The following is a 56,900-nucleotide window of genomic DNA, read 5'->3' as shown; positions in this document are numbered from 1 at the left end:
GCAGATGAGCCAGCCCGCCCCAGCCCGGGCCGGAGCGGTCAGGAAGGCCCCGCAAGCCCTCCGCAGGCCCGCACCCCCTCCAGGCCCGCACCCTCCCAGCGCCGGACTCCTAAACCCGCCCCGCCATGATCCGGGCGGCCCGTTCGAGCGACTGCCGGATGCCGTCGTCGTTCCGGGCGTACGCGCCCATGATCCGGTAGGCCAGCAGCGGAAGGCGGGCGCCCCGGGCGATCCAGGACTCGGTGACGCGGGTGCCGCCGTCGGGCAGGCGCTCGAGCTCCCAGCGCCAGCGGTGGCCTCCGGGGTGGACCCACTCGATGAGGCGGTCCTCCTCGACGGCGCTCACGGTGTTGGTGATGACGTACGGCACGCCGTAGAGGCGCATGTGCGTGGAGAAGCGGTCGCCGGGGGCCAGCCGCTCGGGCCCGCGGACCTCCGCCTGGACGGAGCCGGAGCCGTCCAGCTCGTGGTGGCGGTGCGGGTTGGCGAGGATGGCGAACAGGTCCGACGGCGACGCCGGCACCTCCGCCGTGTAGGCGACGACGCCGGAGTCCCGCACGAGCCGGACCGGGGTCGAGCGGCTTCCGGGCATGACTCCGGGGCGAGGCGCTGACGGGGAGCCGTCGGGCGCGGAACCGGGGCTGGCGGAGGGGCGGGGCGCGGTGTGCTCGTTGCTCATGGGGCCACACTATGCGCTCCGCCGCCCCGCCCTCATGGGCCCGGGCACGGGCCCGTCCCGCTACGCGAGCGAGACCAGGTCCCGGTACGCGGGCCCCCACATGTCCTCGACCCCGTCCGGCAGGAGCACCACGCGGTCCGGCTGCAGCGCCTCGACCGCTCCTTCGTCGTGGGAGACGAGGACCACGGCGCCCTCGTAGTTGCGGAGCGCACCGAGGATCTCCTCCCGGGAGGCGGGGTCCAGGTTGTTCGTCGGCTCGTCCAGCAGGAGCACGTTGGCGGAGGAGGCCACGAGCACCGCCAGGGCCAGCCGGGTCTTCTCGCCGCCGGAGAGGACCGCGGCGGGCTTGTCCACGTCCTCCCCGGTGAAGAGGAACGAGCCGAGGAGCGTGCGCACCTGCGTGTCGTCCGCGTCCGGCGCGGCGGAGCGCATGTTCTCCAGGATGGTGCGTCCGCCGTCGAGCGTCTCGTGCTCCTGGGCGAAGTACCCGAGCCGGAGCCCGTGGCCCGCCGCGACCTCGCCCGTGTCCGGAACCGTCTGGCCGGCGAGGATGCGCAGGAGAGTCGTCTTGCCCGCGCCATTGAGGCCGAGCACCACGATCCGGGACCCGCGGTCCACCGCCAGGTCCACCCCTGCGAAGATCTCCAGCGAGCCGTAGGCCTTCGAGAGGCCGCGGGCCCGCAGCGGAGTCCTGCCGCACCGCGCCGGGGCGGGGAAGCGCAGGGCCGCGACCTTCTCCCAGGCCCGCTCCGCCTCAAGCCCGCCCGTGAGCCGCTCGGCCCGGCGGATCATCTGCTGCGCGGCCACGGCCTTGGTGGCCTTGGCCCGCATCGACTCCGCCTGGCTCAGGAGGGCCGCGGCCTTCTTCTCCGCGTTGGCCCGCTCGCGCCGCCGCCGGGACTCGTCCTGGGCGCGCTGCCGCAGGTAGTCCCTCCACGCCATGGCGTAGACGTCGAGCGCGCTGCGGGCGGCGTCGAGGAAGAGGACCCGGGTCGCCGTCGCCTCCATGAGCGATTCGTCATGGGAGATCATGAGGATCCCGCCCGGGTAGGAGGCGAGGAACTCGCGCAGCCAAGCGAGGGAGTCCTGGTCCAGATGGTTGGTCGGCTCGTCGAGGAGCAGGACGTCCGCCTGGGAGAACAGGATCCGGACGAGCTCCACCCGGCGGCGCTGACCGCCGGAGAGCGTGCCGAGCGGCTGGGCCAGCACGCGCTGGGGCAGGCCGAGGTGCCCGCTGATCCGGGCGGCCTCGGCCTCCGCTGCGTAGCCGCCGCCGGCGAGGAACTCGGCCTGGAGCCCGTCGTAGCGGCGGAGCGCGCGGTCCCGCACGGCCTGGTCGGCGGAGCCCATCTCCTCCTCGGCGCGGTGCAGCCCTGCGGCGGCGCCGGCGAGGCCCCGGGCCGCGAGGATGCGGTCCAGGGCGCTCTGGCCGGGGTCGGCCGCGCGCGGGTCCTGCGGCAGGTACCCGAGGGTGCCCGTGCGGGAGACGGTTCCCTGGGCCGGGAGGGTTTCGCCCGCGAGGACTCTCACGAGGCTCGTCTTGCCGGCGCCGTTGCGGCCGACCAGCCCGACCCTGTCGCCCCTCTCGATCCGGAGGTCGGCGTTGTCGATGAGCAGGCGCGCGCCTGCCCGAAGCTCTAGTCCCGTTGCGGTGATCACGGGGAGTCGTCCTTTCCAGTGAAGGCAAGCTGAAGTGGGGCCGCGGCAGGCGGCCCCTCGGAATGCGGAATGCGGAATGAAGAAGGGGTGGGGAGGCGGAGGCGCGGAACGCGGCAGACGGCGTGCCGCACGAGAGAGCCAGCGCGCGAAGCGCAGGCGTCACCGCGCGGCGCGCGGGGGCCGGGCGCAAGCCCGGGGCCCGGAGCCGAAGCCCCGGACCCGGCGGGCGGTCAGGCCCGCGCGTGCGCCCTGCGGAACGCCCCGGACACGAGCGCGACGGCGAACGCGGCCGCGATGAGGACCGCCCCGGCGGACGCCATGGCCGCGCCGTAGCCGGCGGTCCCGCCGGTGCCCAGCAGGAGGGACAGCGCGCTGAGGAGCGTCACGCCGACGGCGCCTCCGAGCTCGGCGCTGGAGTTCATCGCGGCGCCCATCGCGCCCGAGTGGCTCTCCGCCACCCCGGTCATGGCGAGGCGGCTGCCGGCCACGAACGCCGGGCCCATCGTCAGGCTGATGACGACGAGGACCGGCAGCACGAGCGCGGGGTAGGACGCCCCGGGCCCGGCCAGGACCAGCGGAAGCAGGCCGAGCCCCGAGAGCCCGAGCGCCCAGACGACCGTCTTGACCGCCCCGAACCGGCTGATGAGCCGCTCGCTGAACTGAGAGGACACCATCATGCCGATCGGGTAGGGGAGGGTCGCCAGGGCCGCCTGCATCGGGGACATGTGCAGCGTCTCCTGCAGGTACAGGCTCAGGACCACGAACACGCCGGTGGGGCCGAGGCCTCCGGCGCCGACGACGATCAGGCCGCTCAGCCGGTCCCGGTCCGTCACGAGCTCAGGCGGCAGCAGCGGCGTCCGGGAGCGGACCTGCCGGCGGGCGAATCCCGCGAGGGACACGGCCGCGAGGGCCGTGAGCGCGATCGCCTGGAGGCCGCGGCCGTGCTCCATCTCGGTGAGCGCCAGGAGGAACGCCGCAACGCCGACGACCACCATGGCCACGTCCTGCAGATGCCAGCGCGTCCGGTCCAGGGCGTCCGCCGCGGAGAGGACCAGCGGCGCCGCGCCCGCCGCGATGAGCGCGAGCGGGACGGACGCGAACATGGTCCAGCGCCACGAGAGCAGGTCGGTCAGGATGCCGCCGGCCAGCACGCCGACGGCCGCGCCGGCGCCCGTGACGGCTCCGTAGATCCCGAACGCCTTGGCCCGCTCATGCCCCTCGGCGAACGTCGTCGAGAGGAGCGCGACGGCGGCCGGGGCCAGCACCGCGGCGGAGAGGCCCTGGCCCGCCCGGGCCAGGAAGTACCAGGCCGGTGCCGTGGCCGAGCCGGCCAGCGCCGCGAACACGGCGGTGCCGATGAGGCCTGCGATGAACGCCCGCCGGTGCCCGAAGGCGTCCCCGACCTTGCCGCCGACCAGCAGGACCGAGCCGAACACCAGGAGGTAGGAGGTGACGACCCAGGACTGCTGGCCCGCGGAGATGGAGAGGTCCTCCGTGAGCTGGGGCAGCGCGATGTTCACGATCGCGTTGTTCATGATGACGATCAGCTGTGCCGCGGCGATGACGAGCATCGGCGGCCAGAATGCGGATCCCCTGTTCCGGGCAGGGGAGGAGAAAGGTGTAGAAAGCATGGAAGACTCGCATGGTCTCAGGCGCCTCTCGCACAGGGAGGCGCCGTTCGGATGAGGGCAGCATGCGGTGGCCGCGCGTCAGCGCGACCCGCCAGTCCTCTCAATCCACACGAGTCCAGCGGGACGGCGACCGCGGCAGGAGCCGGAGCGAGTCGTCAACGTCCACATGGGGAGCCATTCTACGGAAGGGCGTCCGGACGGTTCAACTTCCGTCCGTCTTTGCCGTCCGTCTTCGCCGCCCGCAGGCGGGTGCCGCGGGACCTCTGTCAGCCGGGCGCTCGTCAGCCGGGACCTCTGTCAGCCGGGCCCTCGTCAGCCGGACCCGGCCGAGGCCGCCCCGCGCGGATCAGACCTTGGAGGCGCGGTACCCGGCGCGGATCGCCGCCGTCGGGTTCGCGAAGCAGATCTCCGGCTTGGTGCGCGAGTAGTAGCGCTGGCCCGGCCGGTGGAAGATGCGGCTGCTCGCGTTGCCCTTGATGGGGGCCCAGCTGGGGCAGTTCCAGCTGCCTGCGGCCGGGCGGACCGAGGTCGGCGCCGGCTTCGGCGCGGGCGTCACCCGGACGTAGGCCTTGGCCGAGACGGAGGACTTGAGGGCCGTCGTCGAGGGGATCGCCACGTACCAGAGGCCGCTCGCCGTCGCGGTGAAGCCCGTGGCCACGTTGCCGCGGGCGTCGGTGGTCACCGTGCGCACCGCGCGGGCGGGGGCGGATCCGTCCGGATCGAAGAAGACGACGGCGCGCGTGCCGCCGCGGGCTCGCCAGGCGCCGGCCGTGAGGGCCTGGGTCTGGGCGCGGACGGTGATGGCCGCTCCTGCCCGGACCGTCGAGGGGCTGGCGGAGAACGGCGTGACGCGGGTCTGGACGGTCGGGGCCGCGGAGGCCGGGGCGGCCGCGGCGAGGAGGAGGGGAGCTGCGAGGAGGGCGGACGCGACGCTGCGCCGGGCGATGCTGTGCATGGAGTGAGACTTCCGAGAGGGGCGAACCCGATGTTCGCGACGAGAGAAGTCTAGGCTCCCGAACCAGCGCTGTCGAGGGTGCGGTCTCCGGGTGCTTCTGGCCCGCAGAACCCCGAAGCCGCCGGGTGCGGAATCTCCGCTCTCGGCGGGGCGCCCGCACCCGTGACCAACCGAACACCCAATTAGGGCAGATCTGCGTTCTCTAATACCCTCGGCTTAGGTTAGTGTTGCCTCAGTCCGGTCAACGTCAGCCTTTCCCGACACCGACCCCGAGCACCAAGGATGCCCATGAACCTCAACCGTCGCACCGCCCTGTCCGCGTTCGGCGCCACCTCCCTCGCCGCACTGCTCTCGGCCTGCTCCACGGGCTCGTCGTCGGACAAGAAGGGCTCCGGCTCGGGCGAGAGCAGCTCGGACTCGCAGTACCCCGTGACCATCAAGCACGCGTTCGGCGAGACGAAGATCGAGAAGCGCCCCACCCGCGTCGCCACGGTCTCCTGGGTCAACGCGGACGTGGTCCTCGCCCTCGGCGTGGTCCCGGTGGGCATGGCGGAGGACTCCTTCGGCCAGAACTCCAACAAGTCCCTCCCGTGGAAGGACGAGGCGCTCAAGAAGCTCGGCGCGGAGATCGGCACGGACAAGGCCCCGGTCCAGTACTCGGAGGCGGACGGCATCAACTTCGACGCGATCGCCAAGGTCACGCCGGACCTCATCATCGGCACCTACTCGGGCATGAGCAAGGAGGACTACCAGAAGCTCTCCAAGATCGCCCCGACCCTCGCATACCCGGAGCTCGCCTACGGCACGTCCTGGGAGGACTCGCTCACCACCATCGGCAAGGCGCTCGGCAAGAACGCCGAGGCGGAGAAGCTCCTCAAGGAGAAGAAGGAGAAGCTCGAGCAGGTGGCCAAGGACCACCCCGAGTTCAAGGGCAAGAGCTTCGTCTTCGCCACCCTCGAGCCGGGCAAGACGGACGGCATCACCGCCTACTCCTCCACGGACAACCGCCCCCGCTTCATGGAGTCGATCGGCCTCAAGCAGGCCCCCGTCATCGCCGAGGCGGAGAAGAAGCAGAAGGCCTCCTTCAGCGTGCCGTTCTCCGCGGAGAACGCGAGCAAGCTGGACGCGGACGTGCTCGTCAGCTGGGTGGCGGACGCCAAGGCCGCGGACGCCATCAAGAAGGACAAGCTCCTCAGCCAGATCCCGGCGGTCAAGAAGGGCGCCGCGGTGTTCGACTCGGACAACACGAACACCATCGCCCTCTCCGCCATCTCGGTCCTCAGCATCGACTACGCGATCGAGAAGTGGGTCCCGAAGATCGCCGACGCCCTCAAGGCGTCCAAGTAGCAGAAAAGGCGGACTGACCTCCCTGTGATGTCTGAAGCCCGGGCCGCCCAGCGTCCTGCTGCCCAGCGTCCCTCCGCTCGCCGGCCGGCCGCCGTGTGGGCCACCGCCCTGATCCTGGCGGTGCTCCTCGCGGCGGCCGTCGTCGCGAGCCTCGGCATCGGCGCCCGCGCCATCCCCCCGCACGAGGTGTGGAGCGCGGTGCTCGCCCAGCTCTCCGGCCGCGATCCCGCGAACGACGACGCCGCCGTGGCCGCCGCCCGCATCCCCCGCACCGTGCTCGCGGCGAGCGTCGGGGCCGCCCTGGCGCTCGCGGGCACGGGCATGCAGGGGCTCACCCGCAACCCGCTCGCCGATCCGGGGATCCTCGGCGTCAACGCGGGGGCGTCGCTCGCCGTCGTCGTCGGCATGACGTTCTTCGGGGTCGCGGGGCTCGGGGGCACGACGGCGGCCGCCCTCCTCGGCGCCGCGCTCGCGAGTGCGCTCGTCTTCCTCATCGCCGAGTTCGGGCCCTCGCACGGCTCGGCCGTCAATCTCGCGATCGGCGGCGCGGCCGTGACCGCGGGGTGCGTCTCCGTCATCGGGGCGCTGCTCGTCTCGAGCCAGGCCACGCTGGACACGTTCCGCCGCTGGCAGGTGGGCTCGGTGGCGGTCAACGACTTCTCCTTCGCGCCCGTGCTGCCGCTGCTGCTCGCGGGGGCAGTGCTCGTGCTCGCCAACGCGGGCACCCTCAACGCGCTCGCCCTCGGGGACGACGTCGCGCGGGGCCTCGGCGTCAGCATCTCCCGCGCCCGCTGGGTGGTCGGCGCCGGGTTCGTGCTCCTCGCGGCCGGGGCGACGGCGGTGGCCGGGCCCATCGCCTTCGTGGGCCTGGCCGCGCCGCACATCCTCCGGCTGCTCTCCGGGGGCGACCACCGCTCCCTCATGCCGCTCAGCCTCCTCGGCGGGGCGGTGCTCGTGCTCGTGGCGGACACGCTCGGCCGCGTCATCGCGCCCCCGGCGGAGACGGCTGCCGGCGTCCTGACCGCGGTCATCGGCGCGCCCGTGCTCATGTGGCTCGCGCGCTCGAGGCGGGTGATGGTCTCGTGAGGCGCAGCACGGCACAGAGCGGCACGACTCAGAGCGGCACGGCTCAGCGAGGCAGGGTCCTCGCGGTCCTCGCCGCCGCCGTGGGCCTGCTCTTCTTCGGCTCGATCCTGCTCGGCGACTACACCGTCACCATTCCGGACTTCTTCCGCATCCTCGGCGGCGAGGAGATCCCAGGCGCCACGTTCATCGTCATGGAGTCCAAGCTCCCGCAGGCCGTGGCCGGGGCGCTCGCGGGCTTCGCGTTCGGCCTCTCCGGCAGCCTGTTCCAGCGGCTGCTGCGCAACCCGCTCGCGAGCCCGGACATCATCGGCGTCAACTACGGCGCCTCCGCGGCCGCCGTCACCTCGATCGTGGCGTTCGGCCTCTCCGGCGCGGGCGTGGGCGCAGCCGCGGTGCTCGGCGCGCTCGGCACCGCCGCGGTCCTCTACGCGGTGTCCATGCGCGGCCGCTCCACCGTCCACGCGAGCGGGCGCCTCATCCTGACGGGCATCGGCATGGCCGCCATGATGAGCGCGCTCGTCAACTGGCTGCTCGCCCGCGGCAACATCTACAAGGCGCAGGAGGCGATGGTCTGGCTCAACGGCTCGCTCAACGCCGCCACGTGGGACCGGATCGGGGCCCTCGCCCTCGCGCTCGCGGTGCTCGTGCCGGCCGTGGCGCTCATTGTCCTGCGCCTGCGGATGCTCGAGCTCGGCGACGACCTCGCGCAGGGACTCGGCGTCAGCGTCACGGCGGCCCGCCTCGCCGTCGTCGTCGCCGCCGTCCTCCTCTCCGCGATGGCGACGTCGGTGACCGGGCCCCTCGCCTTCGTCGCCTTCCTCGCGGGCCCGCTCTCCCGGCTGCTGACCGGGCGGCGGCTGTCCTTGGCCGCGGCGGCGTTGACGGGCGCGGCGCTCGTGCTCGCGGCGCAGTTCGTCTCGGTGGTGCTGCTGCCGCAGCTGTCCCTGCCCGTCGGGATCATCACGGGCGCGGTGGGAGCGCCCGTCCTCATCGCCGTCCTCGTGGGCGGACGCCGCCAGGCCCGCGCCGTGAAAGGAGCGTCATGACGCACACTGACTTGGCCCCCGCCGCCCTCGAGGCGCAGGGGGTCAGCCTCGCCTACGAGAGCCGCGAGGTCATCTCAGACCTCAGCGTGAGGATCCCGGAGGGGAAGGTCACGGTCATCGTCGGGCCCAACGGGTGCGGCAAGTCCACGCTCCTGCGCGGGTTCGCGCGGCTGCTCAAGCCCACGCGCGGGAACTTCCTCATCGAGGGGGAGCGGCTCGCAGCCATGCCGCTCAAGGACTCGGCCAAGCGGCTCGGGCTCCTGCCGCAGCAGCCGATCGCGCCTGAGGGCATCACCGTGAGGGACCTCGTGGGCCGCGGCCGCTACCCGCACCAGGGCCTGTTCCGGCGCTTCTCCGCGGAGGACCGGCACGCCGTGGGCCGCGCACTCACCGTGACCGGGACGCTCGAGCTCGCCGAGCGCGAGGTCAACGAGCTCTCCGGCGGCCAGCGGCAGCGCGTGTGGATCGCGCTCGCCCTGGCCCAGGAGACGCCGATCCTGCTCCTCGACGAGCCCACCACCTACCTCGACCTCGCCCACCAGATGGACGTCCTGTCCCTCGTGCTGGACACGCAGCGGGAGCGCCAGGGCAGCGTGGTCATGGTGCTCCACGACCTCAACCTGGCCGCGCGCTTCGCGGACCACCTCATCGCGATGCGGGACGGGCGGATCGTGGGCCAGGGCGCCCCCGGCGAGGTCTTGACGGCGGAGTCCGTCCGCGAGATCTTCGGCCTGGAGTCCACCGTCATCGAGTGCCCGGAGTCCGGCAAGCCGCTCGTGGTGCCGGCCACCACCGCGGCGGAGAGGAGCGCGCATGGAAGCCGCTGAGAGCGCGCGGGCGTCTGCGCCGGGGGCGTCCGGGGCGCCTGAGGCCGGGCGGGCTGCTGAGCGTGCGCCCGAGGCCGGGCGGCAGCCCGAGCCGATGCGCTGCGTCTGGGCGCGCGTGGCCGGCGTGGAGCGCCGCAGCCCCGGCTTCGCGCGGGTGACGCTCGCCGCCGAGGAGTTCGACCTCATGGGCGACTCCACCCCCTACCTCGACTGCCGCATCAAGATCGTCTTCGGCGCCGCGCCCGAGGGCCGCATCCCGGCCGGGGAGCTCGGCGGCACCCGCTGGTACACCGACTGGCGGGACGCCCCCGCGGACGTCCGAGGCGCGATGCGCACCTTCAGCATCGTGGCCTCCCGGCCGGGGGAGATCGACGTCGAGTTCGCCCTCCACGACGCCTCCCACGCCGGCGGCGCCCTCGGGCCGGCCTCGCAGTGGATCGCCTCGGCCCGCGTGGGCGACGAGCTCCAGGTCATCGGCCCCAACCTCGCCTACTGGGCCGCCCAGCCGGAGCCGTACGCGGGCACCGAGTTCAAGCCGGGCTCGGCGGAGCGGATCGTCCTCGTGGGGGACGCCACCGCCCTGCCCGCCATCGAGTCCATCCTCCGCGACCTCCCGCGCGTGGCCGCCCCCGGCGCCGAGGTCCGGGTCCTCGCGGAGGTCGCCGCGCCCGACGACGAGCGGGACCTCCCGAGCCTGGCCGGGCCGGGGCCCGGGGCTGAGCGCGAGCCCGCATCCGGCCCTGCGGAGTCCGGGTCTGGTCTCGCTGCAGCCGCCGGGCCCGTCCGCGTCGACTGGGTCCGCAGCGGCTCAGACCTCGGCCGCTCGCTCGTGGACGCCCTCGGCGGGCGGATCGGCGCCGAGCACTTCGAGTTCCTCTCCGGCTGCCCCACCGCGGGCGACCTCCGGGTGGCCTCCGCTCCTTCCGAGGCCAGCGTCGCCCCTCCCGAGACTTCCCCCGCTCTGAACGAGCCCGTCGGCATTCCCGGAGCCCCCGCCGCCGCGTCCGAGGCCCCTCGCGGATCTTTCGAGGCCTCGGCCGCCCTGGACGAGCCCGACGGCGACGCCCTCCTCTGGGAGTCCGGCCACGCCAAGGCCCCGGTTAAGACGTATGTCTGGGTCGCGGGCGAGCAGAGCGCCGTCCGGGACATCCGCCGCTTCTACGTGCGCGAGTGCGGGGTGGACCGCCGTTCCGTGGCCTTCATGGGCTACTGGAAGCGCGGCCAGGCCCAGGCGGCGTAAGAGGGGGGCGTTCCAGCCCGCCGGCCCTCCGCCGACCCTCGTCGGCCCCTCGTCGGCCATGCCCCGCCCCTCGTCTGTTGCGAGTTGGAGGAAAGAGGACGCCCATTCCTCCAACTTGCAACAGATGAGCGGCTCGATGGGCCTGCTGAGGGGACCCGAGGCCTCCTGAAGGGTCCGGCGGGCCTGAACCCGGCGTAGCCTTGTCCCGTGAGTGAGAGCGAGACATTCCCCAGCCCCTCTGGAGACCCGGCCACGGATACCCCGAACACCCCGCACACCCCGTACCCAGCCGCCCCGCAGACCATGCCCAACCGCTACCTGGCCATCGGCGACTCCTTCACCGAGGGCGTCGGCGACTGGGACGAGGTCCGCCCCAACGGCGTCCGCGGCTGGGCGGACCGGGTGGGGGAGGAGCTGATCGCGCTCGGCGACTGGAGCTACGCCAATCTCGCCATCCGGGGCAAGAAGATCGGACAGGTCATCGAGGAGCAGGTTCCTGCCGGTCTCGAGCTCAAGCCCACGCTCGTCACCTGCTACGCCGGCGGCAATGACATCCTGCGCGCCAGCGTGGACCTGGACGCTCTTGTGGCCCGCTACGCCGAGGCCATGAGCCGGTTCAAGGCGCAGGGTGCGGACGTGGCCCTCTTCACCGCGTTCGACACCGGCGCCTCCAAGACCTTCTCCGCCACTCGCGGCCGTTCGGCCGTCTACAACGAGCTGCTGCGCGAGGCCGCCGCGGACTGCGGATTCGCCCTCATCGACTTCTGGCGCATGAAGGAGCTCCAGGACTGGCGCATGTGGGACGAGGACCGCCTGCACCTCTCCGCCACCGGTCATCAGGTCATGGCCGCAAACGTGCTGGCGGCGCTGGAGAAGGCGGACGACGTCGTCATCCCCGAGCTGGACGAGGCTCCCATCCTGAGCCGCGTCGAGGCCCTGCGGAACAACGTCTCCTGGGCCCGCAAGCACCTGGTGCCGTGGGTGGGCCGCAGGCTGCGCGGGGTGTCCTCCGGAGACGGCATGACCCCCAAGTACCCCCATTTTGTGACTCAACTCACATAATCCGGGAAGTCCTGCGCCATCATTGGGATGCAGCGTCATGAAAACTGGCCTGCTCGCCCTCAGTTCACCCTTCGTTTCGGCAATCGCAAGACTGCCCGGTAACGTCAATGCGCGTGTTCGAGGCCGGTTGCCTCCCCTGGGGCCGGCCCCGCTTCCGATCTGTCTACGGAGAGAAGGCAATAGATGCCCCCCGCACATCCGGTCGAGTCTGACGTCACGTCCTCGCCGAAGAACGTCAAGGTCCGCAAGAGGCGCATCAGCGCCGACGACGTCCACGTCGTCGACAAGCCCACCCTGAAGACGGCCATGAGCGGCACGCTCGTGGGCAACTTCATGGAGTGGTACGACGTCGGAATCTACGGCTACCTCGCCATGACCATGGGCAAGATCTTCCTGCCCGACGGCTCCAGCACCGCGCAGAATCTGTTCGGCTTGGCCACGTTCGCAGCGACCTTCCTCGCGCGTCCGCTCGGCGGTGTCGTGTTCGGTCAGATCGGCGACAAGATCGGCCGCCAGAAGGTCCTGGCCACGACCCTCATCATGATGGCCTCGGCCACCGCGATCATCGGCATCCTCCCTGACGCGAGTGTTTGGGGAATTGCCGCCACAATCATCCTCGTCATCCTGAAGCTCCTCCAGGGCTTCTCCACGGGCGGCGAGTACGCCGGTGCCACCACGTTCATCACGGAGTACGCGCCGGACCGCAAGCGCGGCTACTTCGCGTCCTTCCTGGACCTCGGCTCCTACCTCGGCTTCGCCATCGGCGCGCTGCTGGTGACCGTCCTCCAGGTGACGCTCGGCGACGCCACGATGGAGGCCTGGGGCTGGCGTATCCCGTTCCTCGTGGCCATCCCGCTCGGCGCGGCGGCCGTCTACTTCCGCCTCAAGATCGAGGAGTCCCCGGCGTACGCCGCCGCGCAGGACGCCTCGGAGAAGCAGAACCAGCACGCTGTGGACCCGAAAATGTCCGAGTCCGGCAGCAAGGGAGTCTTCAAGCACTACTGGCGCGAGATCATCGTGGCCATCATGCTTGTGGCGGCCGCCAACACGGTGGGCTACGCCCTCACGTCCTACATGCCGACATACCTCACGGACAGCCTGAAGTACGACGTCCTCAAGGGCACTGCCGTCACCGTCCCGGTCCTCATCGTGATGTCCCTCTGCATCCCGCTCGCGGGCAAGCTCTCGGACAAGATCGGCCGCCGCCCGGTGCTCTGGATCGGTGCGTTCTCCAGCGTGCTGTTCGCCATTCCGGCGTTCAAGCTCATGGCGCTCGGCCACGTCTGGGCCACGGCCACGGGACTCTCGCTCATGGCGTTCTCGATGCTCTGCTACGTCTCCAACATCGCGTCCGCCGTTCCGGCGCAGTTCCCCACGGCCTCCCGCTACGCCGGCATGGGCATCTCCTACAACATCGCCGTCGCCGTCTTCGGCGGCACGGCGGGTCTCATCATGGAGTCGCTCGTCAAGGCGACCGGCGACAACCTGATGCCGGCCTACTGGCTCATGGGCACGTCGGCGATCGGCGCCATCGCGATCTACTTCCTCCGCGAGTCGGCCAACCGCCCGCTGCCGGGCGCCATGCCGTCTGTTGAAACCGAGGAGGAGGCGCACGAGATCGTCCGCACGCAGATGGACGACGAGCTCATCGACCACAACGACATGCCCCTCGAGGTCGTCCGCCTCCACCACCCGGACGTCCTGCCCGAGGACGCGGCAGAGACCGTCGAGGTCCCGGAGAGCTCCCTCGAGAAGGACGAGCACGCGCACCGCGCCAAGCCGGAGGCCGCCGCTGCCGGCGCTCCGTCGGGTGCCCCGGCCCCCAAGGGCGACGACGACGGCGCTCCGCGCCGGGCCCTCTAGCCTGACGGGTTCGGCCCGCGGGTCAGCTGTCTGAGAAGGGCGGCCGTGCTGGAGACAGCGCGGCCGCCCTTCCGCATGTCCGGGGCGGGCGGTTCGCTGCGGGGCGCGGGTGCTCGAGCGCTGCCGCCCGTGTGCCCGAGGCCATGCGGCCCCGGTTTGGCTTTAACACAGGACGCCACTAAGATGGAGGGGCGTTAAGTCGCGCTTCGCCGTGTCTTCATCCCGTTGTCGGGCAGGAGAACAGCGGCTGGGGCGCAGCACCCGCATCGCGGACCGCTCTCTTGGGGAAAAACGGGAGGTCGGTTCTCACCGTTTTCTCGCGGCGAGGGGCCGCGGCTGGATCTCACCCAGCTTGGTCACCCTCTTCGAAAGCTGCAGTACGCACGGTGTCACTACTGGCGGCGGGGGCGCTTTTTGATCGCAGAGGGATCTGTTTGAGAAGAACCCCCGCAAGTTACTACATCTTTGAGGAGTGATCATGGCAGCACATTGCCAGGTGACCGGAGCCCAGCCCGGGTTCGGTCACAGCATTTCCCACTCGCACCGCCGCACCAAGCGCCGGTTCGACCCGAACATCCAGAAGAAGCGCTACTGGGTTCCGTCCCTGCGCCGCAACGTCACGCTGACCCTGTCCACCCGTGGCATCAAGGTCATCGACGCTCGTGGCATTGACGCCGTTGTCGCCGATCTGCTCGCGAAGGGTGTGAAGCTCTGATGGCAAAGAAGGATAAGGACGTCCGTCCGATCATCAAGCTCAAGTCCACCGCGGGCACGGGCTACACGTACGTCACGCGCAAGAACCGCCGGAACAACCCTGACCGCCTGGTCATGAAGAAGTACGATCCGGTCGTCCGTCAGCACGTTGATTTCCGAGAGGAGCGCTAAACCATGGCGAAGAAGTCCAAGATTGCTCGCAACGAGCAGCGCAAGGCCATCGTTGAGCGCTACGCCGCGAAGCGCGCTGAGCTGAAGAAGACCCTCGTGGATGAAAACGCCACGGATGAGGCTCGCGAGGAGGCTCGCCTGGGCCTCCAGAAGCTCCCGCGCAACGCCTCGCCGGTTCGCCTCCGCAACCGGGACCAGATCGACGGCCGCCCGCGCGGCACGTTCCAGAAGTTCGGCATCTCCCGTGTGCGTTTCCGCGAGATGGCCCACAAGGGCGAGCTTCCGGGCATCACCAAGTCCTCCTGGTAAGCCTCTCCGGCTGATCCAGAGCAGAGAAGGGCGCCACCCGTTCGGGTGGCGCCCTTCGTGCGTTTCGGCTGACGATCGTCGGGGCCGAGGACCGGGGACCGGGGACCGTCGGGACCGAGATCTGCATCGGCCATCGCCGTGGACTCGCCGTCGGGAGCCGCCTGGGCCGAGACCGTGAACGTGCAGTCCCGGCCCCGGCGGTCAGGCCACGATCTCGGGCCGGCTCCACCGCATGAACGCGTTTCCTGTTGTGGCGCTTGTGGGATAGCTGCCGGGAACGGTTGAGACATCTTTCCGAATGCGGGTTCGGAGCCATGCGTCGAAGCGGAATCGGACCTTCCCGTCCGGGCCTGCCGTCTGGGAGAAGGTGACGGTCTTCGACGGCCCCCAGTGCCGCTTCGAGAAGTCTTGGGTGCAATACGTCGTGGCGAGGGGGAGGGCCAGAGTGGTCTCCGGGCGGGACGCGCCCGGCGGCCGTGAGCCGCCCTCCTGGGACCGGAAATTCGCGCTCTGCGCCCAGCTCATGCCATCGGGGGAGCTGAAGACGAGCAGGGTCTTGCTCGCGGTGCCGGACCTGCAGTCGAAATACGGGGCGCTCGAAGCCGAGACGGAGAACCTGTAGGTCTTCCCTGGGACGAGGTTCTGCCAGACTCCTTCTTTGCGCTCAACGGCCCAGTGCTGATGGAAGTCCTCCACCTCGTAGACGTCGTTGACGGAGTAGTTCGCGTACATCGTGCCGTACGTCTGGAAGTTTCTCAGGGCTTCGTCGAACCTGCCCCGGAGAGTCGACGTCCCCGAGACATCCATGAGGTATTCAGGCGGCAGCGGCGGCTTCGGGGTCGGCGTCGAGGCGCTTGCCGCAGGCGCTGCAGCGGCAGCGAGAACGGCAGGCGCTGCCCACGCGGCCTGGGCTACGCGACGGCGGGAGGGGTGTGGGCGGCTAAGTGAGTTCATCAGAGAGCGCTCCTGTCATGATCGGACCCAAGAGCAATAATAGAACGCATGAGCGTGCGTAGAAGGCCTAGTTAGGGCTGCGTAGAGCTATTCCGTTCAGAACGCACGCGTTGCTCTCCGAGCTGGGCCGCCTAGCCGACAATCGTGGGCCGGCTCCACTGGAAGGACGCGTTGCCGGTGGGGAACTCTGTCGCGGTGTCGTCGGGATCCTCTGGGGAGGCGGTCAGCACTTCGTTGTCCCAGACCCGCGGGGGCATCCAGGCGTCATAGCGGAAGTGGACCCTGCCCTTGGCGCCTGCTGTCTCGGTGAAGGAGATCTGCTTCCACTCGCTCCAGGACAGCGTGTCCGCCTTTTCGCAGATGTCGTCCGGCAGAGAGGAAGCGAAGACTGTCTCGGGGGCCGTGGCGCCCACGGGCTTGGGCGCCTTCCGGTGGGAGCGCAGATGCGTCTGCTGCCTCCACGTGCTGCCGTCTGGCGAGCTGGAGATGAGGACGGCTTTTCCCGCGGTGCCGGTGGGGCATCGGTAGTACGGGGCGGACCTCGCCCTCATCGTGAACGTGTACAGCCTGCCTGGGACCAAGCCTTCCCAGAAGGCCTCACGTCTCTCCAGGGCCCAGTCGGCGTCGCTGAACCTGCTCGTCGTATAGGACTCGGAGAGCTTGTTCAGATAGATCGCGTTCACCGAGCGGTTCGTGTACGTGGAGTTTGTGGTGGGGCTGTAGTGGTTGCTGAGCCGGCCCAGCACGAGCGTGCCCTGGCTCTCCGTTCCGGTGGGGGCCTGGACGTACCTCTGTACCGGGGCTGGAGTTGAGGCGCTCGCCGCAGGCGCTGCTGCGGCGGCAAGGACAGCAGGGGTTGCCCACGCGGCCTGCGCTACACGCCGACGTGAGGGGGTTGGGAGGTGAGGGTGGTCCATCTGGAGGTGTTCCTGTTCTGGTCGGAGGCCAACGGCAATCATGGAACGAACAGACGTTCTCATCGTGTTTGGTTAGGGGTGCAAGCGTTCCGGCCCTCGTCGGGACTCAGGCCAGTCCGACCAGCTCCGGAATGGTCAGCTCAAATCGTTCATTTCCGGTGGGAACGTCATGGCGCGCGGTCTGCGGGAAGGTGACGGTCTGCTTTGGACCCCGAGGTCTCCCGGCGAACGTCGTTGCAGACGTCCTCTGCGATGCCGTAGGGGAGCTCCGTCGTCGCCACAGACGAAGTGGGGCCCGTCTTCAGGGACAGGATTTTGGCGTTCTCGGTCCTCGTCCGGCAGCCGCTCGAGCTTTAGGCCAGGACGGTATGGCTTGAGCCCATGGCCGGGCGAGCGTCATACGGCTGGCCCCTCGTGGTGATTGGGAACGTGTGGAGCTTCCGGGGCGTCGGGTTTCGCCAGACGTGATTGGCGCGGGCCGCGAACCAGTTGTTCTCGAAGTCTGTGCTCGCCACGTCGTTGGCGTGCTTGCTCATGCAGCGGCCGGAATAGTCGATCGCGCCCCAACCTGGGCGACGGCGGCGGGTGCCGCCCAAAAGCCTGTGGCAACGGTGCGGCGGGGAACGCGGCGGCCCGCCTCGGAAAGGAAGGAGGCGGGCTGCCGCGTCGCGGAAGGTCAGTCGACTATGCGGGGATGGGTCACTCGCATGATCGCGGGTCCCCAATTGACGTGGCCGCCCCAAGGATATGGGTATTGGCCCGGGGGCTGCGGCTGCATCCAGGCGTTGTACCGGAACCTGAGGACGCCGTCTGGGCCGGCCGTGCCCTTGAATGTGACGGTCGTCGGCTCGCCCCAGATCACATCGTTCTTGTCGTTGTTGCAGTAGTCCTTGGGGAAGGGGTACTTCAGCGTCGTGGCAGGAACCTCAGCCCTCGGAGAGGCCACCGCGTCGTCGCTAGACCGGAGGTTGGCAACGTTCTGCCACTTGTCTCCACCGTCGTTCGAGATCCAGATCTCCATTGTCTTGTTCACCGTGGCGGCTGGGCAGTGCCCCTTTGGGCCTACATTGGCGGTGATCTGGAAGGTGTAAGTGCGGCCGGGAACGAGATTGTGCCATGACGCAGTCTTGCGTTCCATGGCCCAGTTGTCGTCGGTGACTTTCTTGCTGGTGGCCGCGTTTCCCGTGTAGTGGAAGTACTTGTCGCCGTCGTAGAAAAAGAGCTGTTGTACGACAGTGCCCTTGCGCACGATTGAATCGTTCACGGGGGTGTTGTAGTAGGGGTTGGGTGTCGGAGTAGGAGTCGGAGTCGGCGTCGCATTGGGCGTCGAGGCGCTGGTCGCCGGGGCTGCGGCTGTGGCGAGGATGGCGGGCGCCGCCCAGGCGGCCTGGGCTACTCGGCGGCGCGAGGGGGCAGGGTGACGGGGTTGATCCATCTGAGGGTGCTCCTGTTCGTTCGGGGGCCAGCGGCAATCATAGGACGAACGCACGTACTTAGATAACCTCACTACCTGTCCGCGAACCGCCTTCAGGCGTCCGCGAAGCCCCCGACACGCCCCCTCGAACCCCTCGGGAACCTTCAAAAACCTGGGAGATCCGCAGGAATCCAGGGATTTTTCCGGCGAACTGGCCATGACGCTGGTATGTTCAAGGCAGTAGCCGGGGCACAGCCTCGCGCTCAAGAACACACCGAACCTCATAGGAGGAACATCATGGCTATGAACCGCAGCGAACTCGTCGCCGCCGTCGCAGAGAAGTCGGGCAACTCCCAGGCCGCCGTCAACGGCGTCCTCGACTCCGTCTTCGAGGTCTTCACCTCCGAGATCTCCAAGGGCGAGAAGGTCACCATCCCCGGCTGGCTCGCCGTCGAGCGCACCGAGCGCGCCGCGCGCAAGGGCCGCAACCCGCAGACCGGCGCCGAGATCGAGATCCCGGCGGGCTTCGGCGTCAAGCTGACGGCCGGCTCCAAGCTCAAGGCCGCCGTCTCCAAGTAAGACCGCGCCTGGCCGGAGGCCGCCTCGCCCCTCACGGGCGGGGCGGCCTCTGCGCGTCCGGGGCGTGGGCGAGCCGCCCGGTCCCCTCGAGAGGTCGCCCTGGAGCGAGTCCGCCCGGGGAGCTGTGCAGCCCCTGCGAGCAGTCTGGCGCCGTCTGTCCACCTCCCCTCTACGGAGCGTAGAATGTCGGGGTACCTGATGTGGCCCGTGAAGGGGGAGGAATGCCGCGACTGCTGAGCGTCGTCGTGCTCTCCACCGCCGCCACAGTGCTCGCGGCGGCGGGACACGTCGTCGCCGGGGCCGCCATGGGCCAGGAGCACCCGCTCTCCCTCGGGGGAGTGCTGCTTGCGTGGCTCATCGCGAGCTCCGCTGCCTCCGCCCTCATGCGCCTGCGCCACAGCGCGGCGGGCGTCGCCGCGATCCTCGGCCTGGGGCAGCTCGCCTTCCACGGCATCTTCGCCGTCTCGGGGCACGCCGCCGGCCGCGTCCACGCCCATTCGCCGGGCGCGGGACACCACGGCGAGCTCATCGCGCCGCAGGCCGGGCCTCCCGTGGACTCCACGCCGCTGGACTCCCTGGCCCACCCCGCCATGCTCCTGCTCCACGCCGCCGCGTGGATGCTCTCCGTGGGCCTGGTCCTCGCGGGCCTGCACCGCTCGGACGCCGTCGTCCGCACGCTCGCCCTGCGCGCCTCCGCGCTGCCCGCCTGGATCGCCGAGACGGTCCTCGCGGGGGCCCTCGCAGTCTCGCACGCGTACTCACTCGTCCGCCGCCGCCTGGACGCGGCCGCGGGTCCATCCCCGAGCGGCTCCCGGGAGCCGCTCTCCCTGCGCCCAGGCCTCTGCAACGTGGCCGCCTGGGGGCTCCGCGGGCCGCCGGCCGCCTGACGCAGCCAGGCTCTCCCGCAACCACGAAAGGACCCCAACCCCATGAGCTCCGCGATTCGCCGAGGGGCTGCCTCAGCAGCCGTCCTCGCCGCGGTTCTGGGCGGTGCGGCCGCACCGGCTTCCGCCCATGACCAGCTTGTCTCCTCCGATCCCCGCGACGGGCAGAACATCCCGCCGACGCACCGGGACTTCGTCCTCACCTACTCGGACAAGATCCAGACGTTCGGCTCGGAGATCGTCGTCGAGGACGGATCCGGGAAGCGGACCACGGTGGACGCCAAGATCTCCCGAGATCAGGTGCGCGTCCACATGCCGAAGGACCTGCCCCCGGGGCAGGGAAGCATCCGGTGGCGCGTGGTCTCCTCGGACGGTCATCCGGTGGACGGGATCATCACCTTCAACGTGGTCGATCCGACCAAGAGCCAGTCTGCGTCTGCAGCGCCTCCGTCCGGCAACGTCAAAGCCAAGACGGAGACCCAGCCCTACAACGAGACGCCCAGTGTGAACTGGCCGCTCTTCGTCATCGGAACCACGGCAGTGGCAGCCGGCATCTTCGGAAGCATCATCGGCTACCGCCTGCGCAAGAAGAAGGACTGAACTTCCATGCAGCACAGCAAGACCCTCACCTCCCTCGCCGCCGTCGCGGCGCTCGCCCTCGGCCTGACGGCCTGCGGCTCCGGCTCCTCCCAGGGCTCCGGCTCGTCTCCCTCGGCGAGCCAGTCCTCGAGCTCCTCGCCGAGCGCGTCCGCCTCGACGTCGGGCGACGTCGACGAGACCAAGCCGCACCACCACGCTCCGATCGAGGGCGCGTCCGCCACGATCGGCGCGGCGGAGAAGGGCGGCAAGACCTACGTGCTCGGCGGCCTCAAGAACGAGGGCGACAAGCCGATCACCGTCGAGTCCGCCTCCTCGGACTACGCCTCCACGGTGGAGCTCCACAAGACCGTCAACGGCGCCATGTCCGTGGACGAGAAGGGCTGGACCATCAAGCCCGGCGAGACCTTCACCCTGTCCCACGACGGCTACCACATCGCCGTCAAGGGCCTGAAGGCGGACCTCAAGAAGGGCGACAAGATCGTGGTCAACCTCAAGACGAGCGCCGGCCCCGCCCACCTCGAGCTGACCGTCGGCGAGGCGGCGAGCGGGGGGCACCATCACTAGCGGAACCCGCTCGGACTCGGCCGGCCGTCTGAGGGCCCGGGGGCGCGTCCCCTCGGGCTCCCGGGCGGCCGGCCCCCGCCCGTCCCGCGAGCAGGAGGAGCTCGAGCCGAGCGCCTTCCTGCGCCGGCTCATGCCCCTGGGGCTCGCGCTCGCCGCCGCGCTCCTCGGCGTGGTGGGCGCCCTTCTGCTCACCGGCGCCTCAGCGGCGCGGGAGCTCGGCGACCCGGGCGCGGGCGTCCGCTGGGGCCTTCCCATCGCGCGGACGGTCTTCGACGTGGCCTCGGCGACGACGATCGCCGGCCTCGTCTTCGCCGCATGCGTCTTCCCGCACCAGACCCGCGGCTCCGTCCTCTCCCTGCGCCTCGCCCGCATCGGCTCGATGGCGTGGACCGCGACGGCGGCCGCCGTCGGCATCCTCACGTACGCGGACTCGGCCGGCCTCGCCCTGCGCGGCGACTCGGCCTACACGCACGCGCTCGCAGACTTCTTCACCAACTTCGACCTAGGCCGGGCCTGGCTCGTGGCCTTCATCCTCGCGTGCGCGGTGAGCACGCTCGTCTTCGCGGTGGAGTCCCTCACCGCGATCGGGCTGACGCTCATCCTGGCGCTCATCGGCCTCGTGCCGCTGGCCATCACGGGCCACTCGGCGGGCGGCGACGACCACATGGCCGCCGTCAACTCCATGGGCCTGCACCTGTTCGGCGCGAGCCTCTGGGTGGGCGGCGTGATCGTGCTCGCCGTCGTCGGCGGAATCCTCCTGGGGCGCGGCAGGGACGCCGCCGCCGCGGAGACCGCCGCGGCCCGGTACTCGCCGATCGCGGCGCTCGCGCTCGTGCTCGTCGTGGCCTCGGGCGTGGTCAACGCCGGGCTGCGCATCACCTCCCTGGGCCAGCTGCTCTCGCCGTGGGGCACCATCGTGGCCCTCAAGACCGTGCTGGCGCTGCTGGCCGGATACCTCGGCTGGCTGCACCGCTCCGTCACCATCCCGCGGATCGGGAAGGAGCCGCGGCTGTTCACGCGGCTCATCGTCGTCGAGACGGCCGTGCTCGGCCTCGTCTCCGGACTCGCCGCGGGCCTGGCCCGCACCGCCCCGCCGCGCCCCGAGCAGCTGCCGCCGAGCGCCACGCCGGCCCGCATCCTCACCGGCTACGAGCTCCCGCCGGAGCTCACCCCGATCCGCTATCTCACCGAGTGGCGCGCGGACTGGATGTGGATCGCGGTCTGCGCGGGGCTCTTCATCGCCTACGTGCGAGGGATGCTCGCGCTGCACCGCCGCGGGGACCGCTGGCCCGTGGGCCGGTTCGCGGCGTTCGTGTTCGGTCTCATCGCGCTGACGTACTTCACGTCCGGCGCGCCGGCGGTCTACGGCATGGTGCTGTTCTCCACGCACATGCTGGACCACATGGCGCTCACGATGTTCGTGCCCATGTTCCTCGTCATGGGCGCCCCTGTGACGCTCGCGCTGAGGGCGCTGCACCCGCGGCGGGACGGCTCGCGCGGGCCCCGCGAGTGGATCCTCGTGTTCGTGCACTCGTGGTGGTCCCGGCTCGTGACCAACCCGCTTTTCGCGGCGGCCAACTTCGCGGGCTCCATCATCATCTTCTACTACTCGGACGTGTTCCTCTGGGCCATGAAGTACCACGTGGGCCACGAGCTCATGGTGGTCCACTTCACGCTCACGGGGTACATCTTCGTCCTCACGATGATCGGCGTGGACCCCCTGCCCAAGCGCTTCCCGTACCCGATGCGGCTCGTGCTGCTCTTCGCCACGATGGCGTTCCACGCGTTCTTCGGCGTGACGCTCATGGGATCGGACACGCTGTTGCAGCCGTTCTGGTTCGGCAACATGGGCCGCCCCTGGGGTCTCGACGCCATCTCGGACCAGAAGCTCGGCGGCGGCATCACGTGGGGCGTGGGCGAGCTCCCGACCCTCGTCGTCGCCCTCGGCGTCATGGTCATGTGGGCCCGTGCGGACACGCGGGAGACCGCCCGCAAGGACCGCAAGGCGGAGCGCGACGACGACGCCGAGCTGCGCGCCTACAACGAGATGCTCGCGCGGCGGGCCGCCGCGGACCGGCGCCTGGGGGAGTAGGCCCGGGCTCTCTGTCCCGGTTTCCGGTTCCCCCCGGGGCGGCCCTCAGCTGCCCTTCCCCTCATCTGCTCTTCCCTTCGGCTGCTCTCCCCTCAACCCCTCATCTGTTGCGAGTTGGAGGAAAGAGACGTCCCATTCCTCCAACTCGCAACAGACGAGGGGACTGGGCGAGAGTTGGGGACGGGGCGAGAGTTGGGGGCCGGACGAGAGCTGAGCGGCCCACCCAGGCACAGAAATGGAGCGATCCGTGCAGTTTCAGGCTCGAAACCGCACGGATCGCTCCATTCTTCGGGGCTGCGGGGCCCCAGCCGGGCCAGGCCCTAGCCGCGGATCAGGTCAGCGCACTTCTCGCCCACCATCATGACGGTGATGTTCGGGTTGACGGTCGTGTGCTCGGGGAAGACCGAGGCGTCCGCCACCCGGAGGCCGGAGACGCCCTTGACGCGCAGCTGCGGGTCGAGCGGGGAGCCGGCGTCGTCGGCCGCGCCCATCCGCACCGTGCCGGCGGGGTGGTAGACCGTGTTGTGGGTGCGGCGGATGTAGTCCGCGAGCTCCTCGTCGGTCTGGACGTCCTTGCCCGGGAACAGCTCCTCGCCGGCCCACTCCTTCATGGCGTCCTGCGCCACGATCTCGCGGGCCTTGCGGATGCCGGCGATCATCGTGCGCATGTCGTGGCCGCCCTCGTCCGTGAAGTAGCGCGGGTCCACGCGCGGCTTGTCACGGAAGTCGCAGGAGCGCAGGCGGACCGTGCCGCGGGAGCGGGCGTGGGTGACGTTCGGCGTGAGGCAGAACGCGTTGTCGCTCGTCGGGTAGCCCTGGCGGACGGTGTGCATGTCGAACGGCACCGAGCCGTAGTGCATCATGAGGTCCGAGCGGCCTTCGTGGTCCGGGTCGGACTTGCCGTCCACGGGCGCGAAGATGCCGATCTCCCACCACTGCGTGGACGTCTCCGGCATGGGGAGCTTGGCCTCCCACATGATGACGCCCTCCGGGTGGTCCTGGAGGTTCTCGCCGACGCCGGGGGAGTCCACCAGGACGTCCACGCCGTGCTCCTTGAGGTGCTCGGCCGGGCCGATGCCGGAGAGCATGAGCAGCTTCGGGGAGTCGATGGCGCCTGCGGAGAGGATGACCTCCTTGTTCGCCGTGACCGTGCGGGCGCGGCCGAACGCGTTGTCCACGAACTCGACGCCGACGGCCTTCGGCTCGCCGCCCTCGCCGCCGCCCTGCTCGAAGAGGATCTTCGAGGCCCAGGCGCCCGTGAGGATCGTCAGGTTGGGGCGGTCCTCGATCGGGTGCAGGTAGGAGACGGAGGAGGACGAGCGGGTGCCGTCCGGGCGGCGGTTGATCTGGAAGAAGTTGGCGCCCGTGACCGTCGTCGTGCCGTTGTTGAAGTGCGCGCGCGGGATGCCGGCCTGCTCGCAGGCGTCCAGGAGCGCCACGCCGGACTTGTCCTCCGGCGGGACGTTCATGAGCTTGACCGGGCCGGAGTCGCCGTGGTGCGGGGCGTCCGCGCCGGCGTCCTCGTTGGTCTCGAGGCGCTTGACGAGCGGCCAGACGGACTCGGCGTCCCAGCCCTCCGCGCCGTGGCGCTCGGCCCACTCGTCCATGTCCTCCTTGGGCGGCCAGAAGGCGATGCAGGAGTTGTGGGAGGAGCAGCCGCCGAGGACCTTCGCGCGGGCGTGCCGCATGAAGGAGTTGCCGTTCTCCTGCTCCTCGATCGGGTAGTCCCAGTCGTAGCCGGACTCGAGGAGCTCCATCCAGCGGTTGAGCTGGAGGACCTCGGGGATGTCCTTGTCATGCGGACCGGCCTCGAGGAGGCCCACGGTCACCGAGGGGTCCTCCGAAAGGCGGGCGGCCACGGCGGCGCCGGCGGATCCCGCGCCGATCACCACATAGTCGAACGCCAGGTCCTTGTTCTCGTCAGTCTGCGTCATGGTGCGTCTTCTCCGTTCGTGTTCTTTCGTCAGGGCGGCCAGGGGAGGCCGGGGGAGGCGGGGGAGGCTGGCCGGGCGGGCCGAGGCCGCTCAGGCGGAGCGGTCCTCGAACCAGCCCGTCACGCCCGGGTTGATGTTCTGGTAGACGTGCTTGGCCTCGCGGTACTCCTCGAAGCCCGTGGGGCCGAGCTCGCGGCCCGAGCCGGACTGCTTGAATCCGCCCCATTCCGCCTGCGGGAGGTACGGGTGGAAGTCGTTGATCCAGACGGTGCCGTGGCGGAGCCGGTTGGCCACGCGCTGCGCCTTGGACGCGTCCTGCGTCCAGACGGCGCCCGCGAGGCCGTAGTGCGTGTCGTTGGCGATCCGCACGGCGTCGTCCTCGTCCGTGAACGTCTCGATGGTGACGGTGGGCCCGAACGCCTCGTCGACGACGACGCTCATGCCCTGCTTGACCTGGTCGATGACGGTGGGCTCGTAGTAGAAGCCCTTGTCCAGATCGCTCGAGCCGGACGTGCCGGTGGCGAAGGCGCCGCCGCAGCGCACGCGCGCGCCCTCGGCCTCGCCGGCGCGGACGTAGGCGTCCACCTTCTCGCGGTGGGCCTTGGAGATGAGCGGGCCGGACTCCGCGGCGTCGTCGAAGGGGCCGCCGAGGCGGATGTCCTTGGCGCGGCGGACGAGCTCGTCCGTGAAGCGCTCGGCGATGGACTCCTCCACCACGATCCGGGCGCCCGCCGAGCAGACCTGGCCCGAGTGGACGAACGCGCCGTTGAGGGCGTTGTCCACGGCAGCGTCGAAGTCCGCGTCCGCGAAGATGACGTTCGGGTTCTTGCCGCCGAGCTCGAGCGCCACCTTCTTGACCGTCTCCGCGGCCGCCGCGGCGACCTTTTTGCCCGTGACGAGGCCGCCCGTGAAGGAGACCATGTCCACGTCCTCGTGCTCGGAGAGCGGGGCGCCCGCGTTGGGGCCGTCGCCCGTGACGAGGTTGGCCACGCCCGCCGGGACGCCCGCCTCCTCGAGGAGGGACATCGTCAGCATGGCCGTGTGCGGGGTGAGCTCCGCCGGCTTGAGGACGAACGTGCAGCCCGCCGCGATGGCCGGGGCGATCTTCCACGCCGCCTGCAGCAGCGGGTAGTTCCACGGGGAGATCATGCCGACGACGCCCACCGGCTCGTACTGGATGCGGCTGACCACGTTCGGGTCGCCCGCGTCCACGAGCCGCCCGGCCTCGTTCGCGGCGAGGCGGCCGAAGTACTCGAAGCAGTTGGCGATGTCGTCCATGTCGATCTCGGACTCGACGATCCGCTTGCCCGTGTCCAGGGACTCCGCCTTGGCGAACTCGGCCTTCTTCTCGCGGAGGCCCTCGGCCACCTTGAGGAGGATGCCGCCGCGCTCGCCGGCGGGGAGGGCGGCCCACGATCCCTCGTCGAAGGCCCGGCGGGCGGCGGCGATGGCGCGCTCGGTGTCCTCGCGGCCCGCCTCGGAGACGAGGCCCACGAGCTCGCCGTCGGCGGGACAGCGGATCTCCCGGGTCTTGCCGCTCGCGGCGGCCTCCCAGCGGCCGTCGATGTACAGGGTTGCCGTGTCTGCGGTCATGCTTTCTCCTCCGGGTTGGTGTCGTAGTCGTCGATCCACTGGGTGCGGGCGCCCGTGGCCACGGTCAGGGTCTCGAGACCGGGGGCCTGGGCCCGGTGCAGGAACTCGAGGTGCCGCTCATAGAGGTCCAGGACGGAGCCGATGAGCTGGTCCCGCGTGAACCCGAGGACGTCCGTGCCGAGGCTGCCGTGCCCCGTGAAGACCTCCATGCGGTAGTAGTGCTCCTGGGACGAGCGGCCCGTTCCGTACGCCGGCATGCGGCACTGGACGGGGTAGACCTGGTAGCGGAAGTCGCGCTCGCCCTCGAACGGCACGTCCAGGTGGTACGCGTGGATGCCGAACGCCTCCACGAACTCCTGGGACACCTGGGCGTCCACGCCCTGGTCGCGGAGCTCGGCGGCGACCTCGTTGAGGGCGGGCGCCGTCGTCGTCTCCTGGAAGCGCTCGGCCGCGCGGGCGTCGTGGAAGCGGACCGTGCGGGCGAGGCGCTGGCGCCAGGTGCGCTCGCGGTCGCCCGGAACGGCGCGGGTGCCCGAGATGAGGGCTGGGAGGGCGGCGCGGGCCGAGTCCGCCCACTGCGCCTCGATCCGCAGCGCCTTGAGCAGGCCCATCATGATGAAGACGAGGATCACCGCGAACGGCACGCCCATGATGACCGTGGCGTTCTGCAGGGTGGTGATGCCGCCCACCATGAGCATGGCCACCGTGAGCAGGCCCGTGGCCACCGCCCAGAAGAGGCGCACCCACTTGGGGCCGTCCTCCTCCGGGTCGGAGAGCTTCGAGGTGAAGTTGGCCATGACGAGCGCGCCCGAGTCCGCGCTCGTGACGTAGAACAGCAGGCCCGTGAAGGTGGCGACGGCGACGAGCAGCGGTGCGCCCGGGTACTGCTCCAGCAGCGAGTAGAAGCCCTGCTCCGGGGTGTTGACCACCTGGTCCGCGAAGGCCTTGTCGCCGTGGCGGACCACGTCCAGCGCGCTGTTGCCGAAGATCGAGATCCACAGCAGGATGAACGCGAACGGCACCGTCAGCGTGCCGATGACGAACTGCCGGATGGTGCGGCCGCGGGAGATGCGGGCCAGGAAGAGGCCCACGAACGGCGCCCACGCGATCCACCAGGCCCAGAAGAAGATGGTCCAGGACTGGAGCCAGTCGTCCGGGCGGTCATAGGCCATCGAGTCCATGGTCATGCCGGGGAAGCGGGAGAGGATGTCGCCCGCGTTCTGCACGATCCCGTCGAGGAGGTAGCTCGTGCGGCCCGCCACGAGCACGTAGAGCATCATGCCGATCGCCAGGATGATGTTGAGCTGGCTGAGCCGCCGCACGCCCTTCTCCACGCCGGAGAGGGCGCTCACGATGGCCATGACCACAGAGATGACCACGAGGCCGATCTGGATGGGCATGCCGCTCGGGATGCCGATCATCCGGGAGATGCCCACGTCCAGCTGCGCCACGCCGATGCCGAGGCTCGTGGCCAGGCCGAAGATGGCGCCCAGCATCGCCGCGATGTCCACGCCGTTGCCCACCGCGCCGTCGATCCGCTTGCCGAAGATCGGGTGCAGCGCGCTGCGGATGGAGAGCGGCAGGTTGTGGCGGTAGGAGAAGTACGCGAGGGCCATGCCCATGAGCGCGTAGAGGCCCCAGCCGGTGATGCCGTAGTGGAAGAGCGTGTAGGCGAGCGCCTGCCGGGCCGACTCCACCGTCTGCCCCTGGCCGTGCGGCGGGGTCATGTACTGGGTGACCGGCTCGGCGACCGAGAAGAACATGAGGTCGATCCCGATGCCCGCCGCGAACAGCATCGCCGTCCAGGAGAAGAGGCCGAACTGCGGCCGCGAGTGGTCCGGTCCCAGCCGCACGTTCCCGATCCTCGAGAGCCCGACGGCGACGACGAACGCCAGCACGCCCGTGACCACCAGCGTGTAGAACCAGCCCAGGTTCTTGCTGACCCACGTCACCGCTGCGGTGATGGCCGTCTCCGCGCCCGTCCGGTCGAGGAAGGCCCACAGGGTGATCGCCAGGATGCCCGCCGACGAGCCGATGAAGACCGGCAGGTTCACGCGGGGGGCGGTGGGGCGGGAATCCGACTCGGTGGCGGTGCCGGTGGGGCGGGGGTCGTTGCCCTCGCTGCCTTCGCTGCCCGTCGTGGTGCCGGCGGGGGTAGTGGCACCTGTGGGGGCGGCGCTCCGGCGCGGCCCGTCGGGCGCTGAATCGGCTTGCCTGCGGCTGTGGGGCGGTTGCTCGACGGACGAGCTCACGGGGGTCCTTTCGTCGTTGGTCAGACCCACTTGAGGCTACCAAACGGTTAGCTTTCCTTTCTATATGGAAGGAGTTTACGGGAGGGAGGGGCGATTCCTGCGCCCCCTCAAGGCCTGCCCTCCTTCCACGCCTGTCCGCCGAGGTGTTCGTACCCATTTTCGCCATCACACCCGGTTTGAGGCGTTTACACCCGTTTTCGAGCGGGTTTCTGAGCGCAAACGGGTGTGGCTGGTGCCGTTGAGCGGAAACGGGTGTGGAAGGGGGGGGCAGGGCGAGGGGTTCGCTTCGACTCGCATGCGTCCCACTCGACCCCTGCGCCTGTTCGGAGTCCGCCGGACGCGCAGCCAAGTCGGCTGGTACATACAGGCCGCGCCGGCTGCACATGGGTGGGCATCGCACCCGGTTCCGCCACGGCACCCGTTTTCGCCATCACACCCGGTTTGAGGCGTTTACACCCGTTTTCGAGCGGGTTTTTGAGCGAAAGCGGGTGCGGGCGGCGTGGTCGTGCGAAAGCGGTTGTACGAGCGGGTGCGGGCGGCGTGGTCGTGCGAAAGCGGTTGTACGAGCGGGCGCGGACCGGTGTGACTGTGCGAAAGCGGGTGGGGAAGCGGGTGTGCGCGGTCGCGAGAAGGCGGGGGCGGGTGTTGATCGTCGTCGTCAAGCGATAGAGGGTGTGGAGAGGAGGGCGCCTCGCGGGGGTGGGGCCCTCCGGAGCCTCATGCGGCATGGTCGTGCAGCTGGGCAGAGAGACGAGGCTGCCGGCCTGCGGCCCCTGTGCAGGCCTGGCGAGCGGGCGCCGCAGGCAGACGCCTCGGTGGCCGCTCCATATACACAGCGACTGTCCGGGTTATGCCGCTAGGGTGGAGCGCGAAAGCGATGAACTTTCGATAATTGATATATAACGATTGAGGAAACAGCGATGAACAAGTACGTCGTCATGGTGGATGCGGGGTACCTGTTGGCCTCGATGGCCCGGGTTCTGACCGGATCCTCGAACCGAAACATGATCCAGGTGTCCTGGGAGAAGCTCGTCCAGCAGATGAAGCAGGAGATCGACGAGCTTCAGCAGGGCCAGAGTCCAGGCGCGGAGCTGCTCCGAGTGCAGTGGTACGACTCCCCGCCAGAAGAGTTCGAAGGCAAGCGGATTGCTGAGGAGGCCTTCCTCGCCATCGACGGAATCTCTCGCACGAAGACCCGGATCGGGCGCACGAGCTTCGGCAACCAGAAGGGCGTGGACGTGAAGCTCGCCCTGGACATCGTCAACCTCTCGATGCGCGGGCTCGTCACGGATCTGTATCTCGTCTCAGGGGACGACGACCTCACGGAGGCCGTCGAGCTCGCCCAGGACTACGGCGTCCGGGTGCACCTGTACAACGTGGGCGCTCTCGAGGACGCGCCGGTCAAGGCGAAGTTCGGCCTGTACTCCACGGCCACCAACCTTGCACGCCGGGCCGATGAGCGGCACACGATCTCCGCCGATCTCATCAAGCGGGCGGCGTCGATCGCCCCCCGGGCCCTGCCCGAAGACACCCCCGGCGAAGGCGAAGGCCGCGTGGAGGCGGCTGCTCGCATGGCGGCAGCGGCTGCCGGAGTTCCGCCGGCGGCGAGTGCCGAGACGGTCTCGCTGGTCGAGGACGCGGTGGCTGCCGCGGCTGCACATACGGCCGACGACGCCGAACTGCCTGCCCCCTCCGATGCCGCGGCCACGGCGAACCAGGCCACGGGGGTGATGGCGGAGGCGGGAGCCGCTCATGCCGCGGACGGGTATTCGCTGGAGCGGTCCGGCGCAGACACAGCCGCCGGTGAGGCGGCGTTGGCCGAGGAGGCGATTCCGGCCCGGACTCCCGAGAACGCTTCGGGTCGCGGCTCCGCGGACAACGCGACCGGCGTCGCAGACCGGTCCACGCCTGAAAGCGCTCGGCCGACAGGCAGGGAAGAGCCGGCAGACGGGGGCGAGTCGGGAGCGCCGTCGTCGTCGGGAAAGAAGAGCGGCGGGGGAAAGTCAGCGGCATCCGCGACGGGTGCGACGGCTGCTGACGCCGCGAAGGACGAGAAGCCGAGTCCCGACGGCACCTCCCGGAAGGAGCAAGGGGGCGAGAGCGGGAAGGCCGCTGGCTCTGAACCGGCAGGGCCGCCCAAGCCGATGACGCCGAGCGCCGTGCCGATCCGTCGCCAAGGGCTGGCCTTCCGGCCTCCGGTGCCCGGCGCGCGCTACGACGACTACGAGCGGCAGACGAGCGAGACGCTCCACGCGGCGATCGAGCAGGTGGTGAAGCAGACGGTCGGCACGCTGGTGCGCGTGGGCCGGGTGGACTCGCTGATGCGGCGCTACGTCCGCCCGAACATCCCCTCGGACATCGACAGGGCCCTTCTCATCGACATCTGCCTGGCGATGGGCGAGCCGGAGATGGACATCGCGCCGTGGGATCGCGAGCAAATGAGGGCTGTGTTCTGGGACGAGATCGAGAGCGTCAGCTCCTCGGGCCAGAGCTGACCTTCGGGCTGCCCCTGGCGCCGGCGGTCCTGGGCCGGAGGAGAACGATCCCGGTCAGGGCCGCCGCCGCGCACAGGGCCAGAACCAGGCCGGCCGCTCCCGTCCAGCCGACGGCGTGGAGCGGCAGGCCCACGGCCCAGCCGAAGAAGCTCGAGCCGACGTAGTAGAAGACGTTGTAGAGGCCGGTGGCCTGCGTCCTGGCCTCGGCGGGCTCGAATCCGGCCCAGCCTGACGCGACGGCATGAGCCGCGAAGAAGCCGCCGCTCGTCAGGATGATCCCCGCGATGACGAGCGGGAGAGCGTGGACCAGCGTCAAGGCGACCCCAGCCGCCATGACCCCGGTGCTCGCGAGGAGCGTGGGGAAGCGCCCGCGTCGAGCCGCGATGCCGCCTGCGAGCGTCGAGGTCACAGTCCCGGCGAGGTAGCCGAGGAACACGAAAGCCGCCACAGTGGGGGAGAGATTGAAGGGCGGAGCCGTGAGGCGGAAGCCGATGAAGTTGTAGACCGCCACGAAGCCGCCCATGAGCAGCGCGCCCTGGGCGTACATGGCGCCGAGGCGCGGTGTCATCGCGCGGCGGAGCTTGACGAGGACAGCCCGGACTGAGCCCTGCCGCCCGGGCGTGAACCCCCGAGAGCGGGGAGCCATCAACGCGAACAGGACGGTGGCTACGCCGCATACGAGCGCCACGGAGAGCACGCCGACGCGCCATCCCCAGAGCTCGCCGAGGGGAGCAGCGATGAGGCGTCCGGAGAGGCCGCCGATGGTGGTGCCGGCCACGTACACGCCAGCAGCACGGGCGGCGTCAGTGCGGTGGACCTCCTCGTTGAGATAGGCCAGCGCGACAGCGGGGACGCCGCCGAGCAGGAGGCCCTCGAGGACGCGGCCCGCGAGGACCAGCCCGAAGAACGGGGCGAACGGGCTGAGCGCTCCCACCAGGGTCGCTCCGGCCAGACTGACCCAGATCATCCGAACGCGGCCGACCCGGTCTGCGAGGACCGAGAGCGGCAGGACGGCCACGGCGAGCCCGATGGTGGACATGGAGATCATGAGCGCCGCGCGGGCCGGCGAGATGCCCAGGTCCCGGGCGATGTCCGGCAGCAGCGCCTGCGGCGAGTAGAGCTGCGCGAACATGGCGACCCCGACCGCGAAGAGCACGGCAAGCAGACGCCGGTATTCGGGAGAGCGGCGCGCGTAGCCGCTGTGCGGTGGCTGCGGGACGCTCTCCTGGCTGATCATGCGTCCATTGTTCTCCTCGGCGGCCCCTGCCGGGCAAGGACTTCGGCTCAATGTGGACAACTTTCTCGGCGAACGGTCGCGGGGAATGTTCGCACCGTGGGCGCGTGTTCTTAGAGTGTCCACCCCTTCTGCGAAGCTGGGGGAAACCGCTGACGAGGAGGAACCCGTGACCACTGAGGACGCCAAGGCCGCTGCGCGCGCGGACGCCGCACCTGACGCCCATCCGGCTGAGCCGGCCCAGCCGCAGACTTCCGCACCTGCGCCGGACTCGGGCTCCTCCCTGCGAGAGCGCTCGCGTGTCCGCGCTTCAGAGCTCCTGGGCCGCAACTGGCTCAACACCGGGGGAGAGCAGCTCTCGCTGGAGAAGCTGCGCGGCAAGGTGGTCCTCCTGGACTTCTGGACGTTCTGCTGCATCAACTGCCTGCATGTGCTGGACGAGCTCCGTCCGTTGGAGGAGAAGTACTCGGACGTGCTGGTCACGGTGGGCGTGCATTCGCCCAAGTTCGAGCATGAGGCGGATCCGGACGCGCTCGCGGCCGCTGTGGAGCGGTATGAGATCCACCATCCGGTTCTGGATGACCCGGAGCTCGTCACGTGGCAGGCCTATGCGGCGCGCGCCTGGCCCACCCTGGTGGTGGTTGACCCGGAGGGCTACATCGCGGCGAACCTCTCGGGAGAGGGGCATGCGGACGGGCTCGGCCGTCTCATCGAAGAGCTGGTTCAGGAGCATGAGGCCAAGGGCACCCTTCATCGCGGGGACGGCCCCTACGTGCCCTCGCCGCCGCAGTCGGGGGATCTCCGCTTCCCGGGCAAGATCGCGGCGCTCGCGGATGGGACGTACCTCGTAGGAGATTCCGGCCATCACCGGATCACACACCTTGCGGCAGACGCCTCCACCCTCCTCGGGTCGTTCGGCTCCGGGGAGAAGGGCTATGCCGACGGCGGAGCGGACTCAGCGCAGTTCAACGAGCCCCAGGGAATCCTTCCCCTGCCTGCAGAGGTGGCGGAGAAGGCGGGCTATGACGTCTTGGTGGCGGACACCGTAAACCACAGGCTGCGCGGCCTCAACACGGCCACCGGTGACGTGACCACGGTGGCCGGCAACGGCGTGCAGCGCCTGATCCAGGATCCGGGTGCGGCGGCGCGCGAGGCCGCGAACCTTGCAGAGCTGAATCCCGTTGAGGTGGCACTGTCCTCGCCGTGGGACCTCGTGTGGTCCCGCAAGCTCGGCAAGGCCGTGGTGGCCATGGCCGGAACGCACCAGATCTTCGCGTTCGATCCGGTGGCCCAGGCTGTTGAGCTTCTGGCCGGAACGGGCAACGAAGGGCTCGTGGACGGGCCTGCCGACCGGTCCTGGTTTGCCCAGACCTCAGGGTTGGCGGAGGACGTCGCCGGCAATGTGTGGCTGGCCGACTCTGAGACAAGCGCCCTTCGTGTGCTCCGGATTGCGGAGGACGGCGCTGTCACGGTGGAGACTGCGCTCGGAGTGGGCCTCTTCGACTTCGGCTACCGGGACGGCGAGGCCTCCGAAGCACGGGCCCAGCACCCTCTCGGTGTCACGGTGCTCCCGGACGGGTCCGTGGCCTTCGCAGACACATACAACGGAGCGGTGCGCCGGTACGAGCCGGAGAGCAAGACGGTTTCCACACTGGCGCGCGGGCTCGCAGAACCCTCGGACGTGCTGCTCGAGGCAACGGAGGGCGAACCCCATCTGCTCGTCGTGGAGACCAACAAGCATGAGGTTGTCCGCGTTCCCCTGCCCAAGGAAGCGCTCACGGTGGACGAGGGCGCTGCGGCAACTCAGCGCCCCAGGACGCCGTTTGCTGCGGGGACACTTCCGCTGACGGTCCGTTTCGCAGCCCCGAAGGGCCAGAAGCTGGACGACCGCTGGGGTGACCCGACGCAGCTGAAGATCAGCGCCTCGCCGGAGGACTTCCTCGTGAGCGGCTCCGGGACGAGCACGGGTTTGGAGCGGACCCTGGAGCTCAATCCTGACCATGCGGAGGGGGTTCTCCACATCACGGCCCGAGCCGCAGCGTGTGACGGCGAACCGGGTGGAGAGATTCCAGATCACGCCGCGTGCCACCTCTATCAGCAGGATTGGGGCATCCCTGTGCGGATCGTCCCCGATGGGGAGGGCGAGGGCGAGCTCGTCCTGGATCTCCGCGGAGTGAACTGACACCGCTCCGTCCCCCGACGGACAAGCTGTCCGGGTGCGGGGTCGGGACGCAGAGAGGGCGTCGAGGCGAGGAAAGCGCCCGAGGCGCAGCTGGGGCGCCAGGCCAAGGACTGCCAGCCAAGGACCACTAACCAGAGAGCGCAGACACGGCCGCGCGGCGGGAGATCCCGTGAACTGGGATGTACCGCCGCGCGGCTCCTCCAGCCGTGGCGGTTCGCCGCCAGAGGCCTCGCTGTTCAGTTAAGGGGTTAACCGATGTGCAGCCGGGTCGAACCGCTCGCTCTGTCGGCCTTGGCCTACTTCGAGCGGAATCCTGCCAGGAAGGGGTCGTGGTCGCTCGAGCCGTACGGGTCAGCCGCGTAGTAGTCCAGCGCCGTCGTCCGGTACTGCGCGTACTGGAGCAGGGGCGACTGGCCCGAGTTGATGTTCCACGCAGCAGAACCGGTCATGCGCCGAGCCAGGGAAGGAGAGAGAAGCATATGGTCCAGGGAGCCCACCTGGCCGCCGAACACGTAGGTGTGCTCGCCTCGGCCCGCCTCCGTGTATCCGGCCTGGTAGAACACCTGCATCGGGTCCTCCTGCGAGTAGGAGTTGAAGTCGCCCAGCAGGGCCACGTCCTCCGAACCCGCGGCTTTGGTCAGCTGAGGAACCCAGGCCGCCACAGCCTGCGCCTGGCGCACGCGGTCCGCGTTCCACGCACCCTGGCCGTCGCCCAGGTCTGCATTCGGGCCGCTCTTCGGCGCGGATCCCTTCGACTTGAAGTGGTTCACCACCACCGTCGTCGGGCGGGCCTTCTTCTCCTGCGTGCTCACGAACGTCCCGGCGATCGGCGTGCGAGCGTCCGCGAACGGCTGGCCCGGACCGGCCTGGGAGCCCAGGGCACGGGGCTGGCCCACGAGGCGTGCTTTCGCCGGCTGGTAGATGAGCGCGGCGGTGATGAAGTCCTGCTCGGAGACGGGCTCGAGCTGGTCGGCCGGCACCGGAGCGGCCGCCCACTTCCGGTAGCCCGCCTGCTTGTTCAGCGCGGCCACGAGCGTGTTGAGGGCCTCGTCCTTCGGCTCGCCCAGCTTCGCGGAGTTCTCCACCTCCATGAGGCCCACCACGGAGGCGTCCATCTGGTTGAGGGCGCTCACGGTCTTCGCCTGCTGGCGCGCAAGATCAGCGGCATCGAAGGCACCGCGCACGTCGCAGCCGCTCGTCACGTTGTACGTCCCATCCGCAGACCAGTTGGCGCCCTTGCAGCCGCGGGAGTCGCCCGTCGTCGTGAAGTAGTTGAGCACGTTGAACGAGGCGATCCGCAGCTGGCCGCCCACGCCCGGAAGCGCCTCGTCATGGTGGTTGATCGCGGCGGGCTCGCTGCCCGGGACAGCGGGCGAGGTCGGCTGGAAGCGCCACTTGTCGAATCGGTAGTCGATGATGACCGGTTCGGTGAGCCGCGCGCCGTCGCCCACCGCCACGTGCCGCTGAGGCGTCATGTAGGGAACCTGGCGAGGGGCCTGCTTCGGGGAGGCGGCGAAGCCCTGGTTGGTGCCGTCGTCCAAGGTGACCGAGTGGGCCTCGTTCCAGGAGGCCTGCGCGGCGGCCTGGGGCGTGTTCGGACGGGCGACCTCGGTGGGCTGCGTCGGAAGGCCCTGCCCCGCGGACAGTCCCAGCTCGCCGTATTTGCCGAGGCCGTACGTGTCAGACACGGTGAACTGCTCGTGCGAGTCGTAGACCATCGACTCGAGCGCCTCACGGTGCCCGGCGGTGGAGGCCCACGGGTTCGTGACGGGCCGGATCGGCGCCAGCTTCTGGCTCACCGGCGTGACCTCGATGTTGCCCGCCAGCTGGGTCAGCCCCTTGTACTCGCCGGCCACGCCGGTGACCTGCACGCGGTCGCCCTTCTTGACTGTGCTCTGCGTGGTGCCCGTGTAGACGAAGATCGCGTCCGAGCCCTTGGTGAGGTCCCGCTGTCCGCCCGTGCCGGGCGCCTGGATGACGAACCCGCCGAAGCTTCCCGGCCCTGCCGGGTAGACGGCGGTCACGATCGCCGGCTCCGTGGTGACGGTCTGCCCGTTCATCGGGGTCGAATCGCCCGTGCCCTGGATGTCCGCGATCCGCACGCCCTTCGCGGCGGCCGGGACAGTTGCACTCCGGACAGCCGCGGGCTGGGTGGCAGCGGGATGCGCGGCAGCGGTGGATATAGGCCGGGGAGCGGGGGCAGGGCTCTCGGCGCTGGCCGGGATGAGCGCGGTTCCGCTGAGCAGGAGCGCTGCGGCGGAGGCGGCAGCCACGCGAAGCGAGGAGTGCGACGGCGAAAGGCGCGACGGCGAAGTCATGAAGGAGACCTCCAGAGAAAGTGATGTGACCTGCTTAACTAACCACCTGGAGTCGGCCCCTCCATGAGAACTGGGTGAACACTGGGCAAAGCCTGATCTTTGGGTGCGCTCAGGGCGAGCTCGCGGCGCCCTCACGCCGGAGGCGGTGGAGGAGCCGCCCCGGGCTCGCCGTCCAGCCGCTCGCCGTCCAGCCGCCCGCTGTCCGGCCGTTCCGCGCTCCAGACGAGCAGCGCGCCTGCGGCCGCCACCAGCAGGATGCCGGCGAAGGCCGCCCAGTCGAGGGACTGCCCCAGCACGATGAGCCCAACCACCGAGCCGATGACGGGGTCCAGCGCGAACAGTGTCCCCACCACGCGCGCGCTCGTGAGCCCGCCGGCCACGGTGTCCACGGTGAACGGCAGCGCGATGCCGAGCACCGCCGAAACGGCGACGAGCCCCCACTGCTCCGGCGTCGTCGTGAACGCTTGCCCGATTCCCCACGGAAGCGTGCAGAGGGAGGAGACCGTCACCGAGAGCGCCAGGCCGCCGAACCCGGCTGAGGACTTGCCCACTCGGCTTGCCAGCACCGCGTACGCGGCGAAGAAGACGCCGGCGAGGAGGGCGAAGAGGAATCCCAGCGGGTCGAACCAGCCGCCCGGGGCGAGGGAGATGAGCACCACGCCGCCGAGGGCCATGAGTGCACACAGATACTCGGGCACTCGGCGGGACGACGCAAGCGCCACCGCAGTGGGGCCGAGGAACTCGAGCGTGACGGCGATGCCCAGGGGGATGCGCTCGATGGCGAGGTAGAGTGCCACGTTCATCGAGGCCATGGCGATGCCGTACACCACGATCCCCGTCCACTCGCGGCGGCTCCGTCCGCTCAGGCGCGGCCGGAACAGGGCCAGGAGCAGGAGGGCTGCCACCAGCATGCGCAGGGAGCTGACCTCGAACGGTCCCATCGCCGCGAACAGGCCTGCGGAGACCGCGGCCGAGATCTGGACGCCGAACGATCCGGCGGCCACGAGGCCCGTGGCCTTGAGAACAGATGCGCGGGGAGCAGGGGAGGCGGCCATCTGGCCAGCGTAGTGGGCCGGGGAGGCGCATTCATGATCGGGTCCGGAGGCCGTCCGTCGAGAAATGGAAAGGATAGCTTTCCTAATTATTTTGACAGTCGTTTGGAAATATTGATCAATCGTTCTACGATGAACGACAGTCGAGGCGACCCCAGTTTCTTCCGAATCTGACGCCTACCTAACTTCCGGGGTAAAAATAATTCTATATCGAAATGAGAACTAAACGTTTCAGCCTGTTCCCTTTTGATAGGGGACTTTTCAAGCGCTCGCTTGGATCTTCGCTTTCTTTCTATTTGTCCATGTTCTCCGCGGCGGTGGCCATTGCCATCGCCGGGCCCGTGCATGGATTCGAGTTCATCCTGGTCATCGGGTACTCCGCCACAGTGTCCAACGCGGTCAGAATCGCCACCGGAGGTTTGCACGTCCGGGCGAGACGAGCGGCACTCAGTGCGGCGCGGGCGAACCCGGGGCCGCGCATCGGCCTTCTCCCCAAAGAACTGGGCCCCGTGCAGGGCGCTGCCGTGTTCTTCTCGCTTGTCATCGCAATTCTGTGGATGTGCGGCGTTTCCGTCCTGTCCCTCTTTGACGGCGGCGTTCCCCGGCTCTTGTTCTTCTATTGGCTGTTCCGAGGCCCCGCGTTGATGATTCTTCCTTGGGTTTCCGTCGTCTCGGGATTGAGCGCTCCCGATTCGGTTTCGCGCCAGCTTGTCCGGGCGGTGTCGCCTGTCTCGCTGATTGGGATCGTCAGCTTCTGTTCGATCTGGGCTGGGTGGTCCGCGGAAACGACCATCTGCGCCATCGGCAGCGTGTATGCAGTGACGTCGTCGTCGTCCCTGGTCTCGCACTGGCGTCGTTTTGTGCGGCGAAGTGCTCCCCAGGGTTCGCGACGGCTCGAAGTGCTGACGTTGTTCCGGGGCTCCCGCGGATGGCGTTCTGAGGCCTGGAGATCTTTCAAGGGATCTGTTGACGGCCTTGTCTTGATGACCGTGTTCTCCCTTTCCATTCAGGTTGCAGGCACGTATTCCGTTCCGGACGGAGCGGCGGTCGCGGCAGGCGTTTCGGTCATGCGCACTTTTGTGATTCCGGCGAGGCGGTTCGGCTTCGTTGCGGGTTCCGAGTGGTTGGAGCAGTCTGGGAAGGGCCCTGCAGGCGGGTGCCTTGTCTCGCGTGAGGACTCGGTCAAGCGCGCTGTGGCCTGTTCCATCCCACTGTTCTGGGGACTCGCCGCCGTGCTCCTCCTCGTTGACGCGGCTGGAATCATCGGCCCGATATCGCTGCTCATGGTCAGCCTCATGGCTCTCCAGCTGGTCATCGAGCCGTTCGCGGGAGTCCTCTACTCGTACCTGTCCGTGGCCGAGGAGTCGGCGCGTGCCCGGCTCGTCCCGTTGTGCGTCTATTCAGGCGTGCTCACCTCTCTGCTTGTCTGTCTGTCCTTGGCCGGACATGCCGAGGCGGGCAATGTCTGGCTGGCGATGTTCGTCTGCCGCGCCCTGTTCGCCCTGCTCTTGATAGGCCGTATCAGAGCCTGGGCCCGCACCCCCTGACGCCACCACCACCCCCGCCCCCGCACCCCGTCCGGTAAACTCAGGCTGTAAGGGCCCCGGTTCGCCGGGGTTGCTCCATGTCAAGGCTGCCCAGCAGCCGCGTAAGGGAGGCATCCCATGCCAGCCATTGTGATTGTCGGAGCCCAGTGGGGGGACGAAGGCAAGGGCAAGGCCACCGACCTGCTCGGCGGACGCGTGGACTACGTGGTCAAGCCGAACGGCGGCAACAACGCCGGCCACACGGTCGTCGTCGGCGGTGAGAAGTATGAGCTGAAGCTCCTTCCCGCCGGAATTCTCTCGCCCAACACCACGCCGATCATCGGCAACGGCTGCGTGGTCAGCCTCGAGGCGCTCTTCCAGGAGATCGACGGTCTCGAGGCCCGCGGCGCGGACACCTCCCGCCTGCGCGTCTCCGCCAACGCCCACCTCGTGGCCCCGTACCACCAGGTGCTGGACAAGGTGTCGGAGCGCTTCCTCGGCAAGCGCGCCATCGGCACCACGGGCCGCGGCATCGGCCCGGCGTACATGGACAAGGTGGCCCGCCTCGGCATCCGCGTCCAGGACGTCTTCGACGAGTCGATCCTCCGCCAGAAGGTCGAGGGCTCTCTGCGAGAGAAGAACCAGCTTCTCGTCAAGGTCTACAACCGCCGGGACATCCTCGTGGACGAGATCGTGGACTACTTCCTCGGCTTCGCGGACCGCCTGCGCCCGCTCGTCGTGGACTCCACGTACCTCCTCAACGAGGCGCTCGACGCCGGCAAGGTGGTCCTCATGGAGGGCGGCCAGGCCACGTTCCTCGATGTGGACCACGGAACGTACCCGTTCGTGACGTCGTCGAACCCGACGGCGGGCGGCGCGTCCGTGGGCTCCGGCATCGGCCCCACGCGGATCCGCCGCTCTATCGGCATCATCAAGGCGTACACCACGCGCGTCGGCGCGGGCCCGTTCCCCACCGAGCTGTTCGACGACATGGGCGTCTACCTCCAGAAGACCGGCGGCGAGTACGGCGTGAACACCGGTCGCCCGCGTCGCTGCGGCTGGTATGACGCGGTCATGGCGCGCCACGCGTCCCGCGTCAACGGCTTCACGGACTACTTCCTCACCAAGCTGGACGTGCTCACGGGCATCGAGCAGATCCCGGTGTGCGTGGCGTATGAGGTGGACGGCGTCCGCCATGACGAGATGCCCATGACGCAGACGGAGTTCCACCACGCGAAGCCGGTCTTCGAGCACTTCCCCGGCTGGACCGAGGACATCTCCGAGGCGAAGACCCTCGAGGACCTCCCGCAGAACGCCCGCGACTACGTCCTCGCCCTCGAGCGCCTGAGCGGCACCCGCTTCTCGGCGATCGGCGTGGGCCCGGACCGGGACCAGACGATCGTGGTCCGCGACCTCATCAACGAGGACTGAGCCCTCGCCGGCCCGGCGGTCTCCGCCGGACCCCTGTGAGACGAGCGAAGGCCCGCACCCTTTTCGGGGCGGGCCTTCCGCATGCCGACGACGACGGCGGCCGCGCTGCCGCGGCCCGACGCTACTGCGCCCCGAAGCTCGTGGCCTTGAGGACGCTCTGCTGCGAGCCGCAGACGGTCAGCGGGCCGCCGCTCACCGGCGCGGCGATGGGGGCCTTCTGCACGCCTGCCTGCACGGCCGGGAGGTACACGTTGAGCGTGTTGCCCTGGACCGGCTTGCACGTCGCAGCCGGGTACTTGCCCACCTGGCTCACCCGGATCTGGGCCTGCGCTGTTCCGCCAGCCGGAACGGTGACGACCCGCCGCGGGCCCGTCCGCTCCGCCGGCGCGCCGAGCGGCTGGGCAGGGCCTGCGTCGGCCACGGCCGCCTGCACGCCCGGGTAGCCGGTCAGCGTGCACGGCTGGGTAGAGCCGTTCCGGACGGTCAGCACCAGCCCGTAGCCGCCCATGCCGCCGGAGCCTCCGGCGACGGACGCCGACGCCGTGATCTGTCCGGCCACGGCCGCGCACTCGCGGACGGCGCCGGCTGCGGCGCCGCCACCCTGGCCGGGCTTCGCGGCGCGGTCCTGGCCGTTCGCACCCGAGCTCTGGGAGGCGGAGGGGTTCGACGACGGCTTCTCCGACGGGCTCGCGCTGCTCGGCGACGAGCTGCTCGGGGAGGGGCTGCCCGAGGCGGAGCCGCTTGAGGACGAGCTGGAGCTCGGGGACGGGCTGGCGGAATCGGATCCGCTGCCGGACCCTCCGCCGCAGCCGGCGAGGAGCGCGGCGAGGGCCGCCGCGGCGAGGACTGTTCCGGCTTTCCGGTTGTACATATGCATGATCAGGGCACCTCCATATCAAGCATCGTTCCCCGCGCCTGCGCTGACAAGCGGCGCGCGCAACCGTGACGCAACTGCAACGATGCGAGGGCGTGCCGGACCCGGCCGGTTGACCAGCGGCCCGTTCGAGGGCCCGTCAGCCGATCCTCCCCGTCCACCCCACCGTCGCCCCGGCGGTCTCGAAGCCCATGGCCTCGTTGATCCGGAGCATGTGGACGTTGTGGTCGGCGTTGTCGGTCTGGACCGCCTCGGCCTCGGGCCAGAGCTCGAGCGCCGCCACGGCGTTGGCCCGCTTCACGAGGGCGCCGAGCCCGTGCCCGCGGTGGCCCGGCGCTGACATCGTGATCTTCTGCTGGAGCAGGTGCGGCGCAGTGGCGAACCGCCCGTAGGCCGTGAACGCCGCGCCCTCGCCGGTGCTGCGGTGGACCGCGATCGTGGAGAGGAGCGTCTCCTTCCGCGCCAGTGCCACCTCCTCCGCCTTGCGCACCCGCTCCGGCGTCCAGACCTCCGCCTCCCAGCCCATCTCGCCGCTCGGCGCCTCCGTGGAGAAGGAGGAGAAGAGCCCGCACACGGCCTCCATGAGCTCGTCGGGGACGCCGCCCTCGAACGTGTGCAGCTCGTACTCCGCCGGCGCCTCGGACGGCGTCTCGGCGAGGAACCGCCGGAATCGCTCGGACTCACGGACCCTGACGGACGAGACGCGCTGCATGAGCCCCGGCCTGAGCCCGCGGTCCAGGGCGAACCGCACGGCGCGGTCGCTGCGCTTGAGCCTCCACGCGGTCTCGGGCAGGGGAGCGGAGTCGGCGTCGTCGTCGCGCGTGAGGCCCTCCGGACGGTGCTCCGTCCAGGCCTCGATCCTGGTCCGCCCCAGATCCCGCGCCCGCTCCAGGGCCCGGTTGAAGAGCTCCGATCCGATGCCGCGGCCCTCCCGGCCGAGCGCGGTGGCGACGTCGATCTCCGCGAGATCCCGGTTCTCCACCTCGTTGAGGTGCAGAGTGCCGGCGCCGACCACCTTGCCGTCCGCCTCGACCGCGGCGAGGAGGAAGAGCGGCTGCTCGGGGCGCTTGAGCCGGGACTGGAGGAGCTCCGGCGTGGTCGGCAGGGTGAGATCGCCCCACACGAGCTCGCTCGGTGCGGTGAGCACGTGGCAGAGGCCGTCCAGCTCGGGCGGGTTCGGGTTCTCGGCGGTGAAGTCCAGCCATCGGTACTCGGTCATGCGCTCAGCACACCACGAGTCATTGACAAGTGTCAATCGCTTAACGCGGCGCAACATCCGCGTCATGACGGCCCGGAACGCCGCTGAGGTATGCCTGCCCTGTACGAGCATTGCCTCATCTTCCTGGTTTTCCTCACGACCTGTGACTACCGTGAGGGGCATGGAACTCACCGGAGCCTATGCACAGGCCATCAATGACCAGGTCACCCTCGAGATCGAGGCCTCCATCGTCTACCGCCAGCTCGCGGTGGAGATGGACGTCATCGACCTCCCCGGCATCGCGGGCTGGTTCCGCGCCCAGGCCGAGGAGGAGATCGTCCACGCGAACAAGTTCATCGACCACATGACGGACCGCGACGCGCACCCGCGCATCCAGGACATCAAGGCCCCCGCCGTCAAGGCCGCCACCGCCCTGGACGCCTTCAAGGCCGCGCTCAAGCACGAGCAGAAGGTCTCGGAGGCCATCCGCGGCCTCTACCGCCAGGCCCAGAAGGAGGGGGACATCGACTCGATCCCGCTCCTCAACTGGTTCATCGACGAGCAGATCGAGGAGGAGGCCACCGTTGGCGCCCTCGTCGCGCAGCTCGAGCGCATCGGCAAGGACGGCAGCGGCCTCATGCGGCTCGACGGCGAGCTCGGCAACCGCCACGCCGCCGAGGACGCCTCCTGAGCTGAGGACTGAGTCCGGCACCCGTCCGGCACCCGTCCGGCACCCTCCTCTGGGCTGCCGGTGCGGCACCCCGTCGCGCAGCGCCCGCTTCCCTTCCGGGAGGCGGGCGCTTCCGCGTGCGGCGGCCTGTCCGACCGGGCAGGATGGACTCCATGAGGATTCTGCTCACCGGATTCGAGCCCTTCGGCGGCGAGGCCGAGAACGCGAGCCGCGAGGCCGTGCGCGCCTGCGAGCGACTCGTCTTCGAGCGGCCGCTCCTCACCCCGAGCGGTCCCGCCGAGCTCGTGGCCGAGATCCTGCCCGTGGGGTTCCGCCGCGGTCCCGAGCGGCTCGCCGAGCTTGTCGAGGCCCGGCGGCCGGACCTCGTGCTCTGCGTCGGCGAGGCGGGCGGCCGCCAGGCGGTCACGCCCGAGCGCCTCGCCCGCAACCGCCTCATTGCCCGCATCCCGGACAACGACGGCGACCAGCCCTCCTCCCGCCCACTCGAGCCCGGCGCCTCGGACCGTCCCTCGACCCTGGACGCGGATGCTCTCACCGCCGCCGTCTTCGCGGCGGGCGTTCCCGCCGAGGCGTCCGACGACGCCGGCGGCTTCGTCTGCAACGCCGTGTTCTGGGCGGCGCTGCGGCTCGGGGAGGAGCACGGGATCCCGGCCGGGTTCGTCCACGTTCCCGCCCTGCGGTCGCATGGCAGCGCGCGGATCGGCGAGGAGACGGACGGAGCAGGCGTCTCGGCCGGTCCTGCTTCGGCCCCCGCCGGCGCACCGCTGACGTTCGAGGACCTCGGCCGCGCCCTCCGGGAGGCGCTCGCCGCTGTTCTCACCCCGTCCCCAGCCCACGTCTCCGCACAGGCCGCCGATCCCGCCTCGCAGCGCCCCGCGCCGAAACCCGGGATGATGGACGGGTGAGCAGCCTGGACTTCGTCGCCGTCGACTTCGAGACCGCCAACGGCCGCCTCGACTCCGTCTGCCAGGTGGGCCTCGCCCGCGTGCGGGGCGGCGTCGTCGAGGCTGTGGAAGACTGGCTCGTCCTGCCGCCCACCGGCCTCGAGGACTTCGAGCCCGGAAACGTGCGCATCCACGGCATCACGCCCGAGCGCCTCCTCGCCGGCAGCCCGCTCTCCTGGCACGAGTCCGCCGCCCGCATGGCCGAGTTCAGCGGCGGCCTCCCGTACGTGGCCCACAACGCCTCCTTCGACCGCCGCGTCTGGGAGACGAGTTGCTCCTCCTGCGGCATCTCCGTCCGCGAGACGCGCTGGCTGGACACCGTGGGCCTCAGCCGCCGCCACCTTCGTCTGCCGAACCACAAGCTGGGCACCGTCGTCGCGCACCTCGGGATCGAGGGGCACGCGCATCACGACGCGGGCTCCGACGCCGCCGTCACCGCTGAGGCCGTGCTGCGGATCGCCGAGCGCGCCGGCCTCGCCTCGGTGGACGAGCTCTGGCCGCCCGCGCGTCCGCGCTCCTCCTCCCGGTGGTCCGGCCGCGGCTATTCGGCGACGACGGCGGAGCTGCCCCAGCCCCGCCCCGACGCCGACCCGGCGCACCTGCTCTACGGGCAGCGGGTGGTGGTCACCGGCGACGTCCCGGGGCTCTCGCGCTGGGAGGCCTTCGAGGCGATCGCGGCCTGCGGCGGTCACGTGGAGAAGGGCGTGACCAAGCGGACCACGGTGCTCGTCGTGGCGGGACGGGCCAGGATCGGGGAGGAGTACAACCCCGCGCTCGGCAGCGCCAAGGAGAGGAAGGCCGCCCAGTACCGCGAGGCCGGGCAGCGCATCCTCCTGTTGGGCGCCGAGGACTTCCGCGCCATCGCCCTCAAAGGACGACGGCGCGGGCCCCGGGGAATGGCTTAGGACGAGCCGGTCCGGCCGCCCTGGTCCGCCCGAGCTGCGGTCTAGCCGAACAGTCCGCCGAGGCCGCCACCGCCGCGCCGGCGGCTGCGGCTCGACGTGCCGAAGATGCTGCGGACGATCTCCCTGCCCAGCGTCGAGGCCACGTTAGTGCCCACGCGCATGATGGCCTCGTTGCGCTTCTGGCGCTCGCGCTCCTCGGCCTTCTGCCGCGCTGCCTCCTCGCGAGCGGCGCGCTCGGCGGCCTTGCGGTCCGCGGCGCTCGGCTGGGCTGCGCCGCCCTCGCCGCTCTGCCCGGAGCCGTCCTGGCTCCAGCCGGTCTGCTCGCCGTAGGGCCGGAATCCGCCGTTCTCGTCGCTGGGGGCGGGCGCGCCGGCGTCGTCGTTCCCTCCGGACGCCTGGCCCGCGCCGTCACCCATGCCCTGCTCTGCACCCTGACCCGAAGCGCCCTGGCCTGAGAGCTTCTCGAACGCCGAGTAGGAGTCCACCACGGTCCCGTACTTGGTCATGAGCGGGCTGTTGCCGGTGTTCTCCTGGACGGCCTCCGGGGCGGGCGCCATCCGGGACTCGGGCGCGAACATCCGCGTCCAGGCCACGGGGGAGGGTGCGCCGGTCTCGGTCATGACGGTGACCACAGCTTCGCCGATGCCTGCGCTCGTGAGGACCTTCTCCAGGTCGTACCCGGACTTCGGGAAGGTGGAGACGGTGGCCTTGAGGGCCTTGGCGTCGTCGGGCGTGAAGGCGCGCAGCGCGTGCTGGACGCGGTTCGCGAGCTGGCCGAGCACGTCGCCCGGCACGTCCTTGGGCGTCTGCGTGACGAAGAAGATGCCCACGCCCTTCGAGCGGATGAGCCGCACGGTCTGCGTGATGGCCTCGAGGAACGCCTTGGAGGCGCCGTTGAAGAGGAGGTGGGCCTCGTCGAGGAAGAAGACGAGCTTCGGCTTGTCCACGTCTCCCACCTCGGGGAGGTCGTGGAAGAGGTCCGCGAGCAGCCACATGAGGAACGTGGAGAAGAGCTGCGGCTTGGAGGCGACGTCGCTCAGCTCGAGCGCGCTGATGATCCCGCGGCCGTCCTGGGCGGTGCGGAGGAGGTCCTGGGTGTCGAACTCGGGCTCGCCGAAGAACGCGTCCATGCCCTCGGCCTCGAGGCCCACGAGCTCGCGGAGGATGACCCCCGCCGTCGCCTTGGAGAGGCCGCCGAGGCTGCTCAGCGCTTCCTTGCCCTCGGGGGAGGTGAGGAACTGGATGACCGCGCGCAGGTCCGCCAGGTTGTAGAGCTCGAGACCCTGCTGGTCCGCGTAGTGGAAGATGAGCTGGAGGCTGGACTCCTGCGTGGCGTTGAGGTCCATGACGCGGGAGAGCAGGATCGGGCCGAACGAGGAGACCGTGGCGCGGATCGGCACGCCCGTGCCCTCGCCGCCGAGGGTGAAGAACTCCACCGGGAAACCCGTGCCGGTCCACTGCTGTCCGAGCGACTCCGTGCGGGCCGTGAGCTTCTCGTTCGCCTCGCCCGCGGCCGCGAGCCCGGAGAGGTCCCCCTTCATGTCCGCGAGGAAGACCGGAACGCCCTGCGCGGAGAGCTGCTCCGCCATGTGCTGGAGGGTCTTGGTCTTGCCCGTGCCGGTGGCGCCGGCGACGAGGCCGTGGCGGTTCATCATCGACATCGGCAGGGAGACCTGGACGTCCGGGTGGGGCTGGCCGTCCGCCATCGCCACACCGAGCTTCAGGGTCTCGCCGGAGAACTGGTAGCCGCTCGCGATCTCGCTGAGCTGGCCGTTGTCAGACGCTGCGTCTTTGGTTGCCATAGCGCCAGCGTACCGGCGCGCCCTGTGGGCTGAGGGTCACTCCTGGACGAACAGCCCGTGAACGCCCTGCGCCGTCTTCGGCGAGAGCGCCACGAACGCGAAGCTCGGGATCTCCTTCGGCTCCAGCACGAGGCTGTCCGCGTGGCCGGGGTTCATCGCGAGGCCCACGCCCTGCGGCAGCATCTCGAGGAGCTCGCGCCCCGTGAGCGCGATGGGGTGCGGGGCGGCCGCCAGGTAGTCGTCGTCCACGTACTCCGGGCCGGCGAAGAGCGCGACGGCGGGCGCCCCGGAGGGCAGGTCCAGGACGAGCGGCTCGACGTCGTCCCCCGCAGGCTCCGAGGCGAGCAGCATCATGAGCCGGACGGCGGCGAAGCGCCGGGCGAAGTCCGCCTGGGAGAGCGTGCCTGAGCGGCCCTGGGCGATCAGGTCAGCCAGCGAGGCCTCGAAGGCGCTCACGGCCGCGCTCCGACGGCGGGGGAGTCCTGTCCGGGCTGGTGTTCTTCGGCCGGCACGGAGAGCGGCGGGCGGACCTGGTCCGTGCCGGGAGTGGGGGCGCCCGGGTCCTCGCCGAGCTGCACGATCCGGTTGTCCGCGTCCACGTGGACAATCCGCGGCTCGTACGCCCGCGCCTCCGCCGTCGTCATCTGCCCGTAGGCGATGAGGATGACGATGTCCCCCGGATGCACCAGGTGCGCCGCCGCGCCGTTGATGCCGACGACGCCCGAGCCGCGCTCGCCCGCGATCGTGTACGTCTCCAGACGGGAGCCGTTGGTGACGTCCACGATGCTGACGAGCTCGCCCGGGAGGATGTCGGCGGCGTCGAGAAGGTCCTCGTCGACCGTGACCGACCCGACGTAGTGGAGGTCAGCGTGCGTGACGGTGGCGCGATGGATCTTCGCTGTCAGCATGGTTCGAAGCACGGGTACGAGTGTAGTCGCCGTGCTCCGCCTTCATCGCCTTGTTCAGCGCGAGGAAGAGGTGGATGATGCCGAGGGTCAGCAGGATGTGGCCGAGGCCCGCGATGCCGGACACCGCGGCCGAGGTCTCGGCGCCGTTGACCTGCATGATGCCGTGGACCGTCATGATGGCGAGCGTGACCACGAGGCCCGAGTTGTAGAACCAGAAGAACAGGTTGAACAGCTTGCGGGCGGGGGAGGCGGCCGAGGAGAGGTCGAACGCCTTGTCCAGCGCGAGGACCACGAGGAACACGATCATGCCGAGCGCCAGGGCGTGCGTGTGGAGGATCGAGAGCTGGGTCTCGCCCGTGAAGTGGGCGGCCTTGGTGAACTCCCGGTAGAACAGGCCTCCGAGGAGGCCGACGGTTGCGTATGCGGCGGAGGAGACAAAGAGCTTCTTCATGTCTTCTACGGTAGGTCGAACTGGGGCGCGGCGCGCTCCACCGAAGGGTTGATCCGGTGTGTGCGGGGGGGGGGGGCTGAGCAGCCTGTTCCCGGACTGTGCGTCCGTCCGCTGAGCTTGCGCACCCTGTTCCTGGGCTCAGCGGTCCGTCCGCGAGGCTTGCGCACCCTGTTCCTGGGCTTGAGCACCCTCTGGTGTCAGTATTCGGGCGGAATCCTGACACCAGAGGGTGCGCAAGTGGGAGAAGCGGGTGCACAAGCGCGGGCGGGTGGGCGGCGCGGGCGAGGCGGCAGCTCCGGGCAGCCTGTTCCCCGGCTTGTGCACCCGGATCGTTCGGATTTTGGGCCTGAAACCGAACGATCCGGGTGCACTAGCGCTCCGCAGGCCCTCAGACCGGGCCCGCTCCGGGACCAGGGACGCCCGGGCGGCACCGGCACGCACGTGTGCGGCGCAGGCACACCTGTGAGCGGCTCCGGCGGAAGCGTGAGCGGCGCAGAGAGGCGCAGCCACACAAAAAGAGGCCCGCCGAAGCGGGCCTCTTTCTCATCAGAGCGGCTAGACAGAATCGAACTGACGTATCCTGCTTGGGAAGCAGGCGCTCTACCATTGAGCTATAGCCGCGAACAGAAAAGACTCTACACGGCCCCGCGGGAGCGGTGCAAATCGGGGCCGTCTGTCTCCAGAACCGCCCTCCAGAAACCTGCCCCGCTCCTCAGTCCAGGCCCATGGCGGCCCGGCGGATCGCGTAGAAGCCGCGGATGTGGGACTCGACGAGCCGGGCGGCCTCGTCGCCGTCGCCCGCAGACACGGCCTCGAGGATGGCGCGGTGCTCTGCCCGGAGACCGTCGGCCACGGCGGTCCAGGACTCGAGGCGCTCCACCGCCTCCATGACGTAGGTGCGGATGGCGCCGCGCAGGGACCCCATGACGCTCTCGACCACGGCGTTGCCGGCCAGCGCCGTCAGCTCGGTGTGGAACTGGGTGTCGAGGAGGTGGAACTCCTCCGCGCTGATGCCCGGCGCGTCCATCCGCCAGAGCAGCTCGCGCAGATGAGCGAGATCGGCTCCGTGCTTCCCCCGCGCCTTCCGGGCTGCCTCGCGCGCGCCCCAGCACTCGAGGAGGACGCGGGTCTCGATGACGTCCTTCGCCGGAAGCGAGGAGGAGGCCATGTGCAGCCGCAGGGCGTTCGTGAGCCCGACGCTCGGCTCCGCGATGATCTGCGTCCCGGCCTCCGGCCCGGAGCCGGGGTTGGAGCGGACCACGCCGAGGACGCCGAGGATGCGCACCGCGTCGCGCACGGACGCGCGCGAGATCGCGTACTGCTCGGCCAGAGCGCGTTCGCCGGGGAGGCGGTCGCCGAGCTTGAGCTCTCCGGACCTCAGCTGCCGCTCGATGTCCTGGAGCACGGCATCGTAGGACTTGCCGGTCGACTCCACCCGTCTACCCCTTTTTCGTTGTCGTCTCGCACGAGGAGCACCCCTAGGGCGCCGAACAACCATTCTGGCAGGGCGAACCGCGGCGAGGGGAGTGCGGGGCGTGTGACCTCGGAAACGGACGGGGACGCTGCGCGTCAGCCTGCGACGACGGCCGCGCCGCCTGCCTGTCCCCGCCGTGCTGCTGCCCCGGCGGCCGCGAGGCTCGCTGCCGTCCTGTCGGCCGTCGCACCGCCCGCCCCGTCAGGCGGTGCGCGGCATGGCCTTCATGAGCGGCTTCCAGAACGCCCGCCAGCGGTCGGCGTCCTTCTCGGTCTCGATCTTCTCGTGGCCCAGGCCCACGACGGTCTTGGGCGTCCCGTCCTTCGCGGGCGCCTTGTCCGTGATGGAGACGTTGATCCGCGTCCCGTCCGCGAGAGCGGCTCGCCAGTAGTGGGCCCGCTCGGTCCCTGTGAGCGCGGGCTCCCGTTCGAGGGGGACGCCGTCCACAGCTCCCTCCTTCACCCCGGACTGCGCCATGTGCGCCGCGAACGCCTCCGCCGCCTGCGCCCTCGGCATGGAGACGGTGGCGGAGGCGGAGACCTGGAAGTCGCCCGCACAGGACTGCCCGGGCCTCCGCCGCCCGATGTGCTGCTCGTAGGCGACGGCGATCATCTGCCCCCACCAGCCGTTGTTGGAGACCGCTCCCTCGAGCTGGTCCGCGATGCCCCGCGCGAGCTCCGTGTGCCCGAGACGCGAAGCGCCCTGGGACTCCAGGCGTTCGAGCCAGGTGTCCCAGGGCGTTCCGGTGGCCGCCGCGATGGCGTCCGTGCTGGTGGGCTTGGCGCCCGTGGCCTGCTGTTCCCCGCTCATGCGGGCAACGCTAGCGCAGCTCCACCAGCGCCGGGCGGGCGGCAGGATTCTGCCGCCCGCGCGGAAGGGCCGCCGCTACGGCAGCATCCACCCGAGGATCGGCGTGGACTGCAGGTAGACGAGGCAGCAGAGGAAGAGGAGCATGCCCACGGACCAGCCGATGACGGTCTTGAGGATCTCCGACTCCTTGCCCTCCATGTCCACGCTCGTGGCCGCGATGGCCAGGTTCTGCGGGGAGATGAGCTTGCCGACGACGCCGCCCGTGGTGTTGGCCGCCACGAGCAGGTTCGGGTCGATGCCAGCATGCGAGGCCGCCGTCTGCTGCAGCTTGGCGAACAGGGCGTTCGCCGAGGTGTCCGAGCCGGTCACGGCCGTGCCGATCCAGCCGAGGATCGGGGAGAGGAAGGCGAAGAACCCTCCGGCGCCCGCGAGCCACATGCCGATCGAGATGGTCTGGCCCGAGAAGTTCATGACGTAGGCCAGCGCGAGCACGGACATGATGGTCACGCCCGCCATGCGCATCCGCCACACGGTCCGCCCGATCTCCGCGACGGAGTTCCCCACGGAGAGGCGGAAGCGCCCGCCGTCGTCCTTGACGCTGTAGATGACCGCCACGATGAGGCCCGTGATGAGCAGGAGCGTGCCGGGGCTCGACAGCCACTGGAACGTGTAGACCGTGGACTTGGACGCGGTGCCGGCCGCCGTGAGGAGGTGTCCGTCCAGGCCCGGCCACGGGATCTTGACGTCCGTGGAGGCCAGGGTCTTCGGCATGTTCACGCCGAGTGTCCACAGCTTGGCCGCGCCGAAGAGCACGATCACGAGCAGGTACGGCAGCAGCGCCATGAACGTCCGGGAGCCCGTGAGGCGCTCGGCCTCGGAGCCGGCGGCCGGGGCGGCGATGCCGAGGCGTTCGCGGGCGGCCTCCGCCTGCGCGGCGCGGGCCGGGGTCCGCCAGAAGCGCAGGAACAGCACGGCGCCGCCGAGTCCGGCGAGGGCCGCCACGATGTCCGTGAGCTCGTAGGAGAAGAAGTTGGCGCAGAGGAACTGGGCGATGCCGAACGAGACGCCCGTGGCGAGCGCCGGGGCCCACGCGTCCTTGACGCCCTTCCTGCCGTCGATGATGAACAGCAGGATGACGGGGACGACGACGGCGAGCAGCGGGGCCTGGCGTCCCACGATCGCGCCGATGTGGTCTGAGCTGAGCCCGGTGAGGTTGCCCGCCGTCGTGATCGGGATGGCGATGGCGCCGAAGGCGACCGGCGCGGTGTTGGCGAGCAGCACGGCCGTGGCGGCCTTGAGAGGCTTGAGGCCGAGCGCCATGAGCATCGTGGCCGTGATGGCCACCGGGGCGCCGAATCCGGCGAGCGCCTCGAGCAGTCCGCCGAAGCAGAAGGCGATGAGGACGGCCTGGATGCGGATGTCCCCGCCGCCGATGGAGTCGAAGATGCGGCGGAGGTCCTCGAACCGCCCGGAGAGCACCGTGACCTGGTAGAGCCAGACCGCCATGACCACGATCCAGAAGACCGGGAAGGCGCCGAACACCGCGCCCTGCGTCGCGGAGAGGAGGGCCAGGAGTGCCGGCATCTTCATGACGGCGACGGCCACGATGAGCGCCGCGGCGAGGCTCGCGAGGCCGGCGGCCCACGCCTTGAGCTTCACCACGGCCAGGAGGATGAAGAAGGTGACGAGGGGGATGAACGCGACGAGCGCGGTCAGCGCGACCGAGCCCCCGAGGGCATCGGTCTGCGGAGTGAACGAGGTCATGCGAGGCTCCTGACAGGAGGGGAGTGCAGTGTGGTCGGACCACTGAGGTCTGACCATGCAGGATACCCCACGCGGCGTGATGTTACGCACAATGACGAAATGGCCGTTCTGGTAAGGTCTGACCACAGCACCACACCGTTCGGGAGAAAGCCGGAACACCGTGAACACCACCCCCTCCATCCCCGCACTGGCCGCGCTCGCGCGCGAGAGACCCCTGCGGATCGCCCTCTTCGCCACCTGCATCGTGGACGCGATGTACCCGCGCGTGGCCCATGCGACGGTCGCCGTTCTCGAGCGCCTCGGCCATACGGTCGTCTTCCCGGAAGGCCAGGCCTGCTGCGGCCAGATGCACGTCAACTCGGGCCACTTCTCCGAGGGGCGGAAGGTCATCGAGAACCACGTGAGGGCCTTCGAGTCCGAGGAGTACGACGTCGCAGTGGCCCCCTCCGGCTCCTGCACCGCCTCCGTGCGCCACCAGCAGCCGATGATCGCCGAGCGGTTCGGGGACGCGGACCTCGCGGAGCGGGCGAGCTGCATCGGCAGCAAGACGCTGGAGCTGTCCCAGCTGCTCGTGGACGTCCTCGGCATCACGGACGCCGAGGAGCAGCTCGGCTCCTGGTTCCCCCACTCGCTCACCTACCACCCGAGCTGCCACGGCGCCCGGCTCCTCCGCCTCGGGGACCGCCAGGAGCGCCTGCTCAAGTCCGTGGGCGGCATCGACTACCGGCCGCTCGGAGAGTCGGACCAGTGCTGCGGCTTCGGCGGCACGTTCTCCGTGAAGAACTCGGCCGTCTCGACGGCGATGCTCGCGGACAAGACCGCCCGCATCGCGGAGACCGGCGCCATGGGGTGCTCCGGCGGAGACGCCTCCTGCCTCATGCACATCGGCGGCGGCCTGGCCCGCCAGGGCACCGGCCTGCACACCTACCACCTGGCTGAGATCCTCGCGAGCACGCGGGAGCAGCCGCTCAACCCCCACGAGGAGGTCAACGCATGAGCACGTTCCTCGGCATGCCCCGCGCCCGGACGGCCTCGCCGTCCGCGGGCTGGGACCCGGAGCAGGTCGGCCGCGTCGTCGCGCTCGAGGACTTTCCGCACGCCGCGCCGCAGCACCTCGCGGACGGGCAGCTGCGCGCCAACCTGCGGCACGCGACCCACACGATCCGCGACAAGCGGCTCCGCGTGGTCTCCGAGCTGCCGGACTGGGAGGACCTCCGCGAGGCGGGAAGCCAGATCAAGGCGCACGCGATGCGGAACCTGCCCGAGCTGCTCGAGACGTTCGAGAAGAACGCCACCGCCGCCGGCGCCACGGTCCACTGGGCCAGGGACGCTCGGGAGGCCAACGAGATCATCCGCGGCGTCATCCTCGCCGAGGGGGTCGAGGAGGTCATCAAGGTCAAGTCGATGGCCACCCAGGAGATCGGGCTCAACGAGTACCTCGAGGAGCACGGGATCTCGGCGGTGGAGACGGACCTCGCGGAGCTCATCGTCCAGCTCGACGACGACCTCCCGTCCCACATCCTGGTCCCCGCGATCCACAAGAACCGGGACCAGATCCGGGACATCTTCCTCCGTGAGATGCCGAGCGCGCCGAAGGCCCTCTCCAACAGCCCGGCCGAGCTCGCCGCCGCGGCCCGCGCGCACCTGCGCCGCAAGTTCCTCTCCACGAAGGTGGCGGTCTCGGGTGCCAACTTCGCGCTGGCGGAGTCCGGCACGCTCGGCGTCGTGGAGTCCGAGGGCAACGGCCGCATGTGCCTCACGCTCCCGGAGACGCTCATCTCGCTCGTGGGCATCGAGAAGGTGCTGCACGACGTCGAGGACCTCCACGCCATGCTCCAGCTGCTCCCGCGCTCCTCCACGGGCGAGCGCATGAACCCGTACACGTCCATGTGGACGGGCGTCACGCCGGGGGACGGGCCGCAGAACGTGCACATCGTGCTCCTGGACAACGGGCGAACGCGGGCGCTCGCGGACGAGCACGGTCGCTCGGCCCTGCACTGCATCCGCTGCTCGGCGTGCATGAACGTGTGCCCGGTCTACGAGCGCACGGGCGGCCACGCCTACGGCTCCACGTACCCGGGGCCCATCGGCGCGATCCTCTCGCCGCTGCTCACGGGCGAGAACGTGGCGGAGAACGACTCGCTGCCGTTCGCCTCCACCCTCTGCGGCGCCTGCTACGACGCGTGCCCGGTCAAGATCAACATCCCGGACATCCTGGTGCACCTCCGCGGCCGCTCCGAGGAGGGCAAGGGCCTGCGCGAGCACGCCACCCAGCTGGACGCGGGACTCGCCGCTGCCTCGTGGCTCTTCGCCGACGGCCGCCGGTTCGCCGCCGCCCAGAAGGGCATCGGCCTGGCCCGCGTGGCCGCGAGCGTCCTGCCCGGCTCGGGCGGCTCGATCTCCAAGCTGCCCGGAGTGGCCGGCAAGTGGACGTCCTCCCGCGACATCCCGCAGCCGCCGCGCCACTCCTTCCGGCAGGATTTCGCCGCGGGCCGCTCGCCGTACGGACGCGGCCGGGGTTCCGGTACGACGACGGGCGGCTCCGCCGCCGCGAAGCAGGGAGAGGCCCAGTGAACGCACGCGAGAGCATTCTGAGGAACGTCCGGACGGCCCTGCGGGACGCGCCCGCCGTCCCCGTCCCGGAGCGGTCCTACCGCTTCTCCTCCGGGAAGAGCCGCGAGGAGCTCCACGAGCAGCTCGTGGACCGGCTCGTGGACTACAAGGCCAACGTCTTCAACGCGTCCTCGGAGGAGGACGTGGCCCGGATCGTGGGGGAGCGGCTCACGCTCGCCACCCGCGTGGTGGTCCCCGAGGGCCTGAACCCCGCGTACATGGACGGGCTCAACGCCGAGGTCCACCGGGACTCCCGCGAGCACGGGCTCGGCATCGAGCAGCTGGATGCGATGAGCGCCGTGGTCACGGAGTCGGCCGCCGCTTGCGCCGAGACGGGGACCATCGTGCTGGACGGCTCCGAGGACCAGGGCCGGCGCGCCATCACGCTCGTGCCGGACCACCACGTCTGCATCGTGCGCATGGAGAACGTGCGGGGCCTGCTCCCGGAGACCCTGGCCACGCTGGACCACCGGCGTCCGCTCACGTGGATCTCGGGCCCGAGCGCCACGAGTGACATCGAGCTCGAGCGCGTCGAGGGCGTGCACGGACCGCGCACCCTGGACGTGGTGCTCGTCAGCTGAGGGCTGGCGGGCCGGGGCGTCTGCCCGCACGGGGACAGCCGAAGAACGGCAGCGGGGCCGGGCGGCCCAGGGGATCAGCCCTGGGAGCCCGGTCCCTCCGTCTGCGGCCCCTCTGCGCCCGGGCCCTCGTCCTCAGGCGGCTCCGGAATGGCCTGCCGCACCGCCGGGATCGACGACGCCGGAAGCTCCATGCTCGGATCCCCGCCGGGGTTGATGGCGATGCCGAGGCCCTCAGGCAGCGTCTCAAGGACCTGCCGCCCGGTGACCTGGAGCATCATGGAGCCGCGCTCGCGGGCCTCCTCCGGAATGCGGTTGGGATCCGTGAAGAGGACCACCATCTGTTGGGCCTCGGCGCCGGCCTCGGCCGGGGGAGCGAGGACGAGCGGCTGGAAGCTGGAGAGGTCGTCCTCGTCCGCGAGCTGCCCCACGTAGAACATCGGGGCGTCGGCGAAGACGCCGATCAGCTCCACGTCCTCCATGAGGCCGGAGCGCGCGGCGTCGATGGCCGGCTCGAGGTTCATCAGAAGCCGGCCGGATCGTTCGTCGGCCGCACGGGGTGCGCCTCGTCCGAGCCGGTGCCCGCCGGGCCCTGGCCGCCCTGGGAGGCCGGTCCGCCCTGCGCGTTCATCGCGTCCACCTCGGAGGCCGGGCGGAAGTCGTTGCGGATCATCTGGACGCCGGACGGCTCGATCATGAAGCCGAGCTCGAACCCGGGGTTGAGCATGATGCCCGTGTTGTCCGTGACCGAGTTGACCACGGTGGCGCCCTGGACGGTGACGCCGTAGGGGGCCTGCTCGCCGAGCTCGGCGGGAACGCGGGACATCTCCGAGAAGACGGCGATCATGGGCTGTCCGTCAGGGCTCTCGAGGGCGATGGGCTCGAGGTTGGCCTCCGGATCCTGCTCCGGGTCCTTGGCGGAGAGGAGGAGGACGTTGGAGTTGAGGAACGCCAGGATGACGTCCGTCTGCTCCATCTCGCCGGTCTGGCCCTTGGCCAGAGCCTCCTCCAGCGGGTTGAGGGTGGTGGGAGCCTCGCTGGCGGACTCGTTCTGGGCGTCGTTCTGGCCGAGGTTTTCAGTCATGCTCCGAGAACATCACGATCCGCGGGCGGACCGCAACAGCGTCGGACGGGAGCGACAGCCCGAGGATCGTCCGTTGAGGGAGCTGTTCCCACTCAGCCTCGGGTGTAGTCCGTGTGGTCCCGGGCTTCGGCGAAGTCATCCCCGCTGAGGGTGGACGTTCTCATAGTCGATCAGGACTGTCACGCTCTCGACGG

50 protein-coding genes and 1 tRNA gene are annotated in these 56,900 nt (G+C 70.1%); 25 read left to right on the top strand and 26 right to left on the bottom strand.

The genetic code is table 11. The features are described from left to right. Positions 1-109 precede the first annotated feature (109 nt). The 4 genes from H9I38_RS06970 to H9I38_RS06955 all read right to left on the bottom strand — a co-directional run bounded on the left by H9I38_RS06970 (position 110) and on the right by H9I38_RS06955 (position 4,924). Positions 110-679, bottom strand: coding sequence for an SRPBCC family protein (locus H9I38_RS06970; RefSeq protein WP_226338042.1), 570 nt, complete (start codon positions 677-679; stop codon positions 110-112). Between the two features lie 60 nt (positions 680-739). Further along, a complete protein-coding gene (locus tag H9I38_RS06965) occupies positions 740-2,338 on the bottom strand; it encodes an ABC-F family ATP-binding cassette domain-containing protein (protein ID WP_226338041.1) in 1,599 nt (532 codons plus the stop codon). Between the two features lie 230 nt (positions 2,339-2,568). Further along, positions 2,569-3,969, bottom strand: coding sequence for an MFS transporter (locus H9I38_RS06960; RefSeq protein ID WP_226338040.1), 1,401 nt, complete (start codon positions 3,967-3,969; stop codon positions 2,569-2,571). Between the two features lie 346 nt (positions 3,970-4,315). Further along, positions 4,316-4,924, bottom strand: coding sequence for a hypothetical protein (locus H9I38_RS06955; protein WP_226338039.1), 609 nt, complete (start codon positions 4,922-4,924; stop codon positions 4,316-4,318). 288 nt (positions 4,925-5,212) lie between these two features. On the opposite strand from H9I38_RS06955, the gene H9I38_RS06950 reads away from it, so the two are divergent. From H9I38_RS06950 to rpsN, 10 genes are all read left to right on the top strand, one after another. Continuing rightward, positions 5,213-6,271, top strand: a complete 1,059-nt coding sequence (locus H9I38_RS06950; RefSeq protein WP_226338038.1) for an ABC transporter substrate-binding protein — start codon at positions 5,213-5,215, stop codon at positions 6,269-6,271. Between the two features lie 27 nt (positions 6,272-6,298). Next, positions 6,299-7,357, top strand: coding sequence for a FecCD family ABC transporter permease (locus H9I38_RS06945; RefSeq protein WP_226338037.1), 1,059 nt, complete (start codon positions 6,299-6,301; stop codon positions 7,355-7,357). Then, on the top strand, positions 7,354-8,403 hold the full coding sequence (locus H9I38_RS06940; RefSeq protein ID WP_226338036.1) for a FecCD family ABC transporter permease: 1,050 nt from the start codon (positions 7,354-7,356) through the stop codon (positions 8,401-8,403). Before H9I38_RS06945 ends, H9I38_RS06940 begins: the two co-directional genes overlap by 4 nt. Next, positions 8,400-9,230, top strand: a complete 831-nt coding sequence (locus tag H9I38_RS06935) for an ABC transporter ATP-binding protein (protein ID WP_226338035.1) — start codon at positions 8,400-8,402, stop codon at positions 9,228-9,230. Before H9I38_RS06940 ends, H9I38_RS06935 begins: the two co-directional genes overlap by 4 nt. Further along, complete coding sequence (locus H9I38_RS06930; protein WP_226338034.1) at positions 9,217-10,470, top strand: siderophore-interacting protein; 1,254 nt, start codon at positions 9,217-9,219, stop codon at positions 10,468-10,470. Before H9I38_RS06935 ends, H9I38_RS06930 begins: the two co-directional genes overlap by 14 nt. A 207-nt stretch (positions 10,471-10,677) precedes the next feature. Further along, positions 10,678-11,532 (top strand): SGNH/GDSL hydrolase family protein, encoded by an 855-nt coding sequence (locus tag H9I38_RS06925; RefSeq protein WP_319002210.1) that lies wholly within the window; start codon positions 10,678-10,680, stop codon positions 11,530-11,532. 183 nt (positions 11,533-11,715) lie between these two features. Beyond that, complete coding sequence (locus H9I38_RS06920) at positions 11,716-13,395, top strand: MFS transporter (protein WP_226338033.1); 1,680 nt, start codon at positions 11,716-11,718, stop codon at positions 13,393-13,395. A 478-nt stretch (positions 13,396-13,873) separates the two neighbouring features. After that, positions 13,874-14,110, top strand: coding sequence for a 50S ribosomal protein L28 (rpmB, locus tag H9I38_RS06915; RefSeq protein ID WP_226338032.1), 237 nt, complete (start codon positions 13,874-13,876; stop codon positions 14,108-14,110). Then, positions 14,110-14,280, top strand: coding sequence for a 50S ribosomal protein L33 (gene rpmG, locus H9I38_RS06910; protein WP_226338031.1), 171 nt, complete (start codon positions 14,110-14,112; stop codon positions 14,278-14,280). Before rpmB ends, rpmG begins: the two co-directional genes overlap by 1 nt. A 3-nt stretch (positions 14,281-14,283) precedes the next feature. Then, complete coding sequence (rpsN, locus tag H9I38_RS06905; protein WP_226338030.1) at positions 14,284-14,589, top strand: 30S ribosomal protein S14; 306 nt, start codon at positions 14,284-14,286, stop codon at positions 14,587-14,589. A 201-nt stretch (positions 14,590-14,790) separates the two neighbouring features. Here rpsN and H9I38_RS06900 read toward each other — a convergent pair whose 3' ends face one another. The 4 genes from H9I38_RS06900 to H9I38_RS06885 all read right to left on the bottom strand — a co-directional run bounded on the left by H9I38_RS06900 (position 14,791) and on the right by H9I38_RS06885 (position 17,724). Next, entirely contained in the window at positions 14,791-15,543 is a 753-nt protein-coding gene (locus tag H9I38_RS06900; protein WP_226338029.1) for a hypothetical protein, read from the bottom strand. A gap of 131 nt (positions 15,544-15,674) precedes the next feature. After that, the gene (locus H9I38_RS06895) at positions 15,675-16,289 is read right to left on the bottom strand and encodes a hypothetical protein (protein ID WP_226338028.1); all 615 of its coding nucleotides are present in this window, start codon (positions 16,287-16,289) and stop codon (positions 15,675-15,677) included. A gap of 524 nt (positions 16,290-16,813) precedes the next feature. Beyond that, positions 16,814-16,996: a hypothetical protein gene (locus tag H9I38_RS06890; RefSeq protein WP_226338027.1), complete on the bottom strand. Its 183-nt coding sequence runs from the start codon at positions 16,994-16,996 to the stop codon at positions 16,814-16,816. 140 nt (positions 16,997-17,136) lie between these two features. After that, entirely contained in the window at positions 17,137-17,724 is a 588-nt protein-coding gene (locus H9I38_RS06885) for a hypothetical protein (protein ID WP_226338026.1), read from the bottom strand. A 447-nt stretch (positions 17,725-18,171) separates the two neighbouring features. Here H9I38_RS06885 and H9I38_RS06880 point away from each other — a divergent pair, with 447 nt between their 5' ends. From H9I38_RS06880 to H9I38_RS06860, 5 genes are all read left to right on the top strand, one after another. Further along, a complete protein-coding gene (locus H9I38_RS06880; RefSeq protein WP_319002209.1) occupies positions 18,172-18,453 on the top strand; it encodes an HU family DNA-binding protein in 282 nt (93 codons plus the stop codon). Between the two features lie 221 nt (positions 18,454-18,674). Beyond that, positions 18,675-19,340, top strand: a complete 666-nt coding sequence (locus H9I38_RS06875; protein ID WP_226338025.1) for a hypothetical protein — start codon at positions 18,675-18,677, stop codon at positions 19,338-19,340. Between the two features lie 42 nt (positions 19,341-19,382). Continuing rightward, positions 19,383-19,937, top strand: coding sequence for a copper resistance protein CopC (locus H9I38_RS06870; protein WP_226338024.1), 555 nt, complete (start codon positions 19,383-19,385; stop codon positions 19,935-19,937). 6 nt (positions 19,938-19,943) lie between these two features. After that, positions 19,944-20,501 (top strand): copper chaperone PCu(A)C, encoded by a 558-nt coding sequence (locus H9I38_RS06865; RefSeq protein WP_226338023.1) that lies wholly within the window; start codon positions 19,944-19,946, stop codon positions 20,499-20,501. 130 nt (positions 20,502-20,631) lie between these two features. Further along, positions 20,632-22,593, top strand: coding sequence for a cytochrome c oxidase assembly protein (locus H9I38_RS06860; RefSeq protein ID WP_226338022.1), 1,962 nt, complete (start codon positions 20,632-20,634; stop codon positions 22,591-22,593). Between the two features lie 320 nt (positions 22,594-22,913). Here H9I38_RS06860 and H9I38_RS06855 read toward each other — a convergent pair whose 3' ends face one another. The 3 genes from H9I38_RS06855 to betT form a co-directional block, all read right to left on the bottom strand. Further along, on the bottom strand, positions 22,914-24,527 hold the full coding sequence (locus tag H9I38_RS06855) for a GMC family oxidoreductase (RefSeq protein WP_226338021.1): 1,614 nt from the start codon (positions 24,525-24,527) through the stop codon (positions 22,914-22,916). A 90-nt stretch (positions 24,528-24,617) separates the two neighbouring features. Further along, positions 24,618-26,120, bottom strand: a complete 1,503-nt coding sequence (locus H9I38_RS06850; protein WP_226338020.1) for an aldehyde dehydrogenase family protein — start codon at positions 26,118-26,120, stop codon at positions 24,618-24,620. Further along, entirely contained in the window at positions 26,117-28,174 is a 2,058-nt protein-coding gene (gene betT, locus H9I38_RS06845; RefSeq protein WP_226338019.1) for a choline BCCT transporter BetT, read from the bottom strand. The genes H9I38_RS06850 and betT overlap by 4 nt, the downstream gene beginning before the upstream one ends. 1,118 nt (positions 28,175-29,292) lie before the next feature. Here betT and H9I38_RS06840 point away from each other — a divergent pair. Next, positions 29,293-30,867 (top strand): NYN domain-containing protein, encoded by a 1,575-nt coding sequence (locus H9I38_RS06840; RefSeq protein WP_226338018.1) that lies wholly within the window; start codon positions 29,293-29,295, stop codon positions 30,865-30,867. Here the strand turns inward: H9I38_RS06840 and H9I38_RS06835 are convergent. Next, positions 30,845-32,104, bottom strand: a complete 1,260-nt coding sequence (locus H9I38_RS06835) for an MFS transporter (protein WP_226338017.1) — start codon at positions 32,102-32,104, stop codon at positions 30,845-30,847. The two genes, H9I38_RS06840 and H9I38_RS06835, sit on opposite strands and share 23 nt — an antisense overlap. A gap of 280 nt (positions 32,105-32,384) precedes the next feature. On the opposite strand from H9I38_RS06835, the gene H9I38_RS06830 reads away from it, so the two are divergent. Further along, a complete protein-coding gene (locus H9I38_RS06830) occupies positions 32,385-34,283 on the top strand; it encodes an NHL domain-containing thioredoxin family protein (RefSeq protein WP_226338108.1) in 1,899 nt (632 codons plus the stop codon). Positions 34,284-34,579: 296 nt separating this feature from the next. On the opposite strand, the gene H9I38_RS06825 is transcribed toward H9I38_RS06830, so the two are convergent. Together H9I38_RS06825 and H9I38_RS06820 are read right to left on the bottom strand one after the other, a co-directional pair. Then, positions 34,580-36,601, bottom strand: coding sequence for an ExeM/NucH family extracellular endonuclease (locus H9I38_RS06825; RefSeq protein ID WP_226338016.1), 2,022 nt, complete (start codon positions 36,599-36,601; stop codon positions 34,580-34,582). A gap of 131 nt (positions 36,602-36,732) precedes the next feature. Then, positions 36,733-37,656 carry an EamA family transporter gene (locus tag H9I38_RS06820; RefSeq protein ID WP_226338015.1) on the bottom strand — a complete coding sequence of 308 codons (924 nt, stop codon included), beginning with the start codon at positions 37,654-37,656 and terminating at the stop codon, positions 36,733-36,735. A 212-nt stretch (positions 37,657-37,868) separates the two neighbouring features. Here H9I38_RS06820 and H9I38_RS06815 point away from each other — a divergent pair, with 212 nt between their 5' ends. Together H9I38_RS06815 and H9I38_RS06810 are read left to right on the top strand one after the other, a co-directional pair. Then, positions 37,869-39,200 carry a hypothetical protein gene (locus H9I38_RS06815; protein ID WP_226338014.1) on the top strand — a complete coding sequence of 444 codons (1,332 nt, stop codon included), beginning with the start codon at positions 37,869-37,871 and terminating at the stop codon, positions 39,198-39,200. A 117-nt stretch (positions 39,201-39,317) separates the two neighbouring features. After that, complete coding sequence (locus H9I38_RS06810; protein ID WP_226338013.1) at positions 39,318-40,610, top strand: adenylosuccinate synthase; 1,293 nt, start codon at positions 39,318-39,320, stop codon at positions 40,608-40,610. Positions 40,611-40,731: 121 nt separating this feature from the next. On the opposite strand, the gene H9I38_RS06805 is transcribed toward H9I38_RS06810, so the two are convergent. After that, complete coding sequence (locus H9I38_RS06805; RefSeq protein WP_226338012.1) at positions 40,732-41,487, bottom strand: DUF4232 domain-containing protein; 756 nt, start codon at positions 41,485-41,487, stop codon at positions 40,732-40,734. Positions 41,488-41,623: 136 nt separating this feature from the next. After that, positions 41,624-42,703: a GNAT family N-acetyltransferase gene (locus tag H9I38_RS06800; RefSeq protein ID WP_226338011.1), complete on the bottom strand. Its 1,080-nt coding sequence runs from the start codon at positions 42,701-42,703 to the stop codon at positions 41,624-41,626. Positions 42,704-42,863: 160 nt separating this feature from the next. On the opposite strand from H9I38_RS06800, the gene H9I38_RS06795 reads away from it, so the two are divergent. From H9I38_RS06795 to H9I38_RS06785, 3 genes are all read left to right on the top strand, one after another. Further along, positions 42,864-43,373: a ferritin gene (locus tag H9I38_RS06795; protein WP_226338010.1), complete on the top strand. Its 510-nt coding sequence runs from the start codon at positions 42,864-42,866 to the stop codon at positions 43,371-43,373. A gap of 152 nt (positions 43,374-43,525) precedes the next feature. Beyond that, the gene (locus tag H9I38_RS06790; protein ID WP_226338009.1) at positions 43,526-44,278 is read left to right on the top strand and encodes a pyroglutamyl-peptidase I; all 753 of its coding nucleotides are present in this window, start codon (positions 43,526-43,528) and stop codon (positions 44,276-44,278) included. Continuing rightward, positions 44,275-45,222: an exonuclease domain-containing protein gene (locus H9I38_RS06785; protein WP_226338008.1), complete on the top strand. Its 948-nt coding sequence runs from the start codon at positions 44,275-44,277 to the stop codon at positions 45,220-45,222. Before H9I38_RS06790 ends, H9I38_RS06785 begins: the two co-directional genes overlap by 4 nt. 41 nt (positions 45,223-45,263) lie before the next feature. On the opposite strand, the gene H9I38_RS06780 is transcribed toward H9I38_RS06785, so the two are convergent. From H9I38_RS06780 to H9I38_RS06745, 8 genes are all read right to left on the bottom strand, one after another. After that, positions 45,264-47,024: a helicase HerA-like domain-containing protein gene (locus H9I38_RS06780; RefSeq protein ID WP_226338007.1), complete on the bottom strand. Its 1,761-nt coding sequence runs from the start codon at positions 47,022-47,024 to the stop codon at positions 45,264-45,266. Between the two features lie 36 nt (positions 47,025-47,060). Next, positions 47,061-47,480 (bottom strand): SseB family protein, encoded by a 420-nt coding sequence (locus tag H9I38_RS06775; RefSeq protein ID WP_226338006.1) that lies wholly within the window; start codon positions 47,478-47,480, stop codon positions 47,061-47,063. Continuing rightward, on the bottom strand, positions 47,477-47,944 hold the full coding sequence (gene panD, locus H9I38_RS06770) for an aspartate 1-decarboxylase (RefSeq protein ID WP_226338005.1): 468 nt from the start codon (positions 47,942-47,944) through the stop codon (positions 47,477-47,479). Before panD ends, H9I38_RS06775 begins: the two co-directional genes overlap by 4 nt. After that, positions 47,889-48,383 carry a DUF2871 domain-containing protein gene (locus tag H9I38_RS06765; protein ID WP_226338004.1) on the bottom strand — a complete coding sequence of 165 codons (495 nt, stop codon included), beginning with the start codon at positions 48,381-48,383 and terminating at the stop codon, positions 47,889-47,891. Before H9I38_RS06765 ends, panD begins: the two co-directional genes overlap by 56 nt. 550 nt (positions 48,384-48,933) lie before the next feature. Further along, positions 48,934-49,004: transfer RNA gene (locus H9I38_RS06760), tRNA-Gly, on the bottom strand. Between the two features lie 91 nt (positions 49,005-49,095). Further along, positions 49,096-49,818: a FadR/GntR family transcriptional regulator gene (locus tag H9I38_RS06755; protein WP_226338003.1), complete on the bottom strand. Its 723-nt coding sequence runs from the start codon at positions 49,816-49,818 to the stop codon at positions 49,096-49,098. 240 nt (positions 49,819-50,058) lie between these two features. Beyond that, on the bottom strand, positions 50,059-50,667 hold the full coding sequence (locus H9I38_RS06750; protein ID WP_226338002.1) for a hypothetical protein: 609 nt from the start codon (positions 50,665-50,667) through the stop codon (positions 50,059-50,061). 75 nt (positions 50,668-50,742) lie between these two features. After that, positions 50,743-52,431 carry an L-lactate permease gene (locus H9I38_RS06745; protein ID WP_226338001.1) on the bottom strand — a complete coding sequence of 563 codons (1,689 nt, stop codon included), beginning with the start codon at positions 52,429-52,431 and terminating at the stop codon, positions 50,743-50,745. A 214-nt stretch (positions 52,432-52,645) separates the two neighbouring features. Here H9I38_RS06745 and H9I38_RS06740 point away from each other — a divergent pair, with 214 nt between their 5' ends. From H9I38_RS06740 to H9I38_RS06730, 3 genes are read left to right on the top strand one after another with little or no spacing between them, the layout of a single operon-like run. Continuing rightward, positions 52,646-53,428, top strand: coding sequence for a (Fe-S)-binding protein (locus tag H9I38_RS06740; protein WP_226338107.1), 783 nt, complete (start codon positions 52,646-52,648; stop codon positions 53,426-53,428). Continuing rightward, complete coding sequence (locus H9I38_RS06735; protein ID WP_226338000.1) at positions 53,425-55,005, top strand: lactate utilization protein B; 1,581 nt, start codon at positions 53,425-53,427, stop codon at positions 55,003-55,005. Before H9I38_RS06740 ends, H9I38_RS06735 begins: the two co-directional genes overlap by 4 nt. After that, positions 55,002-55,625, top strand: coding sequence for a LutC/YkgG family protein (locus H9I38_RS06730; RefSeq protein ID WP_226337999.1), 624 nt, complete (start codon positions 55,002-55,004; stop codon positions 55,623-55,625). Before H9I38_RS06735 ends, H9I38_RS06730 begins: the two co-directional genes overlap by 4 nt. A gap of 74 nt (positions 55,626-55,699) precedes the next feature. On the opposite strand, the gene H9I38_RS06725 is transcribed toward H9I38_RS06730, so the two are convergent. Both H9I38_RS06725 and H9I38_RS06720 read right to left on the bottom strand, forming a co-directional pair. Then, positions 55,700-56,146 (bottom strand): SseB family protein, encoded by a 447-nt coding sequence (locus H9I38_RS06725; RefSeq protein ID WP_226337998.1) that lies wholly within the window; start codon positions 56,144-56,146, stop codon positions 55,700-55,702. Continuing rightward, a complete protein-coding gene (locus H9I38_RS06720) occupies positions 56,146-56,706 on the bottom strand; it encodes an SseB family protein (protein ID WP_226337997.1) in 561 nt (186 codons plus the stop codon). Before H9I38_RS06720 ends, H9I38_RS06725 begins: the two co-directional genes overlap by 1 nt. Between the last annotated feature and the right edge of the window lie 194 nt (positions 56,707-56,900).

Origin of the sequence: Arthrobacter sp. UM1 (genome assembly GCF_020483305.1) — a bacterium.
Lineage (GTDB): Bacteria > Actinomycetota > Actinomycetes > Actinomycetales > Micrococcaceae > Falsarthrobacter.
Note: the sequence above shows the minus strand (reverse complement) of the source record. Positions and strands in the feature narration are given on the sequence as shown.

Coding starts and splice junctions, on each gene's coding strand:
- H9I38_RS06950 (WP_226338038.1), top strand. CDS start 5,213: ATGAACCTCAACCGTCGCACCGCCCTGTCCGCGTTCGGCGCCACCTCC.
- H9I38_RS06735 (WP_226338000.1), top strand. CDS start 53,425: ATGAGCACGTTCCTCGGCATGCCCCGCGCCCGGACGGCCTCGCCGTCC.
- rpsN (WP_226338030.1), top strand. CDS start 14,284: ATGGCGAAGAAGTCCAAGATTGCTCGCAACGAGCAGCGCAAGGCCATC.
- H9I38_RS06720 (WP_226337997.1), bottom strand. CDS start 56,706: ATGACTGAAAACCTCGGCCAGAACGACGCCCAGAACGAGTCCGCCAGC.
- H9I38_RS06970 (WP_226338042.1), bottom strand. CDS start 679: ATGAGCAACGAGCACACCGCGCCCCGCCCCTCCGCCAGCCCCGGTTCC.
- H9I38_RS06840 (WP_226338018.1), top strand. CDS start 29,293: ATGAACAAGTACGTCGTCATGGTGGATGCGGGGTACCTGTTGGCCTCG.
- H9I38_RS06935 (WP_226338035.1), top strand. CDS start 8,400: ATGACGCACACTGACTTGGCCCCCGCCGCCCTCGAGGCGCAGGGGGTC.
- rpmB (WP_226338032.1), top strand. CDS start 13,874: ATGGCAGCACATTGCCAGGTGACCGGAGCCCAGCCCGGGTTCGGTCAC.
- H9I38_RS06930 (WP_226338034.1), top strand. CDS start 9,217: ATGGAAGCCGCTGAGAGCGCGCGGGCGTCTGCGCCGGGGGCGTCCGGG.
- H9I38_RS06800 (WP_226338011.1), bottom strand. CDS start 42,703: ATGACCGAGTACCGATGGCTGGACTTCACCGCCGAGAACCCGAACCCG.
- H9I38_RS06805 (WP_226338012.1), bottom strand. CDS start 41,487: ATGCATATGTACAACCGGAAAGCCGGAACAGTCCTCGCCGCGGCGGCC.
- H9I38_RS06750 (WP_226338002.1), bottom strand. CDS start 50,667: ATGAGCGGGGAACAGCAGGCCACGGGCGCCAAGCCCACCAGCACGGAC.
- H9I38_RS06955 (WP_226338039.1), bottom strand. CDS start 4,924: ATGCACAGCATCGCCCGGCGCAGCGTCGCGTCCGCCCTCCTCGCAGCT.
- H9I38_RS06780 (WP_226338007.1), bottom strand. CDS start 47,024: ATGGCAACCAAAGACGCAGCGTCTGACAACGGCCAGCTCAGCGAGATC.
- H9I38_RS06945 (WP_226338037.1), top strand. CDS start 6,299: ATGTCTGAAGCCCGGGCCGCCCAGCGTCCTGCTGCCCAGCGTCCCTCC.
- H9I38_RS06815 (WP_226338014.1), top strand. CDS start 37,869: ATGAGAACTAAACGTTTCAGCCTGTTCCCTTTTGATAGGGGACTTTTC.
- H9I38_RS06890 (WP_226338027.1), bottom strand. CDS start 16,996: ATGAGCAAGCACGCCAACGACGTGGCGAGCACAGACTTCGAGAACAAC.
- H9I38_RS06825 (WP_226338016.1), bottom strand. CDS start 36,601: ATGACTTCGCCGTCGCGCCTTTCGCCGTCGCACTCCTCGCTTCGCGTG.
- rpmG (WP_226338031.1), top strand. CDS start 14,110: ATGGCAAAGAAGGATAAGGACGTCCGTCCGATCATCAAGCTCAAGTCC.
- H9I38_RS06765 (WP_226338004.1), bottom strand. CDS start 48,383: ATGAAGAAGCTCTTTGTCTCCTCCGCCGCATACGCAACCGTCGGCCTC.
- H9I38_RS06810 (WP_226338013.1), top strand. CDS start 39,318: ATGCCAGCCATTGTGATTGTCGGAGCCCAGTGGGGGGACGAAGGCAAG.
- H9I38_RS06745 (WP_226338001.1), bottom strand. CDS start 52,431: ATGACCTCGTTCACTCCGCAGACCGATGCCCTCGGGGGCTCGGTCGCG.
- H9I38_RS06870 (WP_226338024.1), top strand. CDS start 19,383: ATGAGCTCCGCGATTCGCCGAGGGGCTGCCTCAGCAGCCGTCCTCGCC.
- H9I38_RS06835 (WP_226338017.1), bottom strand. CDS start 32,104: ATGATCAGCCAGGAGAGCGTCCCGCAGCCACCGCACAGCGGCTACGCG.
- H9I38_RS06865 (WP_226338023.1), top strand. CDS start 19,944: ATGCAGCACAGCAAGACCCTCACCTCCCTCGCCGCCGTCGCGGCGCTC.
- H9I38_RS06795 (WP_226338010.1), top strand. CDS start 42,864: ATGGAACTCACCGGAGCCTATGCACAGGCCATCAATGACCAGGTCACC.
- H9I38_RS06850 (WP_226338020.1), bottom strand. CDS start 26,120: ATGACCGCAGACACGGCAACCCTGTACATCGACGGCCGCTGGGAGGCC.
- H9I38_RS06725 (WP_226337998.1), bottom strand. CDS start 56,146: ATGAACCTCGAGCCGGCCATCGACGCCGCGCGCTCCGGCCTCATGGAG.
- H9I38_RS06860 (WP_226338022.1), top strand. CDS start 20,632: ATGCCCCTGGGGCTCGCGCTCGCCGCCGCGCTCCTCGGCGTGGTGGGC.
- H9I38_RS06960 (WP_226338040.1), bottom strand. CDS start 3,969: ATGCTTTCTACACCTTTCTCCTCCCCTGCCCGGAACAGGGGATCCGCA.
- H9I38_RS06820 (WP_226338015.1), bottom strand. CDS start 37,656: ATGGCCGCCTCCCCTGCTCCCCGCGCATCTGTTCTCAAGGCCACGGGC.
- H9I38_RS06900 (WP_226338029.1), bottom strand. CDS start 15,543: ATGAACTCACTTAGCCGCCCACACCCCTCCCGCCGTCGCGTAGCCCAG.
- H9I38_RS06880 (WP_319002209.1), top strand. CDS start 18,172: ATGGCTATGAACCGCAGCGAACTCGTCGCCGCCGTCGCAGAGAAGTCG.
- H9I38_RS06875 (WP_226338025.1), top strand. CDS start 18,675: ATGCCGCGACTGCTGAGCGTCGTCGTGCTCTCCACCGCCGCCACAGTG.
- H9I38_RS06790 (WP_226338009.1), top strand. CDS start 43,526: ATGAGGATTCTGCTCACCGGATTCGAGCCCTTCGGCGGCGAGGCCGAG.
- H9I38_RS06855 (WP_226338021.1), bottom strand. CDS start 24,527: ATGACGCAGACTGACGAGAACAAGGACCTGGCGTTCGACTATGTGGTG.
- H9I38_RS06920 (WP_226338033.1), top strand. CDS start 11,716: ATGCCCCCCGCACATCCGGTCGAGTCTGACGTCACGTCCTCGCCGAAG.